This is a genomic window from Paenibacillus sp. Z3-2 (assembly GCF_054161325.1).
The window spans coordinates 6,053,922-6,111,592 of the sequence record NZ_CP096397.1 but is presented as its reverse complement, the minus strand read 5'-3'; the positions used below and the strand labels follow the sequence as shown (position 1 = coordinate 6,111,592).

Below are 57,671 nucleotides of genomic sequence, written 5' to 3'. Positions count from 1 at the left end.
ATGACAGCATGAAGGCCATGCGCGAAGCGGGCCTGGAGGCATCCGTGACGTTACTTCAGACGGCGCGCAGCAAGCCGATCCTGAACATGACCCGTTTTGACGGATTGAATCCGATTTACGTGATCACAGGACAGCACGGAGTAACAGAGGAAGCGGAAGCTGGAGCGGCAGAATGACTTTTCAAGGACAGGACAAGGGGGAAAGCAACATGAGTACGGCAGCAGTAGGGACGCTGTATGGCGTGGGTGTCGGGCCGGGAGACCCGGAGCTGATTACCGTGAAGGCGTATCGGATGATCCGGGAATGTCCAGTGGTCGCTTATCCGAAGAAGCGCAAAGGCGGCAAATCATATGCCCACGAGATCGTGGAACTGTATGTGAACCCGGAAGAGAAAGAGATGCTCGGCCTGATCTTCCCGATGACCAAGGACCCGGTTGTGCTTGAACGTGAATGGGGCAAGACCGTTGAAGCATGCTGGGGTGCACTCAAGGAAGGCAAGGATGTGGCCTTTGTAACCGAGGGCGACCCGAACCTGTATAGCACATTTATTCATCTGGCACGGCTGATGCGAGAGCTGCATCCTGAAGTGCCGATTAGTTCGATTCCAGGCATCTCATCTGTATTGGGTGCAGCGGCAGCACTGGATATTCATCTGGCAGATGGAGACGAGCAGGTGGGCATTATTCCGGCTACGGCAGATAAAGAAGCGATGCGGCAGGCGATCGAGCATCACGATACGATTGTATTTATCAAAGTGGCGAAGGTGCTTGACCCGATGCTTGACTTGCTGGACGAGATGGGACTCGGCGGCAAAGCTTCGGTCGTTACCAAAGTCACTTCTCCATATGAACTGGTCTGGCGTGATGCCCGTGAACTGAAAGGGCAGGAGCTGGAATATCTGAGCCTGATGGTGGTGAGCAAATGAAGACATTGGAAGCAAAAGTCTACATTGTTGGTGCGGGTCCGGGTGACCCGGAACTGATTACGGTGAAAGGTTCGAACATTTTAAAGAATGCGGATATGGTTCTGTATACGGATTCACTCGTGAATGATGAACTGATTGCTACCGCGAAGCCCGAAGCAGAAGTGCTGCAAAGCTCTGGCATGGATCTGGAACGTCAGGTCGAGCTGATGTGTGAAGCCACTCGTGCGGGTCGTAGCGTAGCGCGTGTGCACACTGGTGATCCGGCGATGTACGGCGCGATTCTGGAACAAATGGTACTGTTGAAACAGCAGGGAGTGGAATATGAGATCATTCCGGGTGTAAGCTCCGTCTTTGCTTCGGCAGCTGCGCTGGGAGCTGAATTGACTGTACCGGAACTGACACAGACCGTAATTCTGACGCGTGCAGAAGGGCGCACACCTGTGCCTGAGCGGGAGAAGCTGCGTGATCTGGCATCACATCACTGTACGGTGGCGCTCTTCCTGAGTGCGACTTTGGCGAAAAAAGTCGTGGTTGAATTCCTCGCCGCAGGCTGGAGCGAAGATACGCCGGTTGCAGTGGTGCAGCGGGCGACATGGCCTGATCAGAAGATTGTACGGACCACGCTTGCCAACCTGGCAGCGGATCTGCGTGCCGCAGGCATTACAATGCATGCAATGATTCTGGCGGGGTGGGCACTCGATCCCGACCTCGTGAACCGGGATGCCCACCGTTCCAAGCTGTACGATAAATCCTTCACTCATGGTTATCGCAAAGGAGTGAAGTCTGGTGAGTAATCCGTTTGCAGCCGTTGCCATCACGAAACATGGCGTGGAGATGGTACGTAATCTGGCGGGCCAGTTCCAGGGCACCGATGTCTATTATATGAGCAAGTTTGCTCGTGGAGATGAAGAACAGTTGGGTTATGAGCTGTTTGAAGGCTCGGTGAAGCTGATTTTGCCTGACTTGTTCAAACGATATAATGGCATCATTCTGTTCATCTCCCTGGGTGCAGTTGTGCGTATGATCGCTCCGATCCTGGTGGACAAAAAGGTCGATCCCGCCGTGCTGGTCATTGATGACCGCGGAGAGAACGTCATCAGTGTGCTGTCTGGTCACCTTGGCGGCGCGAATGAGTTGACTCGTCAGGTCGCAGAGGTGCTTGGCGCACGTGCTGTCATTACGACGGCTTCGGACGTGCAAGGCACCATTCCGGTGGATATGTTTGGCCGGGAGCTGGGTTGGATCGTGGATAGCTTCGACAAGGCGACACCTGTCAGCGCAGCTGTTGTGAACGAAGAGCCTGTAGCTCTCATTCAGGAGACAGGGGAGCGGAACTGGTGGAGATATAACAAACCTGTGCCGGATCACATCCGAGTATTCAACACCTTGGAAGAAACGGAATCATTCCCGTTCAACGCTGCGCTGGTCGTCAGTGACCGCTTGCTTTCGGCAGAAGAAGAGGAACGTTTTCTCACCAATGGCGTATTGTATCGTCCGAAAAGCCTTGTGCTCGGTATAGGCTGTAATCGCGGCACATCTGTAGAGGAATTGGAGCAGGAAGTCCTCGCCACCTTGGAGGATTTATCCCTCTCTGTGAAGAGCGTGCGCAACATTGCCACGATTGATCTGAAAAAGGATGAAGAAGGCCTGCTGGCTCTTTGCGCCAAATACGGCTGGGAACTCGTGACCTACACCCCTGCGGAGCTTAATACGGTGAAGCTTGCGAATCCATCCGAAACGGTATTCAAATATACCGGAGCATATGGCGTAAGTGAACCTGCGGCGTTGCTTTCGTCGGGTGCTGATCATTGGTTGCTGGAGAAGAAAAAGAGCGGCAATCTGACGATCTCCGTAGCACGGGTTTCATTCATTTCATGAATAAAAGTGAGCATTATCTTACCGCATCGCTATATGATGCGGTTTTGTTTAGATTATAGAATTTATACGTTTTCAGCGGAGCTGAAGGATTCGATAATCGCAAGAAAAGCAACAACTAAAACACGAATGTATCATCCTTGATAGTGCTTCGATCAGAAGCTTTTGTTATATCGAAGAAAAGGTGGAATTGACAATGACCATTGCAAATCGTAACGCCAGACCCCGACTGATCATTGCAGGCACCGGAAGTGGTGCAGGGAAAACAACAGTAACTTTGGGGCTGATGAGAGCACTCGCCCAGCGTGGTTTGAGTGTACAAGGGTTCAAGTGCGGCCCGGACTATATTGATCCGACATATCATACCGCCGTGACGGGCAGGCCATCACGCAATCTGGATGCATGGATGACTTCCCCTGCGTATGTGAAGGATACGTTCGAGAAGGCATCGGCGGGGCATGATATTTCCATTATAGAAGGCGTTATGGGCCTCTACGATGGCAAAGATCCGCTCAGCAATACAGGCTCGACTGCAGAGATTGCTCTGGTCACGCAGACTCCTGTGATCCTGGTCGTGGATGTACGCAGCATGGCTCGCAGTGCGGCCGCGATCGTTCTTGGTTTTCAACAACTGGAGCCTGAATTAAATATTGCCGGAGTGATCGTCAACCGTTGTGGAAGTGCGGGGCATTATACCATGGTGAAAAAAGCCATTGAGCAGATGTGCGGCATTCCGGTGGTTGGCTGGCTGAAGCGGGACGAAGACATGTCCATCCCGGAGAGACATCTGGGACTGGTGCCTGCCATTGAGCGCGGTGAACTGGAACCGTTATTTCAGCGAGCTGCCGATGTGCTGATGGAAGGCACCGATCTGGATCTTCTGCTGGAACTGGCGGCAAGTGCCCCTTCGTTGAATCCAGAAGAAGTGATTCCTGTCACTACTACCCACACAGATTCGGCTGATGCTGAATCAGGCTCGAATTACGATTCACATTCCAATTCAGGGATCCACGTTAATAATCGACATGTATCATATGCGGTACAGCCTGTCATTGCCGTTGCGCGTGATGCGGCATTTAATTTCTATTATCCCGATAATCTGGAATTGCTCGAAGAAGCCGGGGCCCGATTACAATTCTTCAGTCCACTCGCTGGTGATTGTATTCCGGTTGAAGCAGATGGCATCTATTTGGGCGGCGGATTTCCAGAGGAATTTGCAGCAGTGATTGCAGGAAACATTGGTTTCCTAGGAGGACTTCGTGAAGCAGCGCGTTCGAACATGCCTTTATTCGCAGAATGTGGCGGCTACATGGTACTTGGGGAAACGTTGACCGACCGAGAGGGCGTTACTTTCGAGATGGCGGGCATTATCCCCGCACAGGTGCAGATGCAGAAGAAGCGAGCTGCACTTGGTTACCGTGAAGCGAGTGCGGTTGAGGATTCCTTTTTGCTGAAAAAGGGTGAAGTACTTCGGGGTCATGAATTTCATTACTCCACAATGACCTATCGTGAAGAAGAAACGATTCCTTATGCGTATGAGACCAAGGGGTTGCGTAGCTTGAAGCAAGAAGGGTATGCCGCAGGCAACATCGTGGCGGGGTACACGCACGTTCATCTGGGATCTTACCCGGCAGCGGCTCGAAGATGGGTGGAACATTGTTTAGCCTATCGGCATGAGCGATCTGGGTCAGGAATAATAACAGAGCAATAAACCGCTCAATTCAATAAGCAGAATGGCTCTAATCTCGCTTTTACCTCATGAGTCTTTGGTCGTGAAGTTGGGGAACCCCGTTCTGAATTAAAGGTTTTCAGATGAATATGTGGAATGAGTTAAAGACAGAATCATTGGCGAGGGAGGGACAATATGATGAGAACCGTATGTGTAACTGGTGCAGCTCGGGGGTTGGGACTCGCTCTGACAGCACAGATGCTGAAGAGAGGTTATCTCGTTTATGCGGCCGGTCTGGATGTGGAAGATTCCGAGGGGATTCGTGTGCTTGCAGAAGCATACCCTGACCATCTGCGGGCGATCGAACTGGATATTGCGGACGACCTTTCGGTAGCTCTGTTCACGGAGACATTGAAGCTGGGTACGAATCATCTGGATATGCTGATCAATAATGCGGCTATACTAGGAAGTATTACGGATCATATCCGCGGGCCGTTGAATATGGCGGAGATGGCTGAAGTATTTAATGTGAATACTCTTGGCACACTGCGTGTGACTCATTCCCTGTTGCCCCTTCTTCTTCAAGGGCAGACCAAGCTGATTGTTGATATCTCTTCCGAGGCTGGAAGTATGGAGCAATGCAGTCGGGATGGATGGTTTGCCTATTGCATGTCCAAAGCTGCTTTGAACATGCAGGCATGTCTTGTGCACAATGGTCTGAAGGATGAAGGCGGACAAGTGATGCTTGTGCATCCCGGTTGGGTACAGAGTTATATGCGGGGAGAATTGGATGCTTCTGCGGATCTCACGCCCGAGCAATCTGCACAGCATATCGCAGTACTTATCGACCGCCATGAGCAGTTTAAAGGAGATCAGCCCGCATATGTGGACTACAAGGGAGACACACTTCCCTGGTAGTGGTTTTATACAGTGAGGTGAACAAGAAAGGAGATTGATTGAATGGATCATCGTAAAAAAGCATTACTACTTGGCGATTATACGCATCCGGACTGGCACCCGCTTCAAGGTGTGGATGCAGAGATTAGCCGAATTTTCCATGATACTATGACTGTGCAGTGCAGTGAGAATCGGAATATGCTGCTGCAAGAAAATATAACCGGATTTGATGTATGTATCTCATACATGGACGATTGGAAGGGAAAAGTCTCTCCACAGCAGACGGCAGGTTTGTTGTCCTATGTAAGTAATGGAGGTGGACTGGTCATTATACATAACGGCATTTCGCTCCAAAATCGTTATGAACTCAAACAGATGATCGGTGCCAAGTTCCTGCATCATCCGGCTTATGCACCGCTTGAATTCACTGTAACAGCCGAAAGCCATCCAGTGACGGAGGGTATTTCGAATTTCACAATGGAAGAAGAACCTTATCAGTTCGAGTTTGGTTCTTTTGCCGAAACGAAGATATTGCTTGAATATCAATCCGAAGAAGGGCCGAAGCCTGCGGTTTGGGCACATCGATATGGGATTGGACGTATTGTTTATCTGATGCCAGGTCATCATGTGCCGTCTTTTGCGCACGAAACGTACCGTAAATTACTCCTGCAAGCAGGTAAATGGGCTGCACGTTACGTCTGATCGGACGGACATCTTTGCACTCAGAGTATAAGGGGTATAATATAGAGATCAACGAAGAGGAGGATGACAAAAATGAGCGATTTGTTCAAAAAGGCGATCTCGTTAGGGCTTGGACTTACTGTCGTAAGCAAAGAAAAAATTGAGAAAACCGTGGATGATTTGGTCAAGCGCGGGGAACTTGCGCCCGGTGAATCCAAAGCTTTGGTTGAACGTCTGCTGGAACGGGGCGATGAAGAGCAGGGTCAGTTCAAGAGAATGATTCAGGAACAGGTCAAGCGAGTGCTTCAGGAAGCTGGTGTGGCATCCGAAAGTGATGTAACCAGTCTGGAACAGCGCGTTGCTGTCCTGGAGAAAAAACTTGCCGAACTGGGCCAATCAACACAGCTCCAACCTGATGAATCCCCGGCTCCACTTGAAGTTCCTCCTCCTCTCAAAGGAAACGAGATCGAGTAGATGGCAGTGCGAATCAAACATGTCGGCAGATACCGTGAAATTGCCATGGCGCTAGTGCGTCATGGCTTCGGTTATATGGTCGAGGAGCTGGGTTTGTTCCAGCTGCTGGCTCTGCCCAGACGGTGGATGTCGCGTGAAGCACACACCACCAAAACGCTGAGTGAACGCATCAGGCTTGTGCTGCAGGAGCTGGGGCCAGCTTTCGTCAAGCTGGGGCAACTCGCAAGTACAAGGACAGATCTATTGCCTGAGTCTGTCATTCGTGAACTGGTGAAGTTGCAGGATCAGGTCCCGCCGTTCTCTTCCGAGACGGCACGGGGTATTTTGGAACAGGAATTGGATACACCGCTGAAGGAGATCTTTTCCCGGTTCGAGGATACCCCTGTAGCTGCGGCCAGCATTGGACAGGTGCATCTGGGCAAACTTCAAAGTGGTGAATCGGTAGCCATCAAGATTCAGCGGCCGGGTATCTCGCGTATTGTGCAGCGTGACCTGGATATCTTGCGTGAACTGACAGCTATGGCAGAGAAGCGCTGGGACTGGGTGAAGCAATATCAGATTCCGCAAATGGTAGAAGAATACGCTCAGGCATTAATGGCCGAGCTGGATTATACGATCGAAGGCCGGAATACGGAAAAGATTGCACAGCAGCACCAACAGGACAACAAGGTCAAAATCCCGGCCATCTACTGGGATCAGACTTCGTCACGTGTGCTCACTATGGAGTATATCGAAGGCATTAAACTCAATGATCGTGAAGAACTGGTGAGACGTGGTCATGATCTGAATAACATTGCTGAGCGGTTGGTGGATTCATTATTGAATCAGATCTTTATTCAGGGATTCTTTCACGCTGACCCACATCCGGGTAACCTGATGGTATTGAAGGATGGTCGTCTTGCCTTTATAGACTTCGGCATGGTGGGCAGTCTGAGTGATGAGATGAAGCAACAGCTCGCTTCGCTTATTATTGGGTTAATGCGCAAAGATACGGACAGTATGATCCGGGCGATTGAGAAATTGGGCATGATGCCAGATGACATGGACCTGCGTGGGCTTCATGTGGATTTGGACAAGTTGCGTACCAAATATTACGATATTCCCTTTTCCAGGATCAGCGTGGGTCAGGCGCTGAATGATTTGTTCGGCGTAGCCCAGAGGCATCGGGTGGTGATGCCTGCCGATATTCTGCTGCTCGGTAAATCGTTGCTGACAATGGAAGGTGTGATCGAACATCTCGATCCTTCCCTAAGTATCGTAGATATGGCCGAGCCCTTTGGCCGGAAGTTGATCAAGGAACGTTTTAGCGCCGGAAGAATCAAGAATCGGTTGTTTCGCAGTGCGGCTGATATGGCCGAGAGTGTCATTGGTCTGCCAGGGCAGTTAAGACAGTTATCATCCATTATTAGTAAAGGCAAGCTGAGGCTGGAGATCAGTGTCCCTGAACTGGATGCACTCATGCGCAGAATGGACCAGATTAGTAATCGGCTGTCCTTCAGTATCGTATTACTCGCCTTCTGTATCATCATGGTGGGCTTGATTATCGGTTCGTCGATCAGTAACCAATCCACGATGCTGTGGGATATTCCGGTCATCGAGATTGGTTTCCTGGTGGCGATTCTGATGGTGGCTTTCCTGCTCTATTCGATATTCAAATCGGGTAGATTCTAGCATCAGCATGACATCACAAGAATACCCGTAAAGAGACTTTCTCCAAAGGATCTTAGCGGGTTATTTTTTGTGAATAGAGCATTGATGAGTAAATTATAGAAATATTAAGATAATAGGAGAAAAGGTTCTATTTTTTCGCCTTAACTGTATTAGTACATATTCGGTCCTGTGACTATAATAATAGGTCAGTACATTAACGGACCCGGTTTTTCTGAGAGGGGAAAACCTATTGGCATCAGGATCAGCTCCTGATGTCGCACGAGTAAGACAACTGAAGACAGTAATGGAACATCAGCGGTGCACACTGGAACGGAAAAGACGTAATTGCTCATGAACCCGCCAAGGTTATACAGATGGTTAATGATGCAATTCAGGCAAGAGCATAGGTGAATAATACGGAGAGGGATCCGTTGTTTTGTGCTGCCTGGGTAGTTGGTTAGTGGTGAACGGCTTCCGTTACTCTTCAGTAAGATTGTCCATTATGAGGAAAACACGTAGGAGGAACGGCAAAGACATATGAATACGTTAAAACAACAATGGTTTGGCAACATTCGCGGAGACGTGCTGGCAGGCATTACGGTAGCGCTGGCGTTAATTCCGGAAGCCATTGCGTTCTCGATCATTGCGGGTGTCGATCCGATGGTCGGATTATACGCTTCGATTACGATTGCGATTGTGATCTCGATTGCTGGTGGAAGACCAGGCATGATCTCGGCGGCAACAGGTGCCATGGCGGTACTGATGGTTGGACTCGTCAAGGATTACGGGGTGGAATATCTTTTTGCAGCAACGATATTGACGGGAATTATTCAGTTTATTTTGGGTATTTGCAAGGTGGGGCGATTCATTACGTTTGTGCCTCATTCGGTACTGACCGGATTCGTGAACGCACTGGCTATACTAATCTTTATGGCGCAGTTAACCCATTTCACGGGAGCGAATTGGATCATGTATGCGATGGTGGCAGGTACCCTGGCGATCGTCTATATTTTGCCAAGGTTTTTCAAAGCCGCACCGGCTCCGCTGATTGCCATTATCGTAATGACGATCATTACGGCGATGTTAAATCTGGATGTGAAGACTGTCGGCGATATGGGGAACCTGACCAGTACATTGCCAATGTTCCACTTGCCTAATATTGCATGGACTTGGGACACGCTAATGATTTTGCTGCCCTATTCATTCACTCTGGCACTCGTCGGTTTGCTGGAATCTCTGCTGACCGCTACCATCGTGGATGAGATGACCGAGACCAAGAGCAGCAAGAACCGTGAAGTACGTGGTCAGGGGATTGCCAACTTCATTAACGGTTTGTTCGGTGGTATGGCGGGCTGTGCCATGATTGGGCAATCGGTGATTAATGTGAAGTCTGGCGGACGTGGAAGATTATCCACGTTTACCGCAGGTGCGTTTCTCGCGATCCTGTTGTTGCTGCTCAGCGGAGTGGTGAAACAGGTACCGATGGGTGCGCTCGTCGGTGTAATGTTTATGGTGTGTATCGGAACATTCGACTGGAGTTCCATCAAAAATATTGCCCGTGTACCGCGGGCGGAAGCCTTTGTCATGATCGTGACGGTGGCAATTGTGGTCTATACCCACGATCTGTCGATCGGGGTCATGGTCGGCGTTGTGCTCAGTGTGCTGCATTTTGGCTGGAAACAGACCAAGATTCGCGTACAGGCGAGCCAGGAACAAGGGCAGAAAGTATATCGGGTTCACGGACCGTTCTTCTTCGGTTCTTCGTCCCGCTTTGTGGATGAGTTCGATGCGGAAGCTGATCCGAAGGAAATTACGATTGATTTCGGTGGTTCACATATCTGGGACAATACTGCGGTTGTGGCTATTGGCAAAGTGAAGTTCAAATACGCGAAGCTGGGTAAAACCGTGCACCTGCGTGGGTTGAACGAGGAAAGCTCTCGTATTCTTGAACGAAGCGGATTGGCCACAGCCGGAGGGCACGGTTCGTAACTTGGTTGTAACGTAGTAAACAACGAATAAATAACATAAAAAGATAACTTTTAATCAGTGGCGCACTTTTTCCGGAAATCGGGGAGAGGGCGTCGCTGTTTTTTTATTAGAGCCTGAGGCATGCTAGGTCATATCCACATCATCAGCAACCTGAAGGCATTAGAATCTCTTACTACCCGACTTAAAGTCACTTGGTCGATACAAGTTACGCTGATCTTGGAATTTTGTGCTACAAGTTAGGGTGTAACGCTGTATCCCCTTTTGTTTTGCTTGACTAACGTGTAAACTACAGGGTATGGAGAAGAAGAGCAACGAGTGGATTGCTTTTTAAAAAATTCATTTCATAATCATGATTGATATAAGGAAAGCTAGTCTTGATTGCAGATACTGAAGTCTTTATGAAATGGACTCATCTAAATGAATATACAGAGGTGTAACGATTGGCAAACTTTGAACAACTGGGCATTCGCCCGGAATGGTGCGAGATCCTGAAACATCAGGGCATCACCGTGCCGACTCCGGTACAGGAGCGTTCGATTCCGGTACTGTTGGGTGGACGCGATATTATCGCCGAGGCACAGACAGGCACGGGGAAAACGCTGGCATTTTTGCTGCCGATTATTCAGAAAATTAACGTATCCGACCGTTCGCCGCAAGCGCTGATTATCGCGCCTACGCGTGAGCTTGCGCTGCAAATTACGGAAGAAGCGAAGAAGCTCACGGCTAACGACGATAAACTGCATGTGCTTGCCGTATACGGCGGGCAGGATGTGGACAAGCAACTGCGTAAATTGCAGAACGGCACTCAGATCGTTATTGGTACACCAGGACGTCTCCTGGATCACCTGCGCCGTGGCACGTTGAAGCTTGATAATGTGAAAAAACTGGTGCTGGATGAAGCCGACCAAATGCTTCACATGGGCTTCCTGGACGATGTGGAGACGATTCTTAGCGAGCTTCCACATAAACGTCAGACCATGCTGTTCTCAGCAACGATGCCTAAGGGCATTCGCAACCTGGCGAAGACCTACATGAAAGATCCGGAAGATGTGAAGGTATCTTCCCAATCTGTTATCCCGATCAAACAGATTCGCCAGCAGGTGCTGGAATGTACGGATCGCGGTAAGCTTGAAGCGCTTCGCGGCATGATTGATACGTATCGCCCATACTTGGCGATCATTTTCTGTCGGACCAAGCGTCGTGCATCCAAACTGAACGAAGATCTGCGTGAAGCAGGTTATGCCAGTGATGAACTTCATGGAGATCTGTCCCAATCCAAGCGTGAGAACGTAATGAAAGCGTTCCGCGATGCCAAACTGCAAGTCCTGGTTGCTACAGATGTAGCTGCACGTGGACTTGATGTAGAAGGCGTCACGCATGTATTTAACTACGATATGCCGCATGATGCGGAAAGTTATATCCACCGAATCGGTCGTACGGGCCGCGCAGGCGGTACGGGTCTTGCAGTAACGTTTGCAACAGAGCACGACAGACCAGAGCTTGCACGAATTGAACAAGGTATCGACCAGAAGCTTTCACGCATCCAGTGGACGAGTGAAGGTCCAATTGCTTCGACTGGAGCAGCTAGACGTTCCATCAACAGTCAAGGGGATGACGAACGTTCAGGCGGACGCTCTTCCGGGACAGGTAGTGCCCGTTGCGGTGCAGGCCGTAACGACCGCAGAGATGGCGGACGTGGTGGCCGTGGTTCCCGCGGCGGCGAAGGTGGCCGCAGTGAAGGCGGACGCAGTGGTGGTCGTAGCGGTAGCCGCAGTGGCGACGAACGCAGTGCAGGCCGTGGTTCCGCGCGCACCAGCGACAGCAGTCGCGGTGCAGCAGGCCAAGGTGGACGCAGTGCAGGTCGCAGTGGCGACGAGCGCAGCGCAGGTCGTGGTTCCGCGCGCAGTAGCGACAGCAGTCGCGGTGCAGCGGGCCAAGGCGGACGCGGTACAGGTAGCAGCGGCTGGGCTGGCCGTAGCGCCGACAAGCGCAGCTCCGGGCGCAGCAGTGAAGGCTCTCGCCGTCCGGAATCCGCAGGACGCGGGCCGGCGAAGGGTGACCGTCGCGATTCTCGTCGCGGACGGTAAAGCACTCGGTGCAAGCGGCGATGCAGCCGCAATTGCACCGCATCATGCCATGCCACAGAGATTGGCACGGCGGATAGCATGAGAGGGTTCCGGTACAGATGTACCGAACCCTCAGATCAAGGGTCGCGACGGAAGCACGTCGCGCCCTTTTTTCACCAGAATTGAATATGGTTACTGCTTATTGCTCATTGCTCTGCCACAAACTTCAAAACACCTCATCCTAGACCTAAGGATGGGGTGTTTTCTGATCAATTCTTATATCATTAGAATCATAACATTCGATACCTGTTGCCGATGTGCATGCAGGGGTGGTTGAAATTCCATTCGTCTATATACACGGAGTGAGTTTGCACTAAACTACGTTTTTCATTCCCAATAGATCATTGCTACACGTGAACGTCTGCGTACTGATCCCGATATTTCTCGTTATACACCCGGCCCACTGACTCTGCCAGTCCCCCTCGTGCCTTGCTTGGATAGCGTTCAATCGTGTAATACAGCCGCATGAACCGATCCTTGGGCATAAAGCGGGCGTAGCGGGTAATAAGACTAGGGAATAACTCAATATATTTGCTCTTGCGGACGGCAGCAGCAGCTACAGCTGTGAGAATCTGAATTCCGTTGTGGAGCTGTAAAATGTTCACTTCATAGGTAGCGATATAACGAATCGCATCTTCACGAATTAATTCCGGCTTAAGTCGTGCAATCTCACCGATATATTCAGCCAGTAGCCGCTCGAAGCTGCGTAGCAGCAAGGGCTTGAGCTGCAGATCCATATCACTACGCAGGACAAAGGATTGTAACAATGCAACCTGTTGCAGTCGAACTCGGTCGTTGTAGACAAGTGAGCCGATCTCGCGGAGCATCTCATAGGCGAGTGCTTCATCCTGCTTTCGGGCTTCGGCGACCAGAGCCCAGTTGCGGTTGATACCCTGTCGGATGATTTCCTCATCCTGTTGCAATGTGCGCTTCAACTCGCGCTGCTGTTCTACCTCGAACGAACGGCTCTGCATGAAGATCAGTAATGCCAGAAGCAGCAGGGAAACGCTGGCTGCCGCCATGGTCTGATCTATGGTCTCACCGAAATAGGTCGCAGCTGCACCGAATAATATCGTAATGAACAAGTCGCGTGCAATTCGGCGTTTCACACGGGAAGTCGCCTTCGCCTGAACGGAATTCAGGGTACCCCGGCCACAGGCCGTGCACTCCTCTTCCCACAGGCAGGTATACTGTCCACAACGGGTGCAGACTTGCAACTTTTCATAGGCATAGGTCGTTCGTTGGAATGGTCTTATGGATACAACTAGTTTAGTACTCATGCTCAATCACGCTCACCATTCAGAATAGTGTAGAGGGTGCGATCCGTGTCTTCGCGGGAGACCGGTTTCCGCCGATGAAGCTGGAGTGCAATTACCTTTATCATGACAAAAAGAAACAATATGGCGAGGCATCCGTATGTAACCATAATCCGTTCCCTTCTATGGCTTGGTAAACAAGCGCTGTTATATTGCAGTTTGCTGGCAATAACTATATCATATTTCCATAGTTGGTACTTTTGTGCCAGTTACAGGCGTGAAATCGTCGATTTTTGTCAGTCATTACAAAACTGTAACTCAAGATAGGGGTGCTTTTCAGAATTTATTAGTAGACTGTTAAGATTTCCTTAAGGCTTGACGCCTATAATAAACTATTCCCATTTTAATCTCAAACGTGAAGGAGTACACCCAATGCTGCGGACACGCAAAATACGCTGGCTCAGCGGAACGATGGTTCTGCTGGCAATTCTAACGCTACTGCTACCTCAGGCGTTGCTGCCACAAGCTGCAGCTGCTCAGGCACAGACGAGCGGAATCGATGCGGTACTTGTAGCCGATGTAAGTAACTCGATGAATACAAGTGACCGTGACAAGATCAGTAATGAAGCCATGAAAATGTTTATTGATATGCTGCCAGTCCAAGGGGACAAGGTAGGGATTGTTGCTTATACCGATCAGGTGGAGCGAGAAAAGGCTATGCTGGAGATTCAGTCCGATACGGACAAGAGCAGCCTGAAGGATTTTATTGATCAGCTCGGCCGAGGCCCATATACCGATGTCTCCGTTGGTGTCGCTGAAGCCGTAAACATACTGAGTCATGGTGCAGACCCATCCCATTCGCCGATGATCGTGCTGCTGGCTGATGGCAACAATGACTTTAACAAAACCAAAGGCCGTACACAGGCACAATCCGACGCTGATCTGGCGAAAGCCGTGAAGGAAGCACAGGATCAGGGTATTCCGGTGTATACGATTGGACTGAACGCGGATGGCAAGCTGAACAAGGATGCACTCGCAGATCTGGCACAACAGACCGGAGGCAAGTCATTCATTACCGATACGCCGGATGATCTGCCACAGATTCTGAGTGAGATCTTCGCCGATCATGCCAAACTGAATGTTGTTAAGCTGCCCTCTGTAACGGGAAACGGCAGTTATCAGGAAGTTACCGTGAACGTACCGAACGACAGTGTATTGGAAGCAAATATTTCGATCATGTCCTCGAAGCCGGTGGAAGTGCAATTGACGGATCCATCCGGACAAGCCGTGGATCTGAACTCGGATGCAGCCAAGCTCTCGACTTCGAAGAGTTATTCGCTCGTGAAGCTGTTGAAACCCCAAGAAGGAGACTGGAAACTTCGGGTAAAAGGGGCTCCGAAAGACAGCATCGATATCAACTTGTTGTTCAACTATGATCTTCAGCTTGTTGTGGACCCAATTAAGACCAAGTCCTATACCAAAGGGGACAAGGTTGATCTAGCCGCCAAACTGGAGAATGGCGGTCAGCCGCTTCAGGATAATGACCTGTATACGGATATGAAGGCCACGCTGGTTGTGAAAGATGTGGATACAGGCAAAAGCGAAGAACAACCGCTGGAAAACACAGGTTCTGGTTTCACCGGGACGTTTGAAGTACCGGACAACCATAACTATGAATTAGTCATTCGTGCAGAAGAAGACAGCTTCTACCGTGAAAGTGCGCCCATCACGATCAACGCGAGCGGAGCAGCCGGAAGCGGAACTCAACCGACAACATCAGGCGGTGAACAGGATAAGCCGTTTCCTTGGTTACCTGTCATCCTGGGTTTTATAGCCCTGATAGTGGTAGGTGTTGGAGCCTGGTTCCTGATGGGCTGGCTGAAACGCAAAAACCGGGGATTTGTAGGTCAGATGGTTGTGGAGATTCGTGATGAGAACACGGGAGACAAGTCCTACCCACAATATAAAAAGCTGGTATCCTTCCGGGGCAGGTTCCATCTGCATCAGTTGTTGCAACTGGACCCTGAGCTGAAGGAAACCGAAAAATATGTATTTACGCCCAGCAATGGGGATCGAATTATAATCCGTAACACCGCAGGCGGTACGCTGGAGAAATCCGGTCGTGCAGTCGATGCAAGCTCAGGCGTTGAACTGAAGAACGGTGACCGACTGAGCATCCCGCTGCAACAGGCGGACAAAACGATATTGATCGAGTACCTGGTCTAAAAATGTATGCCAATAGAAGGTGGTACTAACCGTTTACACGAGAACGCAGAGGACAGAAAAAAGCTGGAGAAGCGAAGCGTTCGCCTTTATCCCCAGATTTTCACCTTTGAAAAAGAGAATCAAAAAATCTGGGAATAACAGCGATCGGAAGGTTGTTCTGTCATCGGAGTGGTAAGTGTAATTATGTTGTATTTCCGACTGCGTTAACTAAAGGGAGGACATGGAATGAAACCGATTGTTAGAGAACATATTCAGCAACTGGATGTATCACTTGGCGGAGGTATTGTCAGTGAGAAAATCAGAGTCGATACGATTGATAACCCCATTCTGATTATCGGTCTGGGAGGAACGGGAATTGATGCGCTGCTGCGCCTCAAATATCAGATTAACCGTCGTTTCAAGCTACCACAGGACCCCGTATCCAAGAAGAAAATGGACAAGCCGGACAATGTGGAGTTTCTGGCTTTTGAGACGAACGAACAGGATCGTGCCAAAAAGTATAAAGGGATCGGACTCGATCCGATCAATGAATTCGTGCTGCTGTCTAATGCCGAGATTGGCGGACTTCTTCAGAACCGTAGCGTGCTGGAGCCATATATTACAGACTGGCTGTCTCCGGAACTGAGCATCACGGATGGCATGAACGGCGCAGCAGGGGTGCGTCAGGCTGGGCGTCTGCTCCTGTTCACGAAGATTAATCAGGTCGTGCAGGCCATCGACAAAAAGATCAAAACCTTATCTGTAGGCACCAACAAAAAACTGATGGTGTTCCTGCTGACAGGTCTGTCCGGCGGTACAGGTAGCGGCTGCTTCCTCGATATTTCTTATATCGTACGCGGCATTATCGAACGTGATCACGGCTCTGCGGGGATTGATCGCGTGAATACGCTGGGCTACCTGTTCACGCCAGACGTGAACCTGTCCAACAAAAGCTTGAGCGAACACACTCGCGAATACATTCGCAAGAACGGATATGCTGCACTCAAAGAGCTGGATTACTGGATGAACGTGGATAGCCGCGGTGAGCGGTTTACACAGAAGTACGGCAATATTTTAACCGTCAACTCACCACTGCCGCCATTTAACCTGTGTCATCTGATCTCTGCGACGAATACCGAAGGCAAATTGCTGGAGAACGCCTACGATTACTGCATGAACGTCACGGCCGAGAACATTACCAACTTCATGGCAAGTGAGGAGAAGCAGTCTGGTGAGGAGTTCGCAATCCATGACTATATCAGCAACATTCGCACCAACATTGCACAGATGAACAAGGTGTACCCAGCCAACTATGATTACAACATCATCGGTGCTTCTTCGGCTGTACTGCCAATCGAAGAGATGACCACATATCTGGCTTATCGGATGTTCGACAAAATGAACACCATGTTCTCCAAAGCACCGAACCAGGAGGATACCGAGAAGTTTGCCCGCAAGCTGGGCATTGATCTCGAAAGTGTGGTCAAATCCTTTGAAGCCCGTGTGCCTGAGCCGTTGCCCGGTTATCAGAACAGCGAACGTCTATCCTATGGCAACGTGGTGAAATCACAGGTTGTGAATATGGACACCGAACTGGAGCAGAACTTCCTGGCTCGTGCTCGTGAAGAATATATCAAGGCGAAGAAACAACTGCCTGGTGAGATTGCGGGCCAGTTCACCGAACAGATCCGGCGTATGTTTTTGCATCCCGAACAAGGTCCGTTCTATGTCTCTCGTCTAATTTATACGGAAAAAGGCTTCTGTGTACTGAAGATGATTCAGTCCTACATCGAAACCCTGCGTGAGAATGCCTTCCGCATTCCGCGTGATATTGAAGCAGCTCAGGAGCAATCCGAGGAGAAGCTGGGCGATGCGAAGAGTGCTTTTGTCTCCAAAGAGAAGAAAAAGAATGCTTATATTGAAGCAAAAATTCATGAGTACTGGCTGCACGCCGACGTGGAACGCAATGATCAGATGATCGAGTTCTATGAAGATCTGTATGAGTTGCTGAACCAGGAAAACAGCCGCATTTATAACGTATTTACCGAAACGCTGAACGCGCTTAGCTCGATATTCGCCAAGAATGGTGATCTGCTGACACGCGGCGAAGAACAAGCTGATCACAAAGGCAACAAGACATATTACTGGAACGTGGTAAGTGTACCGGATATCGTCAGTGTGGTGGATGGACTGTTGGATAAGCGCGATACGGATGATCTGATCCGTGACTTCTCCCGTGAATTGCTGGAAAACTCCAGCCAGTGGGTGAAAGAGAACGAGATTGATATCGTCAGCTCCATCTCCGACTTCCTAAGTGAGAAATTCGGTGATCTGATTACCCGTTCCATGGAAGATTTCCTGGTGATCAAATATGGTCAGGATGAGTCGGTCGAGAAATTCGTGGAACGTTTCATTGCGGGCAAGTTGGATGATGAGGCCGTTCCAGTGTTCAATCTGAGCAACAGTACAGGCAGTCTGCATTTCCCTTCATGGGGATTTGTATCGGTACCGGCACAGGCACCAGGCATTCTGAAAGGGATTCGCAATTATCAGAACAATGCGGTAGGCAAATCTCATTTTACTGTTAAGGAAAGTGAAGTGCGTAACCGGATATTCTGGCTGAACACCCGCAACGGGGTACCGCTCTTTGTGTATACACCGCTCAAGGTATATGAGGAAAGCTATGAACGTACCATTTTGGACAAAGAAGGCATTGGTCGACACTTGGTACAAACGGAGAAAAACAACTGGACCTATCTACCGTCTCCGATTCCGGAAAAATCATGGGGAGATGTGTACGAGAACGCCCGCGTGAAGCAGTATAACGCTCGTGTGCGTAACGAATTCGAGGAGGCGCTTGGATACAACATTGTGACAGCCAAATCCATTGATGAGAATACAAGTAACCGATATGCGATTGTGACGACAGAAGCGTTTGATTTGTCTGCCAAACTGGGAGCCTACGACATGCGTCTCACGTCCACCACGCCGAACCTCGGCGAAGTGAAGCGGGCGGTGATCGAGCTGAAGCGTCTGCAATCCGAAGGGTTGCCGCGCGTAGGAGTTAAGGATATTTTCGGCAGTATTAATGAAGATATGGCTAAAGAAAACCTGGTACGCTCCCCACAGCTGATCGCGCGCGTACGTGAGGAACTGGCGAAGATGAATGCCATCTCGGCCAAAGTCGCCGAACTCGAAGGCATTCTTGCCCAGTACCAGGACGAAGAGCAGTGGTATGATCGCTTCATCGAAGCGCTATATACCGACACCATCGTCAAAAAAGGTGCGCTCTACGTCTATGACCGTGATCCGGAAGAAGACGCATGGGAGCCATTCGCGAACCTGATGAAGAGCCGTAACTTTGCCGAGTATGAAGTGTTTGGCAACTTCCGCGGCCTGGCGGAAAAAGACCGCAGTACACTGCTGCGTAAAGCCTCCCGTCGGGATAATGATCTGACGGCTTCAGAAGATATCACCCCATTGCTGACGAAGCTGGATGATCTGGCTGCGCTGTTCATGGAATCACGTGATCGTCTGGAGTATGAACGGGTAGAACTGGCTAACGGAGAAGACATCTATCAGTTCTACAGAACGATGTCGTCGAAGCTGAACGACATTCGCAGAAGGCTGAAGTAAGATGGCGGCCGGGATGGAGTTGGGCTCGAACAATACCCTGAAGCGTGATCTGGAGAAGTACGCGGTACAGTACGCAACAGAGCAGGAGCGCCAAGGCAGCCTGGGTGATGGACGCAGCAGCATCCATTACCCGGCCTTGTTTCTGTTCGTGGGTGATCAAGTTGCACCTGCCGTGTCTGCCGTGAGGGAGATTAACCGGTTAAAATGGGATAATGGAGACGGTGTGGTCTACGTTCAGATTGGGACAGAAGATCAGGAAGCAGGTCCGAGTGAAACGTGGAATGATAGCTCATCTGGTGACGACGGACAGGTAACTCTGCACCGCTTGCCACTGTCCACTGGGCAGAAGGAGCGACCGTCCAAAACACGGCGTAAGGATGTGCACCGCAGTTTCCATGAATCGGATCAGGCGCTCTACGATCTGAATCGTACGCTTCGGCGGGTCAGTAACCGAATTGCCGAATACGGACGGTTATACTCGTCATTTGATCGGATTTACGTTACGGTGGTAACCAGAGCGGATGATCCGCTGAATGTATTGTTGCCAGAGCTCACCAAGCTGACGGAGACCATTTTGTCCCAAGCCTTCAAGTCGGTGCAGACGGATCTGCATGTATTGGTCAGTGAGATGGAACAGGTGGATTCCTTCGGGTATGCCAGCGCAGCAGGTCTTGCATTTCTGCGTGAACTGGATTATATGCAATCCTTGGATTACACGTTCAGCGGTAAACTGCTGGTGACGGAGGATGGGATCTCCATTCCGGTTACACATCCCGCGTCACCTTTATTCGATCTCGTCTATATATTGTCGGACAAAAATGAGCGTGGAACTGGCGTCCCCGGTGGTTGGATCGAGAATGCAGAGATTATCTGCCGAATCTGCTTGCTGAAGAACCGGAAGCAGGATACGGATCACTCGGGTACCGTTTCAAGCACAGGAGCGAACACGTACAACAATACATCCTTTAAAAATAATATTCGTACCACCTCTGATCAGCACGGTTATGCCAGCGCGGGTTTTGCCGAGATCAGGCGGCCCAACAAACCGATTGCGCTGACGGTGTTATACCACCTGTATCGGTATCTGCTCGCACGCATGCGGCAGGATCCGGATTGGAGCATTAAGGACAAGCTCGCTTTCTTCGGACTCGATGCGGCCTCGGTGGAAAGCAAAGTCGAAGGTCTGTTGCCCGATGAAGATCTGGTTAGTGGCATGAGTGGCATCATGACGCATAACGTCGGTTTCTCTGAGCTGAAGCCGCTCTCCCTACGTGAAGCGGAGAGAGCGTTGTTCGGACAAGGAGCCGAGTCATACTTCCGCGACAACGTAGTCCGACTCGTGGAGGAACGTGTGCGCGAGCGCAGCTCTAGCGGTTCCCTGCGCCGTCAGGCTGAACAGTCCCGAGTGCAGCATCCTGAGGTTGGCTACTTCCAATGGGCGGCCTGGAGTGGCAGTGAGCCTGGTAGTGTACGTGAGGCACTGCTCGGACTGATTCGGGATAAATCGATGCAGCTTGAATCCGCACGTGCTCTGCTGGAGCAACGTCAGCAAGAGCGTGTGGAAGATCAGTCGTTCAAACGAGCGTTGTTCCGTGATAAGCAGAATGTACGCAATCTGATTGACTGCATGTTGGAGCGGGTGTATGTACCGAAGGTGGAATTACTGCGACTGGAAAATGAATTACATCTGCTGCGTATCTACGATACGGAGATGGAAGAGCTTCACCATTTCAGTCGCCATGTCACAGCAGAACTCGAAGCGCTGGAACGCACACTGCGAGAGACAGCTGCCCAAAGTATCGCTGCTGCGGATGAATACATCGGTCAGAACGTGATAGAGTACTACGGCAAAGTGACGGAAGAGCTAATCACCGATCTGGAAACCAAGCGCGGACGGGATGTATGGTTTGAGGACCGTTACATGGGAGACATGAACTGGCTCGCAACGGAAGGCGATGACCGTTTACTGAAACGTCTTATGGAGGTATGTCACTCGTTGCTACTTACGGCCGAGCCGCTGCAATTGCCATTTGAAGAAGAGCTGTTGCAACGGGCCAATGTAACGATTGCTTACGGAGACAAAGACGTATTAACCCGGGATGATCTGTTCCGCAGGTTGTATCACACGCTGGAGGATCAGGCCGTCGTTCGGGTGCGGGTCTTCGACTATACACAGGAACATCGGTATGAAGAAAAATATTTCTTTGGTGACCACCATAGTGCTTTCATGGACTACGCGGCGCATGCCGAAGAGACGTCACGCATCTACAAGCTGGGTGTGGTGTACGAAGAACGCAGCAGTGGTGTGGAGAAGCTGAATCTGATGGGAGGTTTCCATCTGGAGGATCTCATGGTGTATCGGAACGGAAAGGTATATTATGACTCCTATACGGAGAATGGCTATGAACTTCACCCCGCAGGTCTGGTGGAGAAGTTGTCGCCCATGCGTTAAGACGCCGAGGGTGTCATGACACTCTGCTACAATCTTGTATTAACTCAGCCTGCTTAGGGCTGGTATGGAAAGGATGCATGCAGACATGCAGCGAAAAATCAATGTTCTCCTGGTCCTATTCAGCCTGATTGGCGGGGCAGTGGGCTTTGCGGCAGGAGAAATCATGCTGCGTCAATGGCTTGGAGAGATGCCGCGTCTGTTGCTGATGGGATTATACTTCGGCGTACTGGCGCTGAGCGTTGGATTGTTCTGTTTGATCGCAGAGATGATCTCACCCAAGCTGAATGGTGCTTCATGGAAGCTCCGGTATCTGGGACTGTCGTGGAAATTGCTTGTTCCGGCAACACTGGCTCTGTTGTTTGTTGCTGGACTCGCCCTGCAATTGTTGTACCAGATCAATCCGGGCGGTGTGAAGCAAGTGAAAGACATCGTATTGATGATTGACAACTCGGGCAGCATGAGCGAGACAGATCCGGATAACGGACGCTTTGAAGCAGCCAAGACTCTGATCAGCCAAATGGAGAGCGATAAACAGGTAGCTGTCATTACATTTGATGACCAACCGCAGTTGTTGCAGCCGTTTATTGCGCTGGATAGTGAAGTGGCCAAGAATGAGGTTTATGGCAAAATCGATGGCATTGTCACGACTTCGGGCGGCACCAATTTTGATGCCGTGCTGCGGGAAGGCATGGAACAGATTCAGGGCAAACTGGACCCGAAACGCGGTACCGTCGTCATCTTGTTATCCGATGGCTTCAGTGAAGCGGATACGGCCGATATTTTGTCCCAATATAACAACGAACAGATTGCCATTAATACAGTCGGCCTCAGTCTGGTGGACCCATCAGGAACGGATTTGCTGCGTAATATTGCCCAGCAGACGGGTGGCATGTACTATGATGTACCGGATTCTGGTGGTCTGAATCTGGCATTCCAGCAGATCTACGATACGATTGATGAACGGACGCTGGTAACGGAGCGTACAGGCATGATGGAACAGAGCGTTTATCTGGCGATTTTCCGTGTAGCAGTAGTGTTACTAATTGGCGTGGCGCTGGGTGTGTCACTCGGACTCGTGTTTGATAACCGTCATCTCGCGCTCAGCTTCGGCATTGGTGGTGCTGTGTCGGGTCTACTGGCAGGGCTTCTGCTGGAATGGGGCCTGGACGGTTCGAACGTGGGTGATACATTCGTACGACTCGGTGCGATGCTCATCCTGTCTGGCGTACTGACCCTCTTCTCCTGGATTGTTCCGATCAAGGAGAACACGCCGCGGAAGAGCAGGGGTCGTCGTGAAGCTGGTGGCGGAACATCTTCAGCAGAAGGGTTTGGTCAGAGAGCAAGAGATACACGCAGCAAAGGATTCTAACGTCGGGAGGTCAATGGAAATGCGGTTTACGGATGCAGACCCTTCGACACCCTTGATTCGAAAACTGACACTTGTGGTGGACGAAGGACGTTGTACACTTCGCTGGCTCTGGCCGGAGGGGGTAGAAGCTGTATATGTCGAGCGGCTGGAGCTGGATATGATGAGCGATAATCGTACCGGTGAAGAGCCCGCACAGGGCAAGCTGAAGCTGTACACGAGAGAGGAATATAAGGCGAGCAATGGTTACACGGATCGGATCACGGGTTTTGGTGCCATCAAGTACACGGTGTATGTGTGTCAGATGCAGGAAGACGGGCCCGTGCTGATCCGTCAACGAGATGAGGATAATATGGTCATTGCAAGCGCAGGGAAGGCGGATATCCGCTTTTCCATTCGCTACAAGAGCGGTTTTTTTCAGAAACGAAAAAGTGTATTGATCACTGTAACAGCGGAAGTACCTGTTCCAAAGGAAGCACTCTGTTATGTTCGCAAACAGGGCGGGGTTCCGCTGAATAAGGAAGATGGTACGGTGTATCCTTTTGTGAGTGATTTTGCTCCCGGAAGAAATGAGATGCCGCCCGTTGAAGTTGCCAAGGATGATTATGTGAGATTATTCTTCACGGACGGACCGAAATATGGAGCCGCCTATAGGCTTATATCAGACTAGATAGTTAGGCTAAGTGCACATCTTTAGTCTGACTGATCAGGGGAGGGGAGTGGCTATGAGCTTTTTTAGTCGGTTTTTGAAGAGACAACAGCCGGAGGAACGTCCGCTGTTTTACGATATTGTATGCCCTTATTGTTTCAGCAAATTTTCACCAGAAGAGGTGGTGTTCCGCGCCGCCCATCACCGCGATGATGATGAGGACTACGCACTCGGGGAAGATGCGAAGTTGAATCGGTACCGTGAAAGGTTCGGACTCGATACGGTATTTGATATGGAGGCTGTATTGGCTCCACATGATGTACCGGAGGAACATCGCATTTATTCAGATAACATCGTGATGGGCCTGAACGATCGGTATGGTGTCGTTACGCGCCGCCGGTTGTGTCCGCAGTGTCATAACGAGCTTCCTGTTACGGCGGGTAAAGCACCGAGCAATATCATATCCATCATTGGTGCATCCCAGGTGGGGAAATCCGTCTACATGACTTCATTAATTCATACATTGCAGCATTATACGGCAGATCATTTTGACGCGGCTTGCATGCCATTGAATGCGGAGATCAGCCGCCGGTTCCGTGCGGATTATGAAGAACCGTTGTTCGAACGAGGCGATCTGCTGGATTCCACGCAGAAGGAGAAGTTACAGGAGCCGTTTATCTTCCAGTTTGTGTTCAAGGACGAAGATAAAGCGCCGCTGACCCTGGTGTTCTTTGACGTCGCAGGTGAAGGTATGGTGGAGCAGGATTACCTCGGACTTCATGGGCAGCACATCAAGAACTCAGCAGGTATCCTGTTCATGGTGGACCCGCTTCAGATTCGTTCGATTCGGGACAAAATCCGCATTAATCTCGGCAATGAGCCGGGAGAGTGGACACCACGATACGATGAGCCACGTGACGTGGTACTGACGATGTTCGGAGATTTTATCGCGTATCAGGACAAAGCCAAGACCAATATTCCAACGGCCGTTGTGCTTACGAAAAGCGACATGCTGCATTCCCTCAAGGATGAAGAAGGGGATTATATCAAATCCAACAGCAATGTCTTCCGCAACATGGTGCACCGCGATTGGTTCGACCTAACCGAGTTCGAGAATATCGACGGGGAGATCCGGCGTTTTATCGAGAAGGTGGATCGTCCGTTCAAAGGCACGATGGATGTGTACTTCAAGGATACAGCCTATTTCGCAGTATCTGCGCTGGGCAGCAATCCGGTGGATATGAAGTTGCAGGGAGTAGTCAGCCCGATCCGCGTGGATGAACCCTTCCTGTGGCTCCTGTACAAGCTGAAGTACATTGAGGGGAGAGTGGGATGATGCGTTCTTCCGTAACCCCGCCCATTGAACAACAGTTGTATACCCGAGAGCGGCGCGGGGTGTTTCGCACAACAGAGGGATTCGATACGGTTGCGGCATCGCCGGGACTGGACCCTTCTTTTATCAAAAAAGTGCTTCACCCCTACTGTGTCTATGACGCTCCAGCGGAGCTGACGGGCCGTAGCGAGAAGGAAGAGACGAAGTTTCCGGCGTCCATTCACCTGCTTCATCTGGAGAGTGGAGAGACGATCCTTGGGCAAAATGTGTACCAAGCTGCGGATTTCACCGGGCTGCGCAGTGCCTTTTTCGCTCATAATTACGTCTTGTCTCCCGAACGCTCGGAAGAGCAGATGAAGCAAGGTGGCTGGCTGGATGCCGTGTTCGCCACGTCCTATGACATCGAACAAGGCACAGTACTGCCTGCGCTTGCTGAATTGCCCATATCGTCGGGAAGTGGTCCTGATTCGTCGCCAAGTCAGATCCTGAGTGCGTTGAAAATGAACGAAGTGCTGTTCAAGCGCTTGCTCTACGCGGTGATGCAATCCGTAGCGACACGCAGAAAAGTATATATTGCACTTGATCTTCCCGCAGAGGAAGTGACCGCCGGAGCGAAGGGATTGCTACGTTTGCTGTACACGGCGTTACCCTATGCATTCCGCCGTCAGCTTGGTTTCATGACGTTTGCGAAGGAGCCACAGGCCAAGAAAGGAATTCATATCCAATTTGTAGAGCGGGGTACACTGCGTCCAAAAGACCGGAATACGGAGAAGGATTTCACTTTTGATCTGGTATCCGGCAGAGTTACGCATGCAGATGCATCTGTGGCGAAACTGCCTTATGCCGAATTCGCCTGGTACTTGTTGCAGGAACCTGCTGCTGCGGATGCGTTCTATACGTTTGCCGATGAGATGCTGTCTGGTATGGAGCCTGGACGGGAACTATCCATTGAAGCATATGGGGAACTATCGTTATTCTATGGTCTTGAACAAGGCATGGAAGACCTGTATCTGGATAACAAAAGCCATGTCCTGAGTGGTTTGCTAACCTATCTGAAGCCGGAAGGTGGGCCCCAGCAACGTTCACGTCTGAACGAGTTGTTCCTGACCCTGCTTAGCAGGGAACTGGACAGTGTGAAGCGCGAGAATGTACCCGAAGAAGCCGTTGCTGCTCGCATTGGAGAATATTTCAGTGTTGCTGCGCCCGTGGTGCAATCCCGGATTGTGGACTATTTTATCTACGGTGTAAATAATGCCCGTGCCCAGAAGCGTATGCGCGCTGTGCAAGAATTGTATGCTGTGCTGGATCGGGATCCGCAGCTGAATCGGGCTTTCTTTGATAAAGTGCTGTCCAATGAATCGCTCACCAAGTTATTGTTCGAGCCTTATCTGGATAATCAGTTGAAACGCACGGAATCCGCAGCAAACGTCGTGGAAGTGATCCGAAGATGGGTTACAGCTCATCCGTCTGCGATTCACTACAACTACTTGCTGGAGCGGACAGCCAGTGAGCTGCGTGAACGATTATGTTCTGCGCCTAATCCGGTTCAGTCTGCTAATGAAGCCCTCCAGCGAGTTAGTGTGCTCGACCGGGTATCCGTGGAAGATACCTATGATAAAGGCATTACGGCACGAATAGGCCAATCTGAAGCTACAGTCCGCCCTAATCGAAAAGGGGGATCTCCGTCTGCCAGTCAAGATCCGGCATATCAGGAAGAGTTAACCCGCCTTGCAGACAAGCTGGCCTATGTCATTAACCTGTTTATGATTCAGGATCTGGATCTGGAACGGGTTAATCGTGAACAGCTGTTAAGCATTGATATTTTGCAGCATGGCGATGAGGTTCGGGACTGGGCGGCACGCCAAGGTTCCGATGTATCCGCTCGAACGAACATGATGCTGGCTGCAAGAGCATGGCTTAGTGGCGAGGGGAATGATGAAGAGCAATTGGAGACACTTTCCCTGGCGGAGCGCAATGAACTTCAGCGCTGGACACGTCGCTGGCTTGCCGGAGAGCTGCAGGCTCACCCTGGAGTAGCGGTCTATGAAGCTTTGCCAATGGCCTTTTATCGAGGAGGAAGCGGCAGCAACCGGTTGGATTATCCTGGCCTAATTGAATTTGTTCGTAGCCATGCAGATCGAACTCAAGGGTTGTATCCATTCTTCGAATGGTCAGGGAGTCAACGGATGTTTGTCCGGGGTTCCAATGCACATAAAGGATATGCGGATGCCCTTGTGGCCTATTTCAAGTCCCATGACCGTGAAGCTTTCAAGTCGAAGTCGGCTTTCAAATCATATTATTCGAGAGCAAACAAGGCGATGAAGCCGGCCTATGACCGTGCCAAGACCGAATTGTCCTCTCCGCTGGTGCGGATGCTAACGGGTAAAAGGAAGAATCTGTTCGGATTAATCCTCTTGATCCTGGTTCTGGGTATTGCTGGCGGTACATATGCATGGATGAATGATTCTGTGGAGCCGCCAGAGGCATCTCCTCCTACCACCCAGGAACCTGTCATTCCGGATGAACCTGAGGTACAGCTCGCGGAGCAGATTGCTTATATGGTTCCTGGGAGTGAACAGGAGGGTACGGAATCAGCTGCTCAATTGGTCATCCGTTTCAGGAATGACACGGGAAGTGATGAGTTTGAGCAAGGATCGCTCCAATTGATGATGAAAGATGGCAGCACGCAGGAATTAGATTCAACAGGCAAGTGGGAGAGCTTTAATCGGAATGAAGAACCGGATTCCCAAGATGCCTCCGATGGGGGTTCAGGAAGTGCTTCCGAAGGAAGTGCGGATGGGTCTTCAACGGGAAATGCGGGGAACACAGAGCAGACGGAGGATGGCGATCAGCAGGCAGATCCGTCAACGTCAGGTCATGCCACCTCAGATCCTGCTACCGATGCAACAACGGGTACAGATACGACATCGCCTGACACATCTGTATCCAATGAACAGGATGCGACGACTTCTTCACAGATGTCTATTGGAGAGGCAGATCGTCTCTATCCGTATGGATTGCAGATCGATCTGCCAGCTGATATGGATGCCGAGAGCATTGTCAGTGTGAAGAGTACGCAGGGCAGTATGACGGTGATCCAATTGATGCCGCAGCCGAAACTGTAAGTTACCAAATAATGAAAAATGATGACTTCATACCCTAGTGAACGAGAGTGTGTAGATGACCTTGAACTTTAGATTTCAAGGTCATCTTTTTTTATTTTATATTGCGGATGAATATATTGAACTAACATTTACACAAAAACGGAGAGGACAGAAATAACCTGAAGAAGTGAAACGTTCGCCTAAAAGCTTTCTAAAAGAAAGCTACATCGGAAGCATATGCTATCCCCGGATTTAACCCTTAAAAAAAGGATCAAAAAATCTGGGGATAACAGCGATCAGAAGGTTGTTCTGTCATCGGAGTAGTCAGTGTAACTATCCTTTAGTTCAATTTAGACAGCCATTGTATAAAAATAAATCAGTCATTCACAATTCAGACACAAAGTTTGTGATTCAAGAGTTCGAGAGATAGGCAGAAGTGGTGAAATGCGCGTGATGAATGAGAAAAGCTCTCACATGTATTCGGGAAGAAGGCTGCAATTTGCTTCAGAAAGAGTGAAAAAAGCAAGAAAAGAGCAGAGAATTTGGTTTTTTATGTTGACAAATGATAATGATTATCAGTATCTTTAGTGTAGAAGATATTTGCCCCGGAAATACACTTAATTACAATTTCGTTTTCGTTGTCTATAGCCGGATTACATAACCGGGATAAATGAGAGAGGGATGATCGCATGTTTCGTCTGGAGACGACCAAGCTGGATATCGCTTATGAGGAAAGACTAATTGTAGAGGATCTGAATATTCAGATTCCCCAAGGAAAAATTACAGCACTTGTTGGAGCCAATGGTTCAGGGAAGTCAACTATCCTGAAAACGATGGCACGTATTATGGCTCCAAAAGCAGGTAGTGTATTGCTCGACGGGAAGTCCATCCATAAGCAGTCTACGCGTGAAGTTGCCAAGCAACTTGCGATTTTGCCACAGAACCCGACAGCCCCTGAAGGACTTACGGTTACGGAACTGGTATCTTACGGACGGTTTCCTTATCAAAAAGGATTTGGCTCCATGCGTGCGGAAGACAAACGCATGATTGAATGGGCTATCGAAGTGACAGCCATGACTGAATTCCATGATCGTCCGATCGATCAACTGTCCGGTGGACAGCGTCAACGTGCCTGGATCGCCATGGCACTTGCCCAAGAAACCGACATCCTTTTCCTGGACGAGCCGACTACGTTCCTGGATATGGCTCACCAGCTCGAAGTATTGCAATTACTGGAGCAGCTGAATGCCACAGCCAATCGTACCATTGTTATGGTTGTGCATGACTTGAATCATGCTTCCCGCTATGCACATCACATGATTGGTATCAAAAAAGGTAAAGCCATCGCTCATGGTTCACCTGTGGAAGTTATGAACTCGGATGTGCTTCGTGAAGTATTTAACATTGAAGCAGATATCGTGATTGACCCGCGTTCCGGTGTACCGCTCTGCTTGCCTTACGCTCTTGCAGGTGAACGCCAGCAACCAGCAAAGCCAGACCAGATGGTCATGAACAGCGCGATGGTTCATGCAGGAGGACGGGCAGAACAACGCGTTCAAGCGACAGGAAGTTAACGACATGGGCCATACGTGGTCCTTACACTATAGAATGAGGCCGCTGTGCGTAATGCACGCGGCTCATTCGCATTCATGGGAGGTTTGCAACCGATGGGAGCAATTAACTACACGTGGTTAGAACAATATGGGCGTATAACGACCGGTCCGGTTCATGAACCGGTTTTTGGCATGCCTTTGACATTGTTAGGACATCCGGAGAATGCAAAGATTATGATCGAAGCCTATAATGAGCATCTGCGTGCGGATTCTCTTCGCTCTGCTGCTGTATACTTCATGCACTCCGTTCGCGGTCTGCTGCTCGGTATTCATTACATGACGTCCATGTGTGATACGTCGCTAGACATCTCCCTGGAGAATATCCAATTGCAGTTGGAGGTTCAGGAAGGGCGCCCCGTAATCCATTTTCAACTTATAGATGTAACCGAGCATGCCCATCCTGGTTCAGTCAACAATGGTGTTGGAGATGTATCTCCTTGGCGGAATGAGTTGCTCACAGCCTATTACGGCGAACAACTACGTCCCATGATTGAAGGCGTGGCGCTCGCCGGGGAAGCGAACACTGGTCAGATGTGGGCACAGCTCGCATCCATCCTGAGATGGTTCAAGACGACCGTAGTGAAGATGGACATTACAGAATCAGAACGAGAAGCGGTGATTCAGGGGTATGAGCATGTCATCGCCATGCCACCGGAAACTCTGGGGTTACGCAATAACGTGCTGTCATTCAAACCGGTCGAGATTGCTAATCCCCATCAACCTGGAGAGACCATGCTGATGAAGCCGACATGCTGTCTGCACTATCAGGTGTATGGCGGGCAGAACTACTGTTACAGCTGCCCCAAACTGCCCAAGGCAGAGCGGCAAGAGCGGTATGATGCCATTGTGGCTGCCAAGTCAGGCTAAAGTAACCCGGAGCATTGGTATGGATAGACCGGAATTTGGTAATCGCATCGGATCAGGTCTATAATAATAGGACAGGCTGTAGGTTCATTGGATCTCAACGTGCTCGCAACAGCCCAAACCAACATATGTCATGGGAGGAATCAGTCATGTCCGTATATTCATATCAGGCGGTAACCACCGCGAACCAGGAAATCTCACTGGATCTGTATCAAGGTAAGGTATTGGTCATTGCCAATACAGCCAGCAAGTGTGGACTGACCCCGCAATACGGCGAATTGCAAAAGCTCTACGATCGTTATCGCGATCAAGGCTTGGTTGTACTGGGGTTCCCTTGTAACCAGTTTGGAGGGCAAGAGCCAGGTACAAGTGAGGAAGCCGAATCATTTTGCCAGATTAACTATGGTGTGAATTTCCCGGTGTTTGCCAAGGTAGATGTGAATGGTGAGGAAGCACATCCCCTGTTCCAATACCTTAAAGAGCAACAACCCGGTGCAGGTGAAACAAGCGACATCCAATGGAACTTCACCAAGTTCCTTGTTAACCGTGAAGGTGAAGTGGTTGGTCGTGTTGAACCGAAAGAATCCCCGGAAGCCATGAGCGCAGAAATCGAGAAATTGCTCGGTTAAACCATGGTTGTAGAGAAGCCTATCCTTGCTTATGCGAGGATAGGCTTTTTTGATGACTTTACATACGACGTAGATTTAGCTTCTTATCAGGTAGATGTGGCCTCGGATCAAGGCAAGGGCTTACTTAACGTGTAATAGCCTTGATCCGAGGCAAGCTTAAGCAGGTTACGTGCATAGCTTCCGGCCCAGGAGTAGCCGTGTCTTCGTTCCTCACTGATGTCCAGAATGTTCATATACTTCATTCCATCCCGATCCGCGTAGAAAGGCACATCTTCATCCACATTGTAGAAACGGTACCAGATCACACTTCCTGCATCCGGTTCAAAATATACGGGTCCTTGCCGGTTATACTTGGTTCCATTCTCTCGCACCGTATCGAACCATCGCAGAGCCCCTTTGGCGGCTTGTTCAATCTCGGGAGTCTGAGGCCTGGACATGAGAAAAGCAGTAATTGCCACCGACTCTGATCCCGACTTGGATGCTAATTCATACGCTCTGCCCGTCACAGGAGCATAGGTCACAGGATCATGCTGCGCACCCCAAACGGTGGGCTGACCTTCATTGATAATTTGCGCTTTTAGCGTATATTCAATGCCTTTCTCCAGTGCTTTCTTCAGCTTGCTGCGATCATTGGAGGTCCATATATCGTTGTTAAACTCATTTCTTCGCTCAACAATATCGTCTAACAAAACCATCGTTTGTACCATGGCATTGTCGTTGTAAGTCACCGCGTCAGAGTAATTACTTCGTTTGGGATAAACCTGTGGCCAACCTCCAGATGGATATTGAGAGATCAGGATAAAGTCCACCGCTTTACGAACACTGTTCTTAAAGGCCAGATTACCCGTTTTTTCATACATGTCAGCCAGAAAGCGGATCTCGGAAGTTGTCGCATCATTATCGAAGGTGCCAAGTTCAATCCCATTCGGGTCTTTCCAGCCTGATCGTGCTGTTACACCGTCCCAAGGAGCTGCATATTGTTCTTTCATGTCTTTGTAAAATCCACCGTGCGGCATCTGCCATGAAACGATATTCAGGGCATAGGCCGTATCTTTGGCCAGATCGCCAGTTGCAAAATGATTGATATCCCTGAACTTCTGAAGGAGCGAAGACACATCGGCACCTGCTGGGACTTTGGAGGACAGAACCTCGGTTTTAATCGTAACGGGTGGAGAATCTACAGAAGCAGAAGCGAAGGGGAGCGCTACTCCAGTTGTCATCATGGTGATGGCAAGCGTAACGGGAACCATGCGGAAAGCAACAGACATTGAACGTTTCTTCAAATGAACGCCTCCTGAACAAAGTGAGATTTGTTGTTTTATTTACATATAATCCATTTAAAGGATCGTTATTATTGTAAGCGCTTACCAATTTAAAAATCAACCCTGTCATGAAAATTAGTGCATTTATTTTTGTACAAGCAAAACCTGAATAGGGAAGAGGGCTCTAACTGAAAGCGTCCATATAGTGATTGCGGAAGCCATTGCATAGCATAAATCAACACGGATCCGGGGACAATGAAATCAATAAAACGAAGGGAAGAATGGCTTAAATAAAAGGAGATAACTGCTTTCAACAAACTTTTTTTGCTCAGCCTATTGCAATGTGAAAAAGATCACATTATAATGAGTGTATAAAGTGAAATAAATCACATACACAGTATCGCTTAAGAAGTGAAATATTTCACAACTACAATAACGTTATATTCAAACTCATTTATATATTTCGAGGAGGAACTTTTAATGAAAATCGCAGTTATCGGATGTACACACGCAGGGACCGCAGCCATCGTAAATACCGCCAAATTGTACCCGGATGCTACCATCACGGTGTATGAGCGCAATGACAATATCTCCTTCCTATCTTGTGGCATTGCGCTCTACGTAGGCGGGGTCGTGAAAGATCCTGACGGCTTGTTCTATTCTTCGCCTAATCAGTTAGCAGAGCTTGGTGTTGAGACCAAGATGCTTCATGAAGTGACGGCGGTCGATGCCGAGGGCCATACTCTTCAGGCTAAAAACCTGAAAACTGGGGAAGAATTTGAAGATACGTTTGACAAATTGATTGTGACAACAGGTTCATGGCCTGTTGTTCCGAAGCTGGAAGGCATCGAAATGGATAACATTTTACTTTGCAAAAACTACAATCACTCCAACACGATTATTGAAAAAGCCAAAGACGCCAAACGCGTTACCGTTGTAGGTGCAGGATATATCGGCGTAGAGCTGGTGGAAGCTTTCCAGATGAACGGCAAGGAAGTTACCCTGATCGACAGTGTGGACCGGATTTTGAACAAATACCTGGACCCTGAATTCACGGATGCGATCGAAGATACGTTGACTGAACGCGGCATCAAGCTGGCTCTTGGTCAAACTGTACAGAAGTTTACTGGAGAGAATGGAAAAGTGACCAAGGTGATCACGTCCAAAGGGGAGTTTGAGACCGATCTGGTTATTCTGTGCATCGGCTTCCGTCCAAATACCGAACTGCTCAAAGGCCAAGTGGATATGCTGCCAAACGGCGCGATCATCGTGGATAAATATATGCAAACCAGTCAAAAAGACGTCTTCGCTGCGGGTGACAGTTGTGCAATTCACTACAACCCGACAGGCAAAGCATCATACATTCCACTGGCGACCAACGCCGTGCGGATGGGTACACTGGTAGCCCGTAACCTTGTTCGTCCTACGACACCGTATATGGGTACACAAGGAACATCGGGTATCAAAATTTATGAGCAAAATATCGCGGGTACAGGGATGACGGAAACGTCTGCTGCTGACGAGGGTCTGATTGTGGAATCCGTCGTACTGGAAGACAGCTACCGTCCGGAGTTCATGCCAACCGCTGAGAAACTGTTGCTCAAAGTGGTATATGAGCAGGCTACTCGTCGAATTGTCGGAGCGCAAGTAATGTCACAGGTTGATCTGACCCAATCGATTAATACGATTTCGGTCTGCATCCAAAACAACATGACCGTAGATGAGCTGGCCTTCATCGACTTCTTCTTCCAGCCACATTACAACAAACCGTGGAACTTCCTGAACACGGCGGGTCTGCAAGCACTGCCTCCGATCGAAGTGAAAGCACCAGCAATGGTGTAAGGAAGCCATAAAATACACAAAGACTGGCGAGTATATCGCCAGTCTTTTTTTTGATATTTGTATGGAGTTACAGATAGCCTGCGTTATATCTCTTACTGTCACAGGCCTTGAATGACGATCTTAATAACAACTTTTATAAATAACATTGTGATAATTTGCACAAAGTTTTGCGTATAGCCGAGATACAATTAGGATATGGCGTTCGACGCGTAACTAAGGAATTTCCAAATGGTTTTATTTCAATGATGTATGAACAATAAAGGAAAGGATGAATGATATGGCAGCAAAAACACCTCTTGAGGTTGCACAATATACGGCGCAAACAGGAATGAAGAAGGCTCAATACCCGGCATCGTCTGTACTGGTACTCAGTTTTTTGGCAGGGGCTTTTATCGCGCTGGGATTTCTACTGGATATTCGGGTGATCGCTTCTGCGCCAGCAGAGTGGGGAAGTCTGGTTAATCTGATTGGAGCAGCGGTGTTCCCGGTTGGGTTGATCATGGTACTCATTGGTGGTGGCGAGTTGCTGACAGGAAATATGATGGCAGTTCCACTTGCTACGATTGCACGAAAATTATCCGCGGGTAGCATGTTGAAAAATCTAACTTTAGTGACGATTGGTAACTTTGTTGGAGCCTTGTTTGTCGCATACGCATTTGGACATGTGCTTGGTCTGACTGGAGAGGGTGTATATCTGGCTAAAGTCGTGGATATGGCTGGGCATAAGCTGCATGACGGTTTCCTGCAGGCTTTTATCTCCGGAATCGGCTGTAACTGGCTGGTTGCGCTGGCCGTGTGGCTATCTTATGCATCAGATACGATGAGTGGCAAGGTACTGGGCATTTGGTTTCCAACGATGGCATTTGTGGCGATTGGATTTCAGCACGTTGTGGCCAATATGTTCCTCATCCCGGCAGCAATCTTCGAAGGATATTATTCATGGGGCCAATATGTAATGAATTTCATTCCGGTATGGCTCGGGAATCTGACTGGTGGTGCTCTGTTTGTAGCTGCAGCATATTGGGTGGTGTACCTGCGTAAGTTGGAGCCGAAAGTAAAGCCAGAGATAGTGACATCAATCGAACCAGTGGAGACTGAGGCTAGAGCGATGTGGAGCAAACAGGCATAGAGGGCACAGCGTAGCATATGTACATGTATTGCAGAAGTGAAAACGATTCTGATCTTGCTCGCTTCATGGAGAAATGCTGTGATGGAGCAGACCGGTATCGTTTTTTTATGAAGTACTTGTCGGATTTTAACGCAAAATAAATTCGCCATGACAAGGTTCGGGGGAACGAAACCTGTTCATGGCGAATTTCGGGAGTGGTCCATGATATGGCATAAGGAGGAAGTGGGGAAACACTAGCCTAATGCCTTATTTTTAATTTACCCCTGAATTCTGAAGTTGAATCAAACGACAAAACATTTTTTTGAAAATAATTTGAAGCTGCTATAGCGGTGAATATTAGGCGGAAATATACTGTTCTCTTTACGTGATAACCTCGAAGAAGATATGATATAGGGATAGCTTTTAAAGAGGGGGAGCCATACGATGATCGATCAGGAGAATGGGGTATTTGCAGCGGTATGCCCGCTCGATTGTCCGGACACTTGTGGTCTGTTGTTACATAAAGAGAACGGTAAAATTGTGAAGGTGGCAGGCAATCCGGACCATCCGATAACGAAGGGTGCCATCTGTAATAAAGTCAGAAATATGACCGAGCGGGTGTATCACCCCGAGCGTCTACAATATCCGATGAAACGTGTAGGAGTCAAAGGCGAAGGTAAGTTCGAACGAATGAGTTGGGATGAAGCGATTCGAGAGATTACGACAAAATTCACTGCATTGTCTGAAACCTATGGCCCCGAGAGCATCCTGCCCTACAGCTTCTACGGCAACATGGGCATTCTTGGTGTAGACGGCATGGACCGACGTTTCTTCAATGCGCTAGGTGCAAGTGTGCTGGAGCAGACGATCTGTAATGCGGCCGGAAATACCGGCTGGAAATATACGATGGGCGCCAACCGGGGAACGGTGCCGGAAGATACGGAGCATGCGGATCTCATCCTGGTATGGGGCGGCAATATTGTGAGTACGAATATGCATCAGGTCGTTTTGGCGGAGAAGGCCCGCAAGAACGGCGCCAAGATCGTCGTAATCGACGTTCATCGCAATCGTACGGCCCAATGGGGCGACTGGTTTATTCCGCTGTACCCGGGCACGGACAGTGCACTGGCGCTGGGATTGATGCATGTGCTGTTCGAACGGGGATTGACGGATGAAGCGTTTATGCAAAAGTATACGGTGGGTCATGAGGCACTGCGTGATCATGTCCGCAGTTACACGCCTGACCGCGTTGCACGCATTACCGGCGTGCCGGAGGAGACGATTGTGGAGCTGGCCGAACTATACGGCAACGCACAGGCAGCCCATATTCACATCGGCAATGGCCTCCAGCACCATGATAATGGGGGTATGAATGTTCGCAGCGTTGCATGTCTGCCTGCCATTACAGGGCAATGGCTGAAGCAAGGCGGCGGTGCCGTTCGGACCAACAGCTACGCGAGCACGAATAGCGACGCGCTGGAACGTCCGGAGCTGCGGCAGAATCCGGAGCCGCGAGTGGTGAACATGAACCGGATTGGTGAAGCGCTGCTGGAAGCGGAGCAGCCGATCCGGGCGATGATGGTCTACTGCAGCAATCCACTGGTGGTGGCACCGGATACCGAGCGGGTAGAGCGAGGTTTTGCAAGGGAGGATCTGTTCACGGTTGTGCATGATCTGTTCATGACGGATACGGCGAAATATGCAGATATCTTGTTACCGGCCACGTCTTCATTTGAAGCAACGGACCTGTATACCTCTTATTGGCATCAGTACGTTCATCTGCAAGAACCGGTGATTGCACCGATCGGGGAGAGCAAGAGTAATGTCGAACTGTTTTCCCTGCTTGGACAGGCCATGGGGTATGACCCTGTGGTCTTCGGAGAAACGCCGGAACAGATGATTGAGAACGCACTTCAGGGAACGGGCAACCCCTACATGAATGGAGTCACGTTGGAGGGGCTGAAGGAACATCGATTCGTGAAGCTGGATATGACGCCACAAGCTGCATTTCTGGAACAGCTGCCCACACCTTCAGGTAAAATCGAATTGTATTCGGAGACGATGGAACAGAGAGGCCTTCCGCCGCTCCCTACCTATAGCGCTCTAATTGAAGGTTATGATGGGGAGAATCCGGCTGGACCTGCCGATACCTATCCATTGATGTTCCTATCGCCGCCAAACCATAATTTCCTGAACTCCACCTTTGGCAATTCAGCCAAACATCAGCGTTTGGAAAAGATGCCTTTATTGCAAATGCACCCCGAGGACGCCATCCGTAGAAACGTGGAGGATGGAGATGCAGTGGTCGTATGGAATGATCGCGGGCGCATCGAACTTACCGCCAAGGTGAGTGAGGCCATGCTGCCGGGAACCGTCATCAGCCAAGGCTTATGGTGGGATGGTGACGGCAAGAAGCAGCGAGCGAATTCACTGACTTCCAATCGGTTGTCGGACATGGGTAACGGGGCTACATTCTTCTCGGCCACTGTCGAAGTGAAGCGTCAATGAGTGTGCTTGCAGCATGAATTATTTGAGGTAAGATGAACAAAGGATAGAACTTGAGCAGGATCTAAAGAGCAGTAGATGTAACACTTCCAAAGGCCTTCGTTCTGGCTGGTTATGCCGTCAGGGCAAAGGTTTTTTTGGTGTGTAATATGTTTTTAAGGTACTAAGGAGAATGGATTAGAGATGATGAGATGGCTGGATAACTATCCAAAAGAAGTGAGAATATTTTTGCTGGCAAGTCTGGTTAACGCAACAGGCAGTGCGCTCATGTGGCCGCTAACCACCATGTATGTGTTTGATGAGCTTGGACGGACGATGGCCAACGCCGGTTTTGTAATCCTCATTCAATCCCTGGGAGGCATCTTCGGACAATTGCTTGGAGGTTCGTTGTATCACCGGGTGGGCGTGAAGAAGCTGATCATTGGTTCACTTGCGCTTAATGCATTAGGTTTGTTTGCGCTGCCCTGGATTAGCGCGTATTGGGTCATATTTATATGTGCGATGGGCTGGATTGGCCTGTTCAGTTCATTGTCGCTGCCAGCGATTCAGGCCTTTATTGGCTTCCGGTTTGCGGAGCGACGCGGTGAATTATTCAATATTATCTATGTGGCGAACAATATCGGGGTAGCGATTGGTACGGCGCTGAGTGGTTTTCTGGCTGACTTTTCCTATCACCTCAGCTTTGTACTGAATGGGGTGACCTCAGCCGGATTTGCGATTTTCTTCTGGTATTATCTTTCGCGAGTCGAACCGGATCAGGGGGAAGTGCATCTAACGAAACGCAAAACTGTTCCCGATGGGCCGGGCGTCTGGGCACTGCTGGGCAATACGCGATTATATCTGTTTATGAGCTTGGGCGTGCTGTTTCTGTTATTCGGCAATTCCATCTGGAACACAGGCGTGTCCCCGTATATCATTTCTGAGGGTATGGAAAAAAGAATGTACGGTCTGCTCTGGACCCTGAACGGGGTGCTGATCTTTGTGGGTCAACCGTTTACCAGCTGGGTGAAACGGACCATGGCCCGTACCTCCACTGCCCAGATGACGGCGAGTGCGGTATTCTATGGCATGGCCTACATTGTCATGATTACCATGTACAGCTATCCGGGCATGGTGCTTGCAATGGTACTTGCCACGTTTGGAGAGATGCTGATCTCCCCTGCGACGCCTGCCTTCATATCGGAACATGCAGGCAGGGCAGCACCTTTTTACATCGGAATATCCGGTGGGATCGGTGCAGTTGGACGGGTTATCGGACCCTATGCGATGGGAGTCATGTATGACAAACAGGGACTTATTCCTGTAGCGTGGCTGGCAACAGGCACAGCGGTGATTGCGGTACTTGGTTTTGTACTGCACGCGGTGTTGAACCGTAATCGTGAGGTGAAGGAGTATGGGATGGACGCCTAACAGATCTACTCGGGTTGGATCAGGATGCGAAGGGAGAACGAGTTGAAGTGGACGATAAATCCACTTTAATCTGTCTGCTCATCCGTAAATTATGGTTGACAAAATAATATATTTATGCTATAATTTACATATAGAAATATTCCGTATATAATAAGATTCTCCTGGCCAGGGGAATCTTATTTTTGTTTGTACGGGAGGAATAAGTATGAAGCAAAATGAATCCAGTATCACATCATTGATTTCGACTTTTGGCCGAGCCTATCACAGCCAACATGACACACCCCTCATTTTCGATGATTTTATGGCGAGATTGCTGATCTCTCCTCAAGAATTTTCAGATATCAGCAATAACATGGTTAGAGGCATTCATTTTTTCAACCCGGATATGGCTGACCAGCTCAAGGACGACCCGGAAAAGATTCTAAAATGGATTAACCAGGTACAGTTATCTCCAATAACTCTGGCTCGGGCCGCTTACTGTGAGCATGTACTTTTGCATGAAGTCGCGTTGGGATTGAAGCAGGTAGTCATTCTTGGCGCCGGGATGGATACGTTTGCTTTGAGGCATCCGGAATTGGAGGACACGCTGGATATCATTGAAGTGGATTATCCGGCTACACAGCAATTCAAGAAGGAGCGGCTGAATCAGGCCGAGCTGACTATTCCGGACAATCTTCACTTTGTACCCATGGATTTTACGCGTGAGCTTTTGAATGACAGCTTGACTCTTGAAGGTTTGAAGAAACGGAAGACGTTGGCTAGTCTCTTGGGTGTTTCGTATTATTTGCCCCAAAAGGATCTGTTTAACGTGATTCGTCATGTGTTTGCGAACCTGCCAACCGGGAGCTCTATAGTTCTGGATTATGCAGATGAGCACCTTTTTGAGGAAAAAGGAATGTTTAATCGGGTTGAAAATATGGTTAAATTGGCTGCAATGGGTGGTGAGCCGATGCAATCCGGCTACGCATATGTGGAGATGGAGGCCTTGCTTGATGAAGCAGGGCTGCTTATTTATGAGCATCTGACTCCGGAGGCGATTCAGGAACAGTTTTTCCAGGATCGAATCGATCATCTAAGGGCATTTGAAACGATACATTTCATTCACGCAGTAAAAAAATAAATCGATTGGGGCATGTATGGTCACCTATATAGCCCCCATTTGCATAGCAGCAGCCAACCTTCACCCTGTGGCAGGGTGAAGGTCGTTTGGTTTGAACAAAGGACCAGCATAAACCATGATTCGGTAGCCAATAACTTCGCACGTGATACAAATGTTCAACAATCAGACTTGTTAGGGTTCAATTCCATGTCATTCAACGTTCTCCCCTCTATTTGTGCATTATGCCCATATAATAGAATGGAACTGGTTAAAGGCAGGAGGATGCATACAATGTACAAGATTTTGTTGGTCGATGATGAATTTATGATCTCGGACGGGATCTCTAGTGTCGTGAACTGGTCCCGATTAGGAACAGAACTGATCGGCATTGCTCAAGATGGAATGGAAGCGCTTGCTTCAATTGAGCGGCAACGTCCCGATATTATCATCTCGGACATTCGCATGCCGGGAATGGATGGCTTACAGCTGGTTGAAGCAGTAGCGGAGAAGTATCAGGATATCTCATTCATCATGCTCACGGGTTTCACCGAATTCGAATATGCGAAGACGGCCATGCATTATGGAGTGAAGCACTATCTGCTCAAGCCCTGCAGTGAAGAGCATCTCGTACAGGCTATTAGTGAATTGGTCAGTGAGAAGCGGGAGTTAACCGATCAGGAGCGTTTTGTGCAGTCGATCCAATATAATCTGGAGCGTGTACTGCCGCATGCCAAGGAATATTTTCTGAAAGAGCTGGTCACGAACAGAACATACGGGGTCAAGGAATGGAAGTATTTCGAGGAGTTATTCGATGTACAGTTCCAGGATCAGCGTGTGCGGTTGTTGCTGGTAGAGATTGAGGGGGATCATGAGTATTTGCACTTGTTCGCGGTGAAGAACATTGCCGAAGATATTTTTCACAATCCAATCTTAAGTGCCACGGTTGGGGGGCATGTGCTACTAATCATGGAGGACAAATTGTCTGAAACGCAGTTGTTCCATAATATCGATGAGATTCGCGCCACATTTACCCGATATTACCATGATGATCTCACGATTGCGCTGAGTGAGCCAGGAGATCTTTCGCAGGCACGCCATTTGTACATGCAGACGCTGGTTTATCTCAATTACCGCTTTTACCTCGGTGAGGGCAGTCTTATTATGGAGCGGGATATTTACTCTCCCGGGGAGCACAGTCTTCCTGAATTCGAATACGATCCGGAGCGGATGGTTACTGCAATCAAGGCTGGACACTGGCAGGAAGTTGGAACAGAGCTGAACCGGATGTTTCAGCTGCTCGCCAGCTTGAGATACGATATATCCCAAACGAAGTCTTATCTTATTCAGATGTTTATGGAGATGATTCGACTCAGTGGCTCTGCCGAGATGAAAAGGTATATGGACCAGTTGCCAGGCATGATTGAATCCAGCACGCTGCACTCTTTTCAACAGTTTCTGCTTGCCGTCGCCAAAGAAATCACCCTGCGCCGCTACGAACAACACCGCTCCAGACAATCGCAGATGGTAGTTAGTGTGAAACAGCTGGTAGAGAAGCGCTACAGGGACGAAACACTAACACTCCAGTCCATCGCCGGCGAAATATACATGAATCCAGACTACATTGGCAAAATGTTCAAGAAAGAAACCGGTGAGAAGTTTACGAACTATGTGTTAAGCTACCGCCTCCGTAAAGCATTGGAGCTTCTGGAGCAGGACGGGAACTGTACCGTATCCTCGCTTGCCGAACAGACAGGCTTTGGTGCCAACTGGCCGTATTTCAGCAAAATGTTCAAGAAATACACGGGTTTCTCCCCTTCCGAGTATAAAAAAGTACCTTAGGACAGCGTTGCTACCGGCTTCTGCAGCAATTGAACTAAACATTTACACGAAAACGGAGAAGACAGAAATAACACGAAGAAGCGGAGCGTTCGCCTTTATCCCCGGATTTTCACCTTTGGAAAAGGAAATCATAAAAATCTGGGGATAACAGCGATCAGAGGGTTGTTCTGTCATCGGAGTGGCAAGTGTAAATATTCTTTAGCTCGATTTATACAGATAGTAACCTGTAAATCCGATCCACATCGATCTACGATCATGCCCTGTTTGCCATTCATCGGCAGCAGGGTCTTTTTTTGTCGGACAGAACTCGGTTTTGAACATTCATTTAACGGAAATGAGCATGGGAAGAAATGGCGCTCCCTTCTATCATTAGAAGTGTCATGTTAGTGAATCAATACCGAGAGTGGAGGGCGAGTGGATGGAGCTGAATCGAAGCCGGGGGATTGAACCTGGGCGTTTGAAGCCAGCTGGCAAATGGAGTTCGGTGAAAAAGGAACTTGTCCGCAACAGATACGTATATCTGATGCTCGTTCCTGTTGTAGCCTACTATCTGATTTTCAGCTATGGGCCAATGTACGGGCTACTGATGGCATTTCAGGAATCCTACAACCCGATCAAAGGAATCTTGGCAGGCGAATGGGTCGGATTTGACAACTTCACCATGTTTTTTGAAAGTTATTATTTCTGGCGACTGATTAAGAACACACTGATTTTGAGTTTTTACAGTATTGTGTTTGGTTTCCCGGCTCCGATTCTACTAGCACTGCTGCTGAATGAAGTCCGGAAGAAGTGGTTCAGAGGCGCAGTACAGACCATCAGTTATATGCCGCATTTTATTTCGGTTGTCGTCGTGGTTGGAATGTTGAAAACGTTCTCATCTCTGGACGGTGGGTTATTTAACGTCATTCGTGACTTTTTCGATCTGCAGCCGATTATGTTTCTGGCGGAAAAGGATATGTTCCGTCCGATGTACATCCTGTCCAACATATGGCAGGGTGCAGGATGGGCTTCGATTATCTTTTTGGCGGCGCTCAGCGGGATTGATCCGCAGCTGTACGAGGCTTCCAAAATCGACGGTGCAGGTCGCTGGAGACAGCTGCTTCATATTACACTGCCAGGCATTATGCCAACGATTGTGATTATGTTAATTCTGCGCATGGGGGCAGTGATGAACGCTGATTTTCAGAAAATATTGCTGATGCAAACGGCACCGACCTATGAGACATCGGATGTCATATCCACCTTTGTCTATCGATCCGGTATTTTGGAGGGGAACTATACGTATTCAACCGCCATCGGACTATTTAACGGCGTCATTAATTTCGCGCTGCTCATTATCGCGAACGCGATCAGCAGAAAGCTTAACTCAACCAGTCTATGGTAATCGGAAGGTGAAGCGATGAGACAGTCTATAGGGGAACGACTTTTTGATGTATTCAATACACTGCTGCTCTTGGTGATCATGGTTTTATGCTTTTACCCGATGCTGTACGTGTTCAATTCTTCAATCAGCGACCCGGATCAGATGCTGCGTTCCCGTTCGCTGATGCTCATTCCTGAAGGTTTTCAGCTGGGAGCGTACAAGTCGGTATTTCAGGATACTCGCATCTATACGGGATACATGAACACCTTGTTCTATGTTGTGGTGGGTACAGCCATCAATCTGCTCATGACTTCGCTGGCCGCATATGGGCTGTCACGCGGTGATCTGATGGGCAGGAAAACGTTGATGAAATTAATTACGTTCACGATGTTCTTCGGCGGGGGTATGATTCCGACTTTTCTGTTAATTCAGAATCTGGGCATGGTGGATACCCGTTTTGCGCTTATTATTCCGGGTGCTATCAGCACATTCTATTTCCTCATTATGAAAACAAACTTTGAGGGCATTCCGATCAGTCTGATCGAATCGGCGAAGCTCGATGGCGCGAATGACTTTCTGATTTTGTTCCGGATTGTGCTGCCCTTGTCGAAACCGATTCTGGCCGTCATGATGCTGTATTATGCGGTTGACCATTGGAATGATTATGTCGGACCGATGCTCTACCTGCGCAGTCAGGAGCTATATCCGATCCAGATTATTATGCGTGATATTCTGATCAGCAGTAGTACAGAGGCCATGGGTGCGGGCGCCGATACCGGATTCGCCATTGGAGAGAACATCAAATATGCAACCATCATTATCTCCACGCTGCCTATTATGCTGGTATATCCGTTCATTCAACGTTATTTTGTTCAGGGCGCTCTAATCGGCGCTGTGAAACAATAAAAATGTAATCTATGGAGGCGAATTGTGTGAAAAAAAGAATGGGGTCCATCCTGTTGTCATCGCTACTTACCATGTCTTTACTAGCAGGTTGTACAGGTGATAATGAACCAGGTACCGCAGAGCCAGCAGAAGGAACAGAACCTGCGGTTCAGGCGTTGACCGAGATTCCGCTACCGATTACAAGTGAGCCATTTACCATCGACTACTGGCGCGCCAATGACGCCAAACTGACGGCTTCCTTGAACAATTTTGGCGATATGGCAGCTTACAAGGAAAAGGAGAAGCTGACAGGCATCCAAGTGAAGTTCACACACCCTCCGCTTGGACAACAGCGTGACCAGTTCAATCTGCTGATCTCCACGAAGGAGCTGCCGGACGTCATTTATTATAACTGGGCGGATGCCGTTGGCGGACCGGAAAAAATGATCAAGGACGGTCGAATCATCCGGTTGAATGAATTGATCGACAGTTATGCACCGAACTTGAAGCGGATTATTGAATCCGATCCAGATGTGAAGAAGCAGATTGCACTAGACGATGGAACGATCTATATGTTCCCGCTGCTCAAGCTGGATGCACTGAAGCTGAATGCCACTTCCGGTTTAATTATGCGCCAGGATTGGCTTGATGCATTGAACCTTAAGGTACCTACCAACATCGATGAATGGTATACGGTACTCAAGGCATTCAAGGAACAGGACCCTAACGGCAACGGCAAGCCTGATGAGCTACCATTCACCGGAAACTGGGGGCCAGGCAACCTGACCAAGCTCCATGATTTTGCTGCGGCCTTTGGCGTCATTGGTGGCTTCCAGATGAATGGAGACAAGGTGGAATTCGGACCAATTCAGCCGGGCTACCGTGATTTCTTGGAGACCATGGCCAAGTGGTACAAGGAAGGGCTGATTGATCCCGAGATCATGACCAATGATGGCAAAGCGTTCGACTATAAGGTTACCAGCAATCTGGCAGGCGCATATCAGGGTGGTGTGTTCAGTGGCATGGGGAAATACTTCAATCTGATGAGAGATACCGATCCGAACTTTAACGTAACCGGCGTACCGTGGCCCGTATCTCCGGATGGAACTTCTTATGCTACCTTCAATCTGGAGAATAAGGTACTAAGTTATGGTGAGGCCATTACGGCTTCCGCAGACGAAGACAAATTGAAATACATTGTACAGTGGATGGACTACAACTATAGCGAAGAGGGTAGTGATCTGTTCAACTTCGGTATTGAAAATGACAGCTATGTTCGTGAAGGGGAAGGTGTCAAATTCACAGATACCATCATTGATAATCCGAACGGTCTGACATATGACCAGGCACTGGCTTCCTATGCCTTATCCATTATGGACGGTCCAATCAATCAGGATAGCCGTTATCTGGATGCCTTACTATTTGACGACGGACAGCGTGCGGCGAATGCGGAATGGATGAAAGCAAGCTCAGCATTAACGCTTCCCCCAATTCGTTTGTCAACAGATGAGGTGACCACAAGTACGTCCATCATGAGTCAGGTGAATACGTATTTGAATGAGACAATGACTGCCATTATTAGCGGACAGAAGCCGATCACCGAATTTGACACCATGGCTGAAACGATCAAGAGCATGGACATTGACCGGGCGATTGAGGTTCATCAGGCTGCCTATGATCGATATCAGTCCAAATAATACGTAAGATATCGAGCGCTAAAACTTTGGGGAAACCTTCCTGTATGTGATATACCTAGTAGTATCACGTGGTTCAAAGGAGCGCTTTGGTCATGACAGCCTACCGCAAACTGAGCATCAAAATGAAAATGTTTCTGATGATTATGTTCATGATGGCGTTTATCATCATCCTGGCGTTTGGGTCCTTGTACTATACGTACTCGGTGTATGACAAACAGCTGTTTGATAAGTCGTCCCGACTTCTGAACCTTTCTTCGTCTACAGTGGATGTTGAACTCCAGAAGTTGGAAGCGTTATCATTGAACATGATCTCCGATACTCAAATTCAAAGAGCCTTGAAGTCGTTGTTGGATGACGATAGCGCATATTCAAGCTTTATTGAACGAAAGAAGATCACGGATCGGTTATGGGAGCATATTAGTGGGGCTGCACGTTATGTGCAGTCCGTTCATCTGATTGATTCCAGGGGAAGAGTGAATAAATATGGCGAGACGCTCACCGTATCCCAGGAAAAGTATGATCGGATGATTGCGGCTGCGGAGCAGGCCAATGGTGCAGTGAGATGGTTATACCCGGATGACGATGACCCGATGCTGGTTATGGTGCGTCAGGTACGAGCCTATGAACCGATGACTCTGGAACCGGTAGGTATACTGTTTCTGCGTATTAATATCGAGCGACTGGTTGAGGAGTATGCGGGCATTGACAGCAAGGACAGTGACATTATTTTAAAAGCAGGCAGTGAAGTTGTCTATCCATATCGCGAGCTTCCGGAAGCGGTGTCCACCGGACTGAATCCACTTCCAGGCAGTGGGGGATATGAGATTAAGAACTTGGATGGGAGGGAGATTTTTCTTTCCCAGAAGAAATCCTCTTATACTGGCTGGATTTATTATAATATGGCCTCTTATGATGAAATTTTTGAACGTATTATATGGTTGAAAAATATACTGATTGTCGTCTATCTTATCGCAATTCTGGTCGTGCTTGCGCTCGGCATGGTCTTCGCACGCAGTCTGACGAGGCCGATCAGGGAGCTCATCAGTCAGATGAAGGAGGTTCAGTATGGGGATCTGGAGAACATAGACGCCAATCTGTCCATTCCAACACACCAGCACATGGATGAACTGGGATTGTTGCAGCGTACGTATCGACTGATGATTACACATATTAATACATTGATCAAAGAAAACTATGCAAGCCAGCTGGTCATTAAGGAAACGGAGTTCAAGGCACTGCAGGCACAGATCAATCCCCACTTTTTGTATAATGCGCTGGATTCGATCCATTGGCTCGCCAAAAAGAACAGGCAGGAGCAAATCTCCAGTATGGTGTTGTCACTCGGATATTTGCTTCGTTCCTCCATCAGCTTCAAGCAAAATATCATTACCATCGCTGAAGAACTGGAGATCGTCAACCATTACATCACCATTCAAACCTACCGTTTCCGGCAGCGGCTTGATTTCCGCATGGATGTGCCCGCTCCCTATCTGGGGTGTGCCATTCCCAAGTTGACCCTACAGCCCTTGTTGGAAAATGCCATTCAATACGGATTGGAACCACAGGTTGGATCATGTCTGATTCGAGTGTATGCCGAGATGTCAGGTGGCAGGCTAGCCCTTATCGTTGAGGATCACGGTCCTGGCATGGAGTCCGAATATGTGGAACAAGTACTTCGTGGAGAAGTGAAAACCAGAGGTACAGGTATTGGACTGCTGAATATCAGGGAGCGGGTGCGTTTGGCTTTTGGCGAAGAATATGATGTTATGCTGGAGAGTGAGCCGGGGCGTGGAACGAAAGTAACGGTACTGCTTCCACCACCATCACCAGGTAAGGAGGAGAAGCTATGAGAAGATGGATGCGAATGATAGGCATGCTCTGTCTTATGCTGACTCTTCCTGGCTGCGTGAGTCAATTGGATCAAAGGCCAGGCATGATTGTGGAGGAAGAACCGATTACGCTGAGAATCGCTTGGTGGGGCGGGGAGTTCCGCAACAATGCAACGATAGCTGTTATCGACCTGTATGAGAAGTTGAACCCACATGTGAACATCGAATACGATTATAGCAGCTTCAACGAGTATTGGAGAAAACTTGCCCCGCATGCAGCAGGCAATGCGTTGCCAGACATTATCCAGATGGACATCTCCTATCTGTCCCAGTACAGCTCGCTGCAACTGTTGGAGGATATGACGCCGTACATGCAGAGCGGACTGATTGATACGACAGATATTGAGAAGGAACAGCTGGAGAGTGGTAGCCTGAATGGAAAAACCTACGGGCTCAGTTTGGGTGTTAACGCCATGCTCAGCATCTATGATCCGGAAGTGTTGAAGGCCAATGATATTGAATTGCCAACGGAGACGTGGACATGGGCGGACTTTGACCAGATGGGCGAGCAATTGCTCGGGAAAGACATCTATTTGGGAACTTACTTCACGCCGGAACAGTTTTTTGCGTATTACTTGAGACAGTATGGTTCCAAGCTATACGCCGAGGATGGCAAGGGATTGGGGTATGAAGATGATGGGCTGTTTATCGATTATTTTGGCAGGATGAAGCAGCTCGCGGAGAAGAAGCTTATTTTTGCACCGGATATCTGGACGTCAGACATTGGCAAACCCGACAATGACCCGTTCTATCTAGGAGAGGCTCTGTTTAGCTGGGGGTATTCCAATCAGTTTATCAGCACCGCTCAGCGTTATGGCAAGCCATTAACCATCTCCCCGATGCCTGGGCCAAACAGCCAGGATGGGTTGTTCTTGAAGCCAGGTATGTTTTTCTCCATGGCGGGCAATTCCAGACATAAGGAAGAGGCTGCCAAGTTCATCAGCTTTTTCGTGAATGATTTGGAGGCCAATCTGCTGCTCAAAGGGGAGCGGGGTGTGCCTGTCTCATCCAGTGTCAAAGAGCGAATGAAGCTGCTGGTAGAACCAGAACTGGCGCAGGTGTTTGACTATATTGATTGGGTTGCAGATAACAGCAGCCAGATGGACCCGCCTGATCCTGTGGGTGCAGCCGAGGTGACTGCGGTGCTACGTGAGTTGTATGATCTTCTGCTGTTTGGCAAAATCACGCCCGAGCAGGCGGCGAAGGAATTTCGTAAACGGGCGAACGCAATACTGGGTGGGAAGTTATAACGAATAGTAAATATAAAGAACAACCTTCCCCCTAGTACAGAGGGAAGGTTGTTTTGCTGTTGTTGTAGCGACTTATTTTTTACAACTCATATGTTGGATTTTAACCGTTTAATCCTCTCACTTAACCAAACTGGGCTTGATGTAGTCGGCTGTATGAGCCTTTACGAGAGAGCAGTTCTTCATGGCTGCCTTGTTCGGCTACGCTACCGTTCTCTACCACCACGATGCGATCGGCGTGTCTGATCGTCGCCAGTCGATGGGCAATCACCAATGTCGTACGTCCTTGAGCCAGCTCGGATAACGCCAGTTGAATGGCAGCTTCCGTCTCGGTATCGAGCGCGGAAGTAGCTTCATCCAGAATGAGAATTGGCGGGTTTTTCAGGATCATTCTTGCGATGGATAGACGCTGCTTCTGTCCGCCTGATAATTTCACGCCACGTTCACCGATCATGGTGTCCAGTCCATCTGGCTGGGAATGTACCAGTTCTTCCAGTTGGGCCCGCCGAATGGCTTGCCAGATTTCCTCATCGGAAGCATTCAGTTTCCCGTATGCAATATTTTCGCGAATCGTTCCGTCAAACAGGAAAATATCCTGCTGCACAATCCCGATATGGGAGCGCAGGGATTCCAGCGTCATGTCCTTCACCGGAATTCCATCAATGGAGATATGCCCCGCGTCCACATCGTAGAAACGTGGGATCAGACTGCATAGTGTCGTTTTTCCCCCGCCTGAAGGTCCAACCAGAGCAACCGTCTGGCCTGCTCGAATATCCAAATTGACCTGAGACAGCGTAGGTTTGTGTTCTCCATAAGAAAAGGTAACGTTATGGAAGGCAATATCGCCTTTAACGTCCGGAATCGGTTTTGCCTGTGGTGTATCTTCTACATCCGGCACGGCTTCAAGCAGCTCCAGGTAACGTTTGAATCCGGCGATGCCTTTGGGGTACGTCTCGATGACGGAGTTAATCTTCTCGATGGGTCCGAGGAATACATTGGACAGCATCACAAAAGCAATGAACTCCCCGTAAGTCATACTTCCTTGAATGACAAACCAGGTTCCGCACACTAGTACAAACAGTGACACGAATTTCATCAGAATGAAGCTAAGTGAAGAGTTCCAGGCCATAATGCGGTAGGTGATCAGTTTGGTGAGTCTGAAACGTTCGTTGTTCTCGACGAAACGTCCAACTTCATGCTTTTCATTGGCAAAAGCTTGTACCACACGGATGCCGCTCACATTGTTCTCGACCCGTGCATTATAATCGGCGATATCTGCAAACATGCGCTTGAACGCCTTGGACATTTTGCGACTGAAATACAGCGACAGGTAGATCATTAGCGGCACGATGATGAACGTCATCACAGCGAGCTGCCAGTTGATCCCCAGCATAATCCCGAAAGCTCCGGCGAGTGTCATGAGGGCAATGAACAGGTCCTCGGGTCCGTGATGCGCGATCTCACCAATATCCATCAGATCGTTGGTCATGCGGGAGACCAGATGACCGGTTTTATTATTGTCGAAGAAGCGGAAGGACTGCTTCTGTACACGCTGGAACAGTTCACGCCGCATATCAGATTCGATGTTAATGCCAAGCTTGTGCCCCCAATAGGTGACTGCATAATGGAAAAAGGAACTAAGCAGGTAGATGCCGAGCAACCCGACACACGCCGCTAAGATCATGGACCAATTGCCAGCCGGAAGCAGCTGATCGACCACCCGGTTAACGGCGAGTGGAAAGGCCAACTCCAGCAGAGCGGCAGCGATGGCACAGGAGAAGTCCAATATAAAGAGCCTTTTGTAAGGACGATAATAAGACATAAAACGGCGAAGCATATGTAAGTCCTCCTTGATATGACACAAATGCCCGAGCAGGCTGATTAGCCTGTCCGGACACCTGTATTCATCCTTATGTTATTTGCGGTTTTGCTCGGCACGTTCTACGATCATATCGGCGAATTCCTTAGCCTGACCTTGAATCGCAATCGGGTCGAAGTACCAGTAACGGTCTTCCAGCAACTCATACACCTGATTGTTTTTCACAGCGGGAAGGGATTGCCAGATGGCATCACCTTGGTAATTTTTATTGTTCTCTCCAACGGTTAAGAAGATATGATCCCCTGCATAATCACCAACAACTTCACGCGAAATTTCTTTCCATTGGGTATCACCCATCAGTTCTTTTTTGGTAATTTCGAGTGGGGCAAGTTGCAAAGCACTGTAGACCGCTTGTCCTCCTCGACCAAAATTGTCTCCATATCCATAATAACTCTTGTCGGATACTTCAAGGATGGAGAAGGTTTCCTCCGGTTTGATGACTGTTTTCACCTTGGCACGAGCGGCTTCAATCCGTTCATCGTATGTTTTCAGCCAAGCTTCGGCTGCTTCGGATTTGTTCATCAGCTCACCGAATCCCCGGATTTCTTCATGCACATTGGTGAATGTACCATAAGGGATGACCACGGTCGGTGCGATTTTTTTATAACTTTCAATCTCTTCGGCTTGATCAGAGTAGGTAATGATTAGATCCGGATTCAGGGCAACGACCTTCTCCAGGGATACCGCCGCCCGATCACCGATACTTTCGATGCCCGCCACCTGATCTGCATAGAACGGGTTTTCCAAATAATATTGAACAGCCCCAACGGGTTTCACACCCAGTGCGAGCAGATCACTTACGTACATATCCGTGACGATCCGTTTCGGTTCAGTCGGAATTTCAACATCCCCGCTTAATGACTTGTAGATCCGTGTAGCATTCGAATTGTCCGAACCGGACGACGTGTCTTTGTTTGTCTCGGAAGAGCCGGTTGTCGTTTCTGTTCCCGCTGCCGATGTTTGTTCAGTGGCAGTTGAGCCTGTACCGCTGCTACAAGCAGCCAGAATCATAATAATGGCGAGCATAAGCAGCAAGCCGGAAAAGCGTTTTTTTGCAGCAAACATATCCTTGTTCCCCCTGTGTATAATCAATAATGATTATTATTCTCATTAATAACATAGAGGAAGATATGATATTTGTACATGGACAACTATGATCACTACAGCATGGACAATTATGATGTCAGGTGACGCATGATAAGCTGCAACTGCTCCATGACGGACAGGGGATCGAATCCATAGAACATGTCGGCATCAATCTCGTATACACGTCCTTCACGAACGGCGGAGAGGGTGCCCCATGATTCCTGATTCAGCAGGCTATCCAGCATTTCTCGTTCGGTGCGTTCCTCAGGATAGGCAACAAACATGTGATCTGCTGCATATAAGTGAATCTCGGACAACGGAACATGAACGTACCCCGTGAGTAACTGTCCATCCTGCTCCATACGTGAGGGTGGAGTGAAGCCGAGCGATTGATACAGCACATGAGAAGCTCTGCCCCAGCCATGACCGTAGATATAAGCCCCGTCCTCTCCAATCATAAACATGCAAACGGCAGAACCACGTGTTCCTTCCATCCGTTGGTCCAACATATGATTGGCTTCTTGCTCAAGTTGATGATATCGATCTAACAACGCTTGTGCATTGGACTCCAGCCCCGTAATTCGGCCGAGATGAAGAAACTGCTTCTGCCAATCGAGTTCCTCAAAGGGCATCAGGATAGTCGGTGCGATCAGACGCAGGTCATCGGAAGCGGGATGCGGTGCATAACCGACAATGACATCAGGATGAGCATTGGTAATCAGATCGGTATGCTTAACCAGCTCATATTCGGAATGCTGCTCAAAATGTTCATGACCATGTTCAACCATTTTTTCTTCCATCCAGCTGGCTACGGCACCCATGTGAGGCGTATGGCCCAGTGCCAGTAGAGAAGCGGTGTAGTTATAAGTTAGAGATACGATCCTTTTGGGCATTTTCCGATAGTGTGTTGGTGCAGAGCCAACTATCTGTTTGAATTTGCGGCTCAGATAGAAGGTGTCCCTGTACCCTGTCAGTTGTGCAATTTCCTGTAGCGTAGGGTTCGCGAACAACAGATGCTCCTGAGCCATCCTGATTCTGAGACGGGTCACATATTCAACAAACGTAAGACCTGTATGCTTCTTGAACTCTCTTGAAAAATGCTCGGGACTCACATTTGCATCGCGTGCCAATTGTTCGCGAGTCAGCGGATGCGTATACATCTGATGGATATGTCTGAGCACAGCATCGAACCACGAGTGATCTTCATGAGCAGAATGAGCTACATGATCCCGCAAAATATCCAGTAATTCATAGAAAAGCATATGTGGCCTGAAGGGGCTCGAATCATGGTCTGTCGAACTTGCTTGAATCAGCTCTACTGTCCTGTCGGTGAGCGTCCGGCTCGCAATGGGGGCTGGTATCCCGAAAGGCCAGAACAGCTGTTCATTTTCAGTGGAATCAAAAGCAATAGCAATGCCCTGTATTGGCGACAGAGAGCCGCGGTTATTCTCGTGCTGAAGCAGACTTCTGGCTTGACGGACGACTGCAGAGCCCGCATTTAATGTCAGTTTGCCCTCTGCACTGATCAGCCTGGCCTGGCCAGCAGTAATGACGTATAGCACATGATGTGTGCTCCACAATTCATCTGTATAGGAGAACGCATCGCGGTCATGAAGTTGAACCAGATGGCGCAGCTTGAACAGGGCATCAGGGATGGACTGAATTTTCTGCAAGGGAACTGGGCGCGACAGCGATTTTTTAGGGTAAGTTGGTTTGGATGCATGCATTAGATAACCGTCTCCTTATATAGGTAGCAAGGGCATCATTCGTCTTATGCCCTTCGTATACTGGCGGAATTCTCGAATCTGAACTATTATGCAGTATATACTATAAACGAAGTGACGGGGATGGACAGATTGAGCAATTTATATTTTTCTGTGGAAAATGGATAAAGTGGTTGAAATCGCTATCAACACCGACTATAATGAAAATGTCGAAACGTTTCAATCTGACGTTTGCTACCCGTTTCATTGTGTTAGGCAATAACGGTTCATAGGGCGCCAGATTGAAAGACGCGTCATAACCATCATTATTGGTATAGATTGGAATGAGGTACATTAACAGTGGTACCCTAAGGATGGAGACAAGGATTTTTTTTGAAAATACCTCGAAACGTTTCGATTGATAGCTATACCATTGTTATGTAAAATAATTAATGGACGATTGTTTAGGATTTAGTGGTTGTTAAGACCATGTACCGTATAAAATGTAGATAACCTTAGAATTTTCTATATAAATTGAACTAAACATTTACACAAAACGGAGAGGGCAGAAAGAACCTGAAGAAGCAAAGCGTTCGCCTAAAAGCTTTCTGCAAGAAAGCTACATCGGAAGCATACGCTATCCGCGGATTTTCACCTTTGAAAAAGGGAATCAAAAAATCTGGGGGTAACAGCGATCGGAAGGTTGTTCTGTCATCGGAGTGGTCAGTGTAAATATCCTGTAGTTCAATTTATATATAGTTTAGAAGGAGCGAACGTGGAATGGCAACGATTAAGGATGTGGCAAAGCTCGCAGGTGTAGCACTCTCGACTGCTTCCTATGCGCTGAGCGGGGATAGCAAGGTTAGTGCCAAGACCAAGGCTAAAGTGCTTGAGGCAGCACGAGAACTGAATTACCGCAAGAACGGCTTTGCCATGGACCTGAAACGGAGCCGTACGAACACCATCGCTTTGATTCTGACGGATCTGTCAGGTCCGTACTACTCGGAGTTGATCCGTAGTGTACAGGATGTAGCACTTGCAAACGGGTATGATCTGATTGCTTGCAGTTCCATGGGTGGACGGGATTCAACGGCAGTACGATTTTTGCGTGAAAAAAGAGTAGATGGAGCCATCATCCTGGCGCATAACATTCATGATGATATTCTGGTGGAGTCTGCTGGTCATCGTTTTCCGATCATTGTGATGGATCGTCAGCTGTCGAGTGACCATCTGGTCAACGTGCTGGTGGATGGAGAGCAGGGCGGTTACCTTGCTACCCGCCACCTGATTCAGGCAGGACATCAAAAGATTGCTTATATCAGCGGTCCATCCAACTCGTATGACAATGCGATGCGTTACCAAGGGTATCTGCGGGCGATGCGGGAGGCGGGACTGGAGGAAAAGTCCAAATGGCGTCTGAACGGCAACTTTGTGCGTGAGGGCGGATACAGTGCGACCAAGATGATGATCATGCAGGGCGAACTTCCCTCAGCGGTATTTTACGGTAACGATGAGATGGCGATTGGCGGCCTGAAGGCATTGGAAGAGCGTGGTGTATCAGTGCCGAATGACATTTCCGTGATCGGTTTTGACGATATCCAGTTGTCCGAATATGTGAGTCCACCGCTGACGACGATACGCCAACCGAAGCATGAAGCAGGGGCGCTTGCAGGACATCTGTTATTCCAGATGCTCAACGGAGAAGCGGTGGATCCATCGTATACGTTAACGATTAATATGATCGAGCGCAGCTCTGTACGTTCGGTTTAGAACGGGTCTGGAAGCGAAGAATTGCCTGCATGCTGAAGTGAAAGTTTAATGATGGGGTTATCGTCCGGACGGGCTGTAAAAGGCCGGTTTGAAGAGGCCCCTATTCTTTTTCAAATGTATCGAAACGTTTCGATTTTAACTAATTCAAGGAGTGAACCTTATGACAACGATGATTAATGAACCGATCCGGTTGAGTGCCAGAGAGTTATCCTTTACCTTTTTGAACAGTGGAGACCTGTACCAGGCCACATCCGGCACAACCATGCTGAATCAGTTGCTTAGCAACCAGATTGATGGATCTCTGAACAACCTGTACTTGCGTGTGCATGAGGGAGAGAAAATCAGCTCGTTCCCGCTGCTCGGTGTACGTTCGAATAGCAAGGTAATTACAAGTAAGGCACAATCCAGCAACCAGTTGATCTGGGAGGGTACAGTCCAGCTGGAAGACAATGAACAAGGCATTGGCTACCAGGTCGTATTTACGGCTACACCGCAAGGTGTCTGGTTCTGGGATGTGAAGCTCACAGGACAACAACATAATGTAGACGTGGTGTACGGACAGGATGTAGGGCTTGCTGATCCGGGTGCGGTACGCAGCAATGAAGCTTATCTGTCACAATACATCGACCACACGGTATTTGAAGATGAAGCCAAAGGTTATGTCGTTTGTTCCCGTCAAAACCAGCCTCAGGGCGGTGCATTTCCATATATGCAACAAGGTTCCCTGACCAAAGCAGTCGGTTACTCCACAGACGGATTCCAATTCTTCGGTCTGTCGTACAAGGAAACGAATCAACCAGAGAGCTTGAATCGCCCAATGTTGGCGAATGAGACGTATCAGTATGAATTTGCCTATACCGCATTGCAATCTGAACTGTTGAATCTGAACGGAGAAGCTCAGGTAGTCTTCTATGGACTGGCGAAGCCTAATCATGCCGAAGGTATCTCTGCACTGGAATTCGGAGATGAAGTTACAGCAGCATGGAATGAAGTACAGGCTCTGACTGTGGAGAAAGGCGACATGTTGGAACAGGTGAAACTGTCCTCCTTCCTGGGTGAACCGCTGGTTACACTCGATCTGACGCAAGATGAGATTCATGATCTGTTCCCTGATCGTCATCAGGAAGAGCACAGCGGTGAGGAACTGTTATCCTTCTTCACAGGCAGCTATGAACATATCGTTCTGAAAGCGAAAGAATTGCTTGTGGAGCGTCCGCACGGTCACATTCTGATGAGTGGTGGCAACGTGCAACTTGGAGCACCGGTTATTACGACAACGTCGTATATGTACGGTATTTTCAACTCACAGCTCGTTATTGGTAATACCAATTTTAATAAAATGATCAGTAATGCCCGCAATGCATTGAACGTGCCGAAGACGGCGGGACAACGTATTTATGTGGAAATGGACGGACAATATCGTCTGCTGACGATGCCTTCCTTGTTCGAGATTGGCTTCAACTATGTACGTTGGATCTACAAAACCGAATCCGATACGATCATCGTGACGAACTATACAGGGGCACATACTACGGAAGTAAGCATGAATGTGCACTCCACAAGTGGCACGGCATACCGTTACCTGGTAACAAACCAGATTACAATGAATGTGAATGAATACGAATATCCGCTGCATATGACGCAGGATGGCGATACTTTGATCTTCAAGGCTGATCCACAAGCGATTAGTTCAG

40 protein-coding genes (2 of these 40 cut by a window edge) are annotated in these 57,671 nt (G+C 49.0%); 34 read left to right on the top strand and 6 right to left on the bottom strand.

Annotation, left to right across the window (positions count from 1 at the left end; genetic code table 11):
• From cbiE to M1D71_RS27195, 11 genes are all read left to right on the top strand, one after another.
• A protein-coding gene (gene cbiE, locus M1D71_RS27245; protein ID WP_458124409.1) for a precorrin-6y C5,15-methyltransferase (decarboxylating) subunit CbiE crosses the window boundary here: on the top strand, window positions 1–176 show its final stretch. 1,105 nt of this gene lie to the left of the window's left edge; the window shows 176 of its 1,281 coding nt (coding positions 1,106–1,281); its start codon lies off the left edge, out of view; its stop codon occupies window positions 174–176.
• Between the two features lie 32 nt (window positions 177–208).
• Complete coding sequence (cobI, locus tag M1D71_RS27240) at window positions 209–925, top strand: precorrin-2 C(20)-methyltransferase (protein ID WP_458124408.1); 717 nt, start codon at window positions 209–211, stop codon at window positions 923–925.
• Window positions 922–1,719 (top strand): precorrin-4 C(11)-methyltransferase, encoded by a 798-nt coding sequence (gene cobM, locus M1D71_RS27235; protein ID WP_458124407.1) that lies wholly within the window; start codon window positions 922–924, stop codon window positions 1,717–1,719. The genes cobI and cobM overlap by 4 nt, the downstream gene beginning before the upstream one ends.
• Entirely contained in the window at window positions 1,712–2,803 is a 1,092-nt protein-coding gene (locus M1D71_RS27230; RefSeq protein WP_458124406.1) for a cobalt-precorrin 5A hydrolase, read from the top strand. Before cobM ends, M1D71_RS27230 begins: the two co-directional genes overlap by 8 nt.
• A 193-nt stretch (window positions 2,804–2,996) precedes the next feature.
• On the top strand, window positions 2,997–4,511 hold the full coding sequence (locus M1D71_RS27225; protein ID WP_458124405.1) for a cobyrinate a,c-diamide synthase: 1,515 nt from the start codon (window positions 2,997–2,999) through the stop codon (window positions 4,509–4,511).
• 153 nt (window positions 4,512–4,664) lie between these two features.
• Window positions 4,665–5,387, top strand: a complete 723-nt coding sequence (locus M1D71_RS27220; RefSeq protein ID WP_336762643.1) for an SDR family oxidoreductase — start codon at window positions 4,665–4,667, stop codon at window positions 5,385–5,387.
• A gap of 42 nt (window positions 5,388–5,429) precedes the next feature.
• A complete protein-coding gene (locus M1D71_RS27215) occupies window positions 5,430–6,068 on the top strand; it encodes a ThuA domain-containing protein (protein WP_145324581.1) in 639 nt (212 codons plus the stop codon).
• Between the two features lie 72 nt (window positions 6,069–6,140).
• Entirely contained in the window at window positions 6,141–6,521 is a 381-nt protein-coding gene (locus M1D71_RS27210) for a phasin family protein (RefSeq protein ID WP_458124404.1), read from the top strand.
• On the top strand, window positions 6,522–8,192 hold the full coding sequence (locus M1D71_RS27205) for an ABC1 kinase family protein (protein WP_458124403.1): 1,671 nt from the start codon (window positions 6,522–6,524) through the stop codon (window positions 8,190–8,192). It begins immediately after the preceding gene.
• Between the two features lie 516 nt (window positions 8,193–8,708).
• The gene (locus tag M1D71_RS27200) at window positions 8,709–10,160 is read left to right on the top strand and encodes a SulP family inorganic anion transporter (RefSeq protein ID WP_458124402.1); all 1,452 of its coding nucleotides are present in this window, start codon (window positions 8,709–8,711) and stop codon (window positions 10,158–10,160) included.
• 440 nt (window positions 10,161–10,600) lie between these two features.
• On the top strand, window positions 10,601–12,247 hold the full coding sequence (locus M1D71_RS27195) for a DEAD/DEAH box helicase (protein WP_458124401.1): 1,647 nt from the start codon (window positions 10,601–10,603) through the stop codon (window positions 12,245–12,247).
• Window positions 12,248–12,633: 386 nt separating this feature from the next.
• Here M1D71_RS27195 and M1D71_RS27190 read toward each other — a convergent pair whose 3' ends face one another.
• Window positions 12,634–13,566, bottom strand: a complete 933-nt coding sequence (locus tag M1D71_RS27190) for a hypothetical protein (RefSeq protein WP_458124400.1) — start codon at window positions 13,564–13,566, stop codon at window positions 12,634–12,636.
• 2 nt (window positions 13,567–13,568) lie between these two features.
• Window positions 13,569–13,712 carry a hypothetical protein gene (locus M1D71_RS27185; protein ID WP_307415805.1) on the bottom strand — a complete coding sequence of 48 codons (144 nt, stop codon included), beginning with the start codon at window positions 13,710–13,712 and terminating at the stop codon, window positions 13,569–13,571.
• Between the two features lie 262 nt (window positions 13,713–13,974).
• Here M1D71_RS27185 and M1D71_RS27180 point away from each other — a divergent pair, with 262 nt between their 5' ends.
• From M1D71_RS27180 to M1D71_RS27135, 10 genes are all read left to right on the top strand, one after another.
• Window positions 13,975–15,768 (top strand): vWA domain-containing protein, encoded by a 1,794-nt coding sequence (locus tag M1D71_RS27180; protein WP_458124399.1) that lies wholly within the window; start codon window positions 13,975–13,977, stop codon window positions 15,766–15,768.
• A gap of 225 nt (window positions 15,769–15,993) precedes the next feature.
• A complete protein-coding gene (locus M1D71_RS27175) occupies window positions 15,994–19,383 on the top strand; it encodes a tubulin-like doman-containing protein (protein WP_458124398.1) in 3,390 nt (1,129 codons plus the stop codon).
• Between the two features lies 1 nt (window position 19,384).
• On the top strand, window positions 19,385–21,835 hold the full coding sequence (locus M1D71_RS27170) for a transcription initiation factor TFIID (RefSeq protein ID WP_458124397.1): 2,451 nt from the start codon (window positions 19,385–19,387) through the stop codon (window positions 21,833–21,835).
• Between the two features lie 85 nt (window positions 21,836–21,920).
• Window positions 21,921–23,204, top strand: coding sequence for a vWA domain-containing protein (locus M1D71_RS27165; protein WP_458124396.1), 1,284 nt, complete (start codon window positions 21,921–21,923; stop codon window positions 23,202–23,204).
• A gap of 19 nt (window positions 23,205–23,223) precedes the next feature.
• A complete protein-coding gene (locus M1D71_RS27160; RefSeq protein WP_458124395.1) occupies window positions 23,224–23,871 on the top strand; it encodes a beta-mannanase in 648 nt (215 codons plus the stop codon).
• A gap of 55 nt (window positions 23,872–23,926) precedes the next feature.
• Window positions 23,927–25,186 carry a TRAFAC clade GTPase domain-containing protein gene (locus M1D71_RS27155; RefSeq protein WP_024632789.1) on the top strand — a complete coding sequence of 420 codons (1,260 nt, stop codon included), beginning with the start codon at window positions 23,927–23,929 and terminating at the stop codon, window positions 25,184–25,186.
• Window positions 25,183–28,308: a GAP1-N2 domain-containing protein gene (locus M1D71_RS27150; protein ID WP_458124394.1), complete on the top strand. Its 3,126-nt coding sequence runs from the start codon at window positions 25,183–25,185 to the stop codon at window positions 28,306–28,308. Before M1D71_RS27155 ends, M1D71_RS27150 begins: the two co-directional genes overlap by 4 nt.
• Before the next feature lie 668 nt (window positions 28,309–28,976).
• The gene (locus M1D71_RS27145; protein WP_458124393.1) at window positions 28,977–29,861 is read left to right on the top strand and encodes an ABC transporter ATP-binding protein; all 885 of its coding nucleotides are present in this window, start codon (window positions 28,977–28,979) and stop codon (window positions 29,859–29,861) included.
• 93 nt (window positions 29,862–29,954) lie between these two features.
• Window positions 29,955–30,767: a ferric iron reductase gene (locus M1D71_RS27140; protein ID WP_458124392.1), complete on the top strand. Its 813-nt coding sequence runs from the start codon at window positions 29,955–29,957 to the stop codon at window positions 30,765–30,767.
• A gap of 146 nt (window positions 30,768–30,913) precedes the next feature.
• Window positions 30,914–31,393, top strand: a complete 480-nt coding sequence (locus tag M1D71_RS27135) for a glutathione peroxidase (RefSeq protein ID WP_458124391.1) — start codon at window positions 30,914–30,916, stop codon at window positions 31,391–31,393.
• Between the two features lie 107 nt (window positions 31,394–31,500).
• Here the strand turns inward: M1D71_RS27135 and pelA are convergent, their stop codons facing one another.
• The gene (gene pelA, locus M1D71_RS27130; protein WP_458124390.1) at window positions 31,501–32,676 is read right to left on the bottom strand and encodes a pectate lyase; all 1,176 of its coding nucleotides are present in this window, start codon (window positions 32,674–32,676) and stop codon (window positions 31,501–31,503) included.
• A 459-nt stretch (window positions 32,677–33,135) separates the two neighbouring features.
• Here pelA and M1D71_RS27125 point away from each other — a divergent pair, with 459 nt between their 5' ends.
• The 11 genes from M1D71_RS27125 (at window position 33,136) to M1D71_RS27075 (ending at window position 49,542) form a co-directional block, all read left to right on the top strand.
• Window positions 33,136–34,497: an FAD-dependent oxidoreductase gene (locus M1D71_RS27125; protein ID WP_458124389.1), complete on the top strand. Its 1,362-nt coding sequence runs from the start codon at window positions 33,136–33,138 to the stop codon at window positions 34,495–34,497.
• A 277-nt stretch (window positions 34,498–34,774) separates the two neighbouring features.
• Window positions 34,775–35,626, top strand: coding sequence for a formate/nitrite transporter family protein (locus M1D71_RS27120; protein WP_458124388.1), 852 nt, complete (start codon window positions 34,775–34,777; stop codon window positions 35,624–35,626).
• A gap of 423 nt (window positions 35,627–36,049) precedes the next feature.
• Complete coding sequence (locus M1D71_RS27115; RefSeq protein WP_458124387.1) at window positions 36,050–38,113, top strand: molybdopterin-containing oxidoreductase family protein; 2,064 nt, start codon at window positions 36,050–36,052, stop codon at window positions 38,111–38,113.
• A 183-nt stretch (window positions 38,114–38,296) separates the two neighbouring features.
• Window positions 38,297–39,520 (top strand): MFS transporter, encoded by a 1,224-nt coding sequence (locus M1D71_RS27110; protein ID WP_458127364.1) that lies wholly within the window; start codon window positions 38,297–38,299, stop codon window positions 39,518–39,520.
• Window positions 39,521–39,725: 205 nt separating this feature from the next.
• Window positions 39,726–40,640 (top strand): class I SAM-dependent methyltransferase, encoded by a 915-nt coding sequence (locus tag M1D71_RS27105; protein ID WP_458124386.1) that lies wholly within the window; start codon window positions 39,726–39,728, stop codon window positions 40,638–40,640.
• A gap of 270 nt (window positions 40,641–40,910) precedes the next feature.
• Window positions 40,911–42,458: a response regulator transcription factor gene (locus M1D71_RS27100; RefSeq protein WP_458124385.1), complete on the top strand. Its 1,548-nt coding sequence runs from the start codon at window positions 40,911–40,913 to the stop codon at window positions 42,456–42,458.
• 523 nt (window positions 42,459–42,981) lie between these two features.
• Window positions 42,982–43,842: an ABC transporter permease gene (locus tag M1D71_RS27095; protein ID WP_235193717.1), complete on the top strand. Its 861-nt coding sequence runs from the start codon at window positions 42,982–42,984 to the stop codon at window positions 43,840–43,842.
• Window positions 43,843–43,857: 15 nt separating this feature from the next.
• Complete coding sequence (locus M1D71_RS27090) at window positions 43,858–44,727, top strand: carbohydrate ABC transporter permease (RefSeq protein ID WP_169479833.1); 870 nt, start codon at window positions 43,858–43,860, stop codon at window positions 44,725–44,727.
• 26 nt (window positions 44,728–44,753) lie between these two features.
• Window positions 44,754–46,403, top strand: a complete 1,650-nt coding sequence (locus M1D71_RS27085) for an ABC transporter substrate-binding protein (protein ID WP_458124384.1) — start codon at window positions 44,754–44,756, stop codon at window positions 46,401–46,403.
• A gap of 92 nt (window positions 46,404–46,495) precedes the next feature.
• Window positions 46,496–48,253, top strand: coding sequence for a sensor histidine kinase (locus M1D71_RS27080; protein WP_458124383.1), 1,758 nt, complete (start codon window positions 46,496–46,498; stop codon window positions 48,251–48,253).
• Window positions 48,250–49,542: an ABC transporter substrate-binding protein gene (locus tag M1D71_RS27075; protein WP_458124382.1), complete on the top strand. Its 1,293-nt coding sequence runs from the start codon at window positions 48,250–48,252 to the stop codon at window positions 49,540–49,542. The genes M1D71_RS27080 and M1D71_RS27075 overlap by 4 nt, the downstream gene beginning before the upstream one ends.
• A gap of 121 nt (window positions 49,543–49,663) precedes the next feature.
• On the opposite strand, the gene M1D71_RS27070 is transcribed toward M1D71_RS27075, so the two are convergent.
• From M1D71_RS27070 to M1D71_RS27060, 3 genes are all read right to left on the bottom strand, one after another.
• On the bottom strand, window positions 49,664–51,376 hold the full coding sequence (locus M1D71_RS27070) for an ABC transporter ATP-binding protein (protein WP_458124381.1): 1,713 nt from the start codon (window positions 51,374–51,376) through the stop codon (window positions 49,664–49,666).
• Between the two features lie 78 nt (window positions 51,377–51,454).
• The gene (locus M1D71_RS27065; protein WP_458124380.1) at window positions 51,455–52,483 is read right to left on the bottom strand and encodes an ABC transporter substrate-binding protein; all 1,029 of its coding nucleotides are present in this window, start codon (window positions 52,481–52,483) and stop codon (window positions 51,455–51,457) included.
• A 110-nt stretch (window positions 52,484–52,593) separates the two neighbouring features.
• Window positions 52,594–54,231 carry an ABC transporter substrate-binding protein gene (locus M1D71_RS27060; RefSeq protein WP_458124379.1) on the bottom strand — a complete coding sequence of 546 codons (1,638 nt, stop codon included), beginning with the start codon at window positions 54,229–54,231 and terminating at the stop codon, window positions 52,594–52,596.
• Window positions 54,232–54,987: 756 nt separating this feature from the next.
• Here M1D71_RS27060 and M1D71_RS27055 point away from each other — a divergent pair.
• Window positions 54,988–55,977, top strand: a complete 990-nt coding sequence (locus M1D71_RS27055; protein ID WP_458124378.1) for a LacI family DNA-binding transcriptional regulator — start codon at window positions 54,988–54,990, stop codon at window positions 55,975–55,977.
• Window positions 55,978–56,137: 160 nt separating this feature from the next.
• Window positions 56,138–57,671: the 5' end (the start) of a GH36-type glycosyl hydrolase domain-containing protein gene (locus tag M1D71_RS27050; RefSeq protein ID WP_458124377.1), read on the top strand. It continues 1,859 nt past the right edge of the window; only the first 1,534 of its 3,393 coding nucleotides appear in the window; it begins with the start codon at window positions 56,138–56,140; its stop codon lies beyond the right edge, outside the window.

What these genes read in the sequence shown, in the direction of transcription:
- M1D71_RS27095 (WP_235193717.1), top strand. Translation starts at nt 42,982, where the DNA reads ATGCTCGTTCCTGTTGTAGCCTACTATCTGATTTTCAGCTATGGGCCA.
- M1D71_RS27125 (WP_458124389.1), top strand. Translation starts at nt 33,136, where the DNA reads ATGAAAATCGCAGTTATCGGATGTACACACGCAGGGACCGCAGCCATC.
- M1D71_RS27135 (WP_458124391.1), top strand. Translation starts at nt 30,914, where the DNA reads ATGTCCGTATATTCATATCAGGCGGTAACCACCGCGAACCAGGAAATC.
- M1D71_RS27175 (WP_458124398.1), top strand. Translation starts at nt 15,994, where the DNA reads ATGAAACCGATTGTTAGAGAACATATTCAGCAACTGGATGTATCACTT.
- M1D71_RS27065 (WP_458124380.1), bottom strand. Translation starts at nt 52,483, where the DNA reads ATGTTTGCTGCAAAAAAACGCTTTTCCGGCTTGCTGCTTATGCTCGCC.
- M1D71_RS27070 (WP_458124381.1), bottom strand. Translation starts at nt 51,376, where the DNA reads ATGCTTCGCCGTTTTATGTCTTATTATCGTCCTTACAAAAGGCTCTTT.
- M1D71_RS27165 (WP_458124396.1), top strand. Translation starts at nt 21,921, where the DNA reads ATGCAGCGAAAAATCAATGTTCTCCTGGTCCTATTCAGCCTGATTGGC.
- M1D71_RS27060 (WP_458124379.1), bottom strand. Translation starts at nt 54,231, where the DNA reads ATGCATGCATCCAAACCAACTTACCCTAAAAAATCGCTGTCGCGCCCA.
- M1D71_RS27115 (WP_458124387.1), top strand. Translation starts at nt 36,050, where the DNA reads ATGATCGATCAGGAGAATGGGGTATTTGCAGCGGTATGCCCGCTCGAT.
- M1D71_RS27200 (WP_458124402.1), top strand. Translation starts at nt 8,709, where the DNA reads ATGAATACGTTAAAACAACAATGGTTTGGCAACATTCGCGGAGACGTG.
- M1D71_RS27210 (WP_458124404.1), top strand. Translation starts at nt 6,141, where the DNA reads ATGAGCGATTTGTTCAAAAAGGCGATCTCGTTAGGGCTTGGACTTACT.
- M1D71_RS27105 (WP_458124386.1), top strand. Translation starts at nt 39,726, where the DNA reads ATGAAGCAAAATGAATCCAGTATCACATCATTGATTTCGACTTTTGGC.
- M1D71_RS27075 (WP_458124382.1), top strand. Translation starts at nt 48,250, where the DNA reads ATGAGAAGATGGATGCGAATGATAGGCATGCTCTGTCTTATGCTGACT.
- M1D71_RS27225 (WP_458124405.1), top strand. Translation starts at nt 2,997, where the DNA reads ATGACCATTGCAAATCGTAACGCCAGACCCCGACTGATCATTGCAGGC.
- M1D71_RS27180 (WP_458124399.1), top strand. Translation starts at nt 13,975, where the DNA reads ATGCTGCGGACACGCAAAATACGCTGGCTCAGCGGAACGATGGTTCTG.
- M1D71_RS27155 (WP_024632789.1), top strand. Translation starts at nt 23,927, where the DNA reads ATGAGCTTTTTTAGTCGGTTTTTGAAGAGACAACAGCCGGAGGAACGT.
- M1D71_RS27220 (WP_336762643.1), top strand. Translation starts at nt 4,665, where the DNA reads ATGATGAGAACCGTATGTGTAACTGGTGCAGCTCGGGGGTTGGGACTC.
- cobI (WP_458124408.1), top strand. Translation starts at nt 209, where the DNA reads ATGAGTACGGCAGCAGTAGGGACGCTGTATGGCGTGGGTGTCGGGCCG.
- M1D71_RS27170 (WP_458124397.1), top strand. Translation starts at nt 19,385, where the DNA reads ATGGCGGCCGGGATGGAGTTGGGCTCGAACAATACCCTGAAGCGTGAT.
- M1D71_RS27185 (WP_307415805.1), bottom strand. Translation starts at nt 13,712, where the DNA reads ATGGTTACATACGGATGCCTCGCCATATTGTTTCTTTTTGTCATGATA.
- M1D71_RS27205 (WP_458124403.1), top strand. Translation starts at nt 6,522, where the DNA reads ATGGCAGTGCGAATCAAACATGTCGGCAGATACCGTGAAATTGCCATG.
- M1D71_RS27160 (WP_458124395.1), top strand. Translation starts at nt 23,224, where the DNA reads ATGCGGTTTACGGATGCAGACCCTTCGACACCCTTGATTCGAAAACTG.
- M1D71_RS27215 (WP_145324581.1), top strand. Translation starts at nt 5,430, where the DNA reads ATGGATCATCGTAAAAAAGCATTACTACTTGGCGATTATACGCATCCG.
- M1D71_RS27150 (WP_458124394.1), top strand. Translation starts at nt 25,183, where the DNA reads ATGATGCGTTCTTCCGTAACCCCGCCCATTGAACAACAGTTGTATACC.
- M1D71_RS27120 (WP_458124388.1), top strand. Translation starts at nt 34,775, where the DNA reads ATGGCAGCAAAAACACCTCTTGAGGTTGCACAATATACGGCGCAAACA.
- M1D71_RS27140 (WP_458124392.1), top strand. Translation starts at nt 29,955, where the DNA reads ATGGGAGCAATTAACTACACGTGGTTAGAACAATATGGGCGTATAACG.
- M1D71_RS27090 (WP_169479833.1), top strand. Translation starts at nt 43,858, where the DNA reads ATGAGACAGTCTATAGGGGAACGACTTTTTGATGTATTCAATACACTG.
- M1D71_RS27080 (WP_458124383.1), top strand. Translation starts at nt 46,496, where the DNA reads ATGACAGCCTACCGCAAACTGAGCATCAAAATGAAAATGTTTCTGATG.
- M1D71_RS27190 (WP_458124400.1), bottom strand. Translation starts at nt 13,566, where the DNA reads ATGAGTACTAAACTAGTTGTATCCATAAGACCATTCCAACGAACGACC.
- cobM (WP_458124407.1), top strand. Translation starts at nt 922, where the DNA reads ATGAAGACATTGGAAGCAAAAGTCTACATTGTTGGTGCGGGTCCGGGT.
- M1D71_RS27145 (WP_458124393.1), top strand. Translation starts at nt 28,977, where the DNA reads ATGTTTCGTCTGGAGACGACCAAGCTGGATATCGCTTATGAGGAAAGA.
- M1D71_RS27110 (WP_458127364.1), top strand. Translation starts at nt 38,297, where the DNA reads ATGAGATGGCTGGATAACTATCCAAAAGAAGTGAGAATATTTTTGCTG.
- M1D71_RS27055 (WP_458124378.1), top strand. Translation starts at nt 54,988, where the DNA reads ATGGCAACGATTAAGGATGTGGCAAAGCTCGCAGGTGTAGCACTCTCG.
- M1D71_RS27100 (WP_458124385.1), top strand. Translation starts at nt 40,911, where the DNA reads ATGTACAAGATTTTGTTGGTCGATGATGAATTTATGATCTCGGACGGG.